Annotated in this window: 41 protein-coding genes and 1 pseudogene (1 of these 42 only partly in view); 18 read left to right on the top strand and 24 right to left on the bottom strand. The window is 61.2% G+C overall.

What is annotated here, in order from left to right; translation table 11 throughout:
* The 4 genes from fabF to C3Y91_RS13895 all read right to left on the bottom strand — a co-directional run.
* Positions 1-132, bottom strand: partial view of a beta-ketoacyl-ACP synthase II gene (gene fabF, locus C3Y91_RS13880; protein ID WP_130686409.1) — the beginning only. Its footprint begins 1134 nt before the window's first position; 132 of the gene's 1266 nt are visible here — the first part of the coding sequence; it begins with the start codon at positions 130-132; its stop codon lies beyond the left edge, outside the window.
* 64 nt (positions 133-196) lie between these two features.
* The gene (locus tag C3Y91_RS13885) at positions 197-703 is read right to left on the bottom strand and encodes a winged helix-turn-helix transcriptional regulator (RefSeq protein WP_024321993.1); all 507 of its coding nucleotides are present in this window, start codon (positions 701-703) and stop codon (positions 197-199) included.
* 41 nt (positions 704-744) lie between these two features.
* Positions 745-1047: a hypothetical protein gene (locus C3Y91_RS13890; RefSeq protein WP_018069558.1), complete on the bottom strand. Its 303-nt coding sequence runs from the start codon at positions 1045-1047 to the stop codon at positions 745-747.
* 232 nt (positions 1048-1279) lie between these two features.
* A complete protein-coding gene (locus C3Y91_RS13895; RefSeq protein WP_168575455.1) occupies positions 1280-3403 on the bottom strand; it encodes a calcium-binding protein in 2124 nt (707 codons plus the stop codon).
* A gap of 261 nt (positions 3404-3664) precedes the next feature.
* On the opposite strand from C3Y91_RS13895, the gene C3Y91_RS13900 reads away from it, so the two are divergent.
* Positions 3665-6037: an alpha-amylase family glycosyl hydrolase gene (locus tag C3Y91_RS13900; RefSeq protein ID WP_168575456.1), complete on the top strand. Its 2373-nt coding sequence runs from the start codon at positions 3665-3667 to the stop codon at positions 6035-6037.
* A gap of 14 nt (positions 6038-6051) precedes the next feature.
* On the opposite strand, the gene C3Y91_RS13905 is transcribed toward C3Y91_RS13900, so the two are convergent.
* Both C3Y91_RS13905 and C3Y91_RS13910 read right to left on the bottom strand, forming a co-directional pair.
* Positions 6052-6240 (bottom strand): hypothetical protein, encoded by a 189-nt coding sequence (locus C3Y91_RS13905; protein WP_003539671.1) that lies wholly within the window; start codon positions 6238-6240, stop codon positions 6052-6054.
* Positions 6241-6382: 142 nt separating this feature from the next.
* Positions 6383-6685 carry a hypothetical protein gene (locus C3Y91_RS13910; protein ID WP_026170703.1) on the bottom strand — a complete coding sequence of 101 codons (303 nt, stop codon included), beginning with the start codon at positions 6683-6685 and terminating at the stop codon, positions 6383-6385.
* Between the two features lie 157 nt (positions 6686-6842).
* Between C3Y91_RS13910 and C3Y91_RS13915 the strand changes: the two genes are divergently transcribed.
* From C3Y91_RS13915 to C3Y91_RS13940, 6 genes are all read left to right on the top strand, one after another.
* On the top strand, positions 6843-7238 hold the full coding sequence (locus C3Y91_RS13915) for a hypothetical protein (RefSeq protein WP_164592386.1): 396 nt from the start codon (positions 6843-6845) through the stop codon (positions 7236-7238).
* Between the two features lie 219 nt (positions 7239-7457).
* On the top strand, positions 7458-8288 hold the full coding sequence (locus C3Y91_RS13920; RefSeq protein WP_168575458.1) for a metallophosphoesterase family protein: 831 nt from the start codon (positions 7458-7460) through the stop codon (positions 8286-8288).
* Entirely contained in the window at positions 8285-9469 is a 1185-nt protein-coding gene (locus C3Y91_RS13925) for an ABC transporter ATP-binding protein (protein WP_168575459.1), read from the top strand. The genes C3Y91_RS13920 and C3Y91_RS13925 overlap by 4 nt, the downstream gene beginning before the upstream one ends.
* A complete protein-coding gene (locus C3Y91_RS13930; RefSeq protein ID WP_168575460.1) occupies positions 9462-10385 on the top strand; it encodes a carbohydrate ABC transporter permease in 924 nt (307 codons plus the stop codon). The genes C3Y91_RS13925 and C3Y91_RS13930 overlap by 8 nt, the downstream gene beginning before the upstream one ends.
* The gene (locus C3Y91_RS13935) at positions 10382-11218 is read left to right on the top strand and encodes a carbohydrate ABC transporter permease (RefSeq protein WP_018069550.1); all 837 of its coding nucleotides are present in this window, start codon (positions 10382-10384) and stop codon (positions 11216-11218) included. Before C3Y91_RS13930 ends, C3Y91_RS13935 begins: the two co-directional genes overlap by 4 nt.
* 26 nt (positions 11219-11244) lie before the next feature.
* Complete coding sequence (locus C3Y91_RS13940) at positions 11245-12510, top strand: ABC transporter substrate-binding protein (protein ID WP_018069549.1); 1266 nt, start codon at positions 11245-11247, stop codon at positions 12508-12510.
* 70 nt (positions 12511-12580) lie between these two features.
* On the opposite strand, the gene C3Y91_RS13945 is transcribed toward C3Y91_RS13940, so the two are convergent.
* Positions 12581-13561: a substrate-binding domain-containing protein gene (locus C3Y91_RS13945; RefSeq protein ID WP_018069548.1), complete on the bottom strand. Its 981-nt coding sequence runs from the start codon at positions 13559-13561 to the stop codon at positions 12581-12583.
* Between the two features lie 300 nt (positions 13562-13861).
* On the opposite strand from C3Y91_RS13945, the gene C3Y91_RS13950 reads away from it, so the two are divergent.
* A complete protein-coding gene (locus C3Y91_RS13950) occupies positions 13862-16708 on the top strand; it encodes a M16 family metallopeptidase (protein WP_164568102.1) in 2847 nt (948 codons plus the stop codon).
* A gap of 14 nt (positions 16709-16722) precedes the next feature.
* On the opposite strand, the gene C3Y91_RS13955 is transcribed toward C3Y91_RS13950, so the two are convergent.
* The 3 genes from C3Y91_RS13955 to C3Y91_RS13965 form a co-directional block, all read right to left on the bottom strand.
* Positions 16723-17403: a GNAT family N-acetyltransferase gene (locus C3Y91_RS13955; RefSeq protein ID WP_018069546.1), complete on the bottom strand. Its 681-nt coding sequence runs from the start codon at positions 17401-17403 to the stop codon at positions 16723-16725.
* A complete protein-coding gene (locus C3Y91_RS13960) occupies positions 17400-17891 on the bottom strand; it encodes a MarR family winged helix-turn-helix transcriptional regulator (protein WP_168575462.1) in 492 nt (163 codons plus the stop codon). Before C3Y91_RS13960 ends, C3Y91_RS13955 begins: the two co-directional genes overlap by 4 nt.
* Before the next feature lie 115 nt (positions 17892-18006).
* Complete coding sequence (locus C3Y91_RS13965) at positions 18007-19173, bottom strand: MFS transporter (protein ID WP_018069544.1); 1167 nt, start codon at positions 19171-19173, stop codon at positions 18007-18009.
* A gap of 215 nt (positions 19174-19388) precedes the next feature.
* Here C3Y91_RS13965 and C3Y91_RS13970 point away from each other — a divergent pair, with 215 nt between their 5' ends.
* The 3 genes from C3Y91_RS13970 (at position 19389) to C3Y91_RS13980 (ending at position 22486) form a co-directional block, all read left to right on the top strand.
* On the top strand, positions 19389-20300 hold the full coding sequence (locus C3Y91_RS13970; RefSeq protein WP_168575463.1) for an agmatinase: 912 nt from the start codon (positions 19389-19391) through the stop codon (positions 20298-20300).
* A 168-nt stretch (positions 20301-20468) separates the two neighbouring features.
* The gene (locus tag C3Y91_RS13975) at positions 20469-21977 is read left to right on the top strand and encodes a winged helix-turn-helix domain-containing tetratricopeptide repeat protein (RefSeq protein ID WP_020397382.1); all 1509 of its coding nucleotides are present in this window, start codon (positions 20469-20471) and stop codon (positions 21975-21977) included.
* A 140-nt stretch (positions 21978-22117) separates the two neighbouring features.
* On the top strand, positions 22118-22486 hold the full coding sequence (locus C3Y91_RS13980; RefSeq protein WP_018069540.1) for a hypothetical protein: 369 nt from the start codon (positions 22118-22120) through the stop codon (positions 22484-22486).
* A gap of 31 nt (positions 22487-22517) precedes the next feature.
* On the opposite strand, the gene C3Y91_RS13985 is transcribed toward C3Y91_RS13980, so the two are convergent.
* The 8 genes from C3Y91_RS13985 to C3Y91_RS14020 all read right to left on the bottom strand — a co-directional run bounded on the left by C3Y91_RS13985 (position 22518) and on the right by C3Y91_RS14020 (position 28141).
* The gene (locus C3Y91_RS13985) at positions 22518-22979 is read right to left on the bottom strand and encodes a DUF411 domain-containing protein (protein ID WP_018069539.1); all 462 of its coding nucleotides are present in this window, start codon (positions 22977-22979) and stop codon (positions 22518-22520) included.
* 56 nt (positions 22980-23035) lie between these two features.
* Positions 23036-23323: a copper-binding protein gene (locus tag C3Y91_RS13990; protein ID WP_018069538.1), complete on the bottom strand. Its 288-nt coding sequence runs from the start codon at positions 23321-23323 to the stop codon at positions 23036-23038.
* 23 nt (positions 23324-23346) lie between these two features.
* Entirely contained in the window at positions 23347-23826 is a 480-nt protein-coding gene (locus tag C3Y91_RS13995) for a cupredoxin domain-containing protein (protein WP_018069537.1), read from the bottom strand.
* Positions 23827-23860: 34 nt separating this feature from the next.
* A complete protein-coding gene (locus C3Y91_RS14000; RefSeq protein ID WP_018069536.1) occupies positions 23861-25207 on the bottom strand; it encodes a multicopper oxidase family protein in 1347 nt (448 codons plus the stop codon).
* A 13-nt stretch (positions 25208-25220) separates the two neighbouring features.
* Positions 25221-26687: a TolC family protein gene (locus tag C3Y91_RS14005; RefSeq protein ID WP_026170701.1), complete on the bottom strand. Its 1467-nt coding sequence runs from the start codon at positions 26685-26687 to the stop codon at positions 25221-25223.
* The gene (locus C3Y91_RS37910; RefSeq protein ID WP_018069534.1) at positions 26684-26911 is read right to left on the bottom strand and encodes a hypothetical protein; all 228 of its coding nucleotides are present in this window, start codon (positions 26909-26911) and stop codon (positions 26684-26686) included. The genes C3Y91_RS14005 and C3Y91_RS37910 overlap by 4 nt, the downstream gene beginning before the upstream one ends.
* A 94-nt stretch (positions 26912-27005) precedes the next feature.
* Positions 27006-27413, bottom strand: coding sequence for a hypothetical protein (locus C3Y91_RS14015; protein WP_174827027.1), 408 nt, complete (start codon positions 27411-27413; stop codon positions 27006-27008).
* Positions 27414-27637: 224 nt separating this feature from the next.
* Positions 27638-28141, bottom strand: a complete 504-nt coding sequence (locus tag C3Y91_RS14020; protein ID WP_018069532.1) for a cytochrome b — start codon at positions 28139-28141, stop codon at positions 27638-27640.
* 215 nt (positions 28142-28356) lie between these two features.
* Between C3Y91_RS14020 and C3Y91_RS14025 the strand changes: the two genes are divergently transcribed.
* Positions 28357-28911: a cytochrome c gene (locus C3Y91_RS14025; RefSeq protein ID WP_168575464.1), complete on the top strand. Its 555-nt coding sequence runs from the start codon at positions 28357-28359 to the stop codon at positions 28909-28911.
* Between the two features lie 72 nt (positions 28912-28983).
* Here C3Y91_RS14025 and C3Y91_RS14030 read toward each other — a convergent pair whose 3' ends face one another.
* The 4 genes from C3Y91_RS14030 to C3Y91_RS14045 all read right to left on the bottom strand — a co-directional run bounded on the left by C3Y91_RS14030 (position 28984) and on the right by C3Y91_RS14045 (position 36133).
* Positions 28984-29664: a peroxiredoxin-like family protein gene (locus C3Y91_RS14030; RefSeq protein ID WP_018069530.1), complete on the bottom strand. Its 681-nt coding sequence runs from the start codon at positions 29662-29664 to the stop codon at positions 28984-28986.
* Positions 29665-29738: 74 nt separating this feature from the next.
* Positions 29739-32981 (bottom strand): adenylate/guanylate cyclase domain-containing protein, encoded by a 3243-nt coding sequence (locus C3Y91_RS14035; RefSeq protein ID WP_168575467.1) that lies wholly within the window; start codon positions 32979-32981, stop codon positions 29739-29741.
* Between the two features lie 250 nt (positions 32982-33231).
* Entirely contained in the window at positions 33232-34938 is a 1707-nt protein-coding gene (gene ilvB / locus C3Y91_RS14040; RefSeq protein WP_024322016.1) for a biosynthetic-type acetolactate synthase large subunit, read from the bottom strand.
* 292 nt (positions 34939-35230) lie between these two features.
* Entirely contained in the window at positions 35231-36133 is a 903-nt protein-coding gene (locus C3Y91_RS14045; RefSeq protein WP_024322017.1) for a LysR family transcriptional regulator, read from the bottom strand.
* 107 nt (positions 36134-36240) lie between these two features.
* Between C3Y91_RS14045 and C3Y91_RS14050 the strand changes: the two genes are divergently transcribed.
* The 3 genes from C3Y91_RS14050 to C3Y91_RS14060 all read left to right on the top strand — a co-directional run bounded on the left by C3Y91_RS14050 (position 36241) and on the right by C3Y91_RS14060 (position 42212).
* Entirely contained in the window at positions 36241-37050 is an 810-nt protein-coding gene (locus tag C3Y91_RS14050; protein WP_024322018.1) for a putative hydro-lyase, read from the top strand.
* Between the two features lie 149 nt (positions 37051-37199).
* Positions 37200-38474: an MFS transporter gene (locus tag C3Y91_RS14055; RefSeq protein ID WP_168575465.1), complete on the top strand. Its 1275-nt coding sequence runs from the start codon at positions 37200-37202 to the stop codon at positions 38472-38474.
* A gap of 90 nt (positions 38475-38564) precedes the next feature.
* Positions 38565-42212 (top strand): hydantoinase B/oxoprolinase family protein, encoded by a 3648-nt coding sequence (locus C3Y91_RS14060; RefSeq protein WP_168575466.1) that lies wholly within the window; start codon positions 38565-38567, stop codon positions 42210-42212.
* Positions 42213-42235: 23 nt separating this feature from the next.
* On the opposite strand, the gene C3Y91_RS14065 is transcribed toward C3Y91_RS14060, so the two are convergent.
* On the bottom strand, positions 42236-43324 hold the full coding sequence (locus C3Y91_RS14065; RefSeq protein ID WP_024322020.1) for a LacI family DNA-binding transcriptional regulator: 1089 nt from the start codon (positions 43322-43324) through the stop codon (positions 42236-42238).
* A gap of 346 nt (positions 43325-43670) precedes the next feature.
* Here C3Y91_RS14065 and C3Y91_RS14070 point away from each other — a divergent pair, with 346 nt between their 5' ends.
* The 3 genes from C3Y91_RS14070 to C3Y91_RS14080 all read left to right on the top strand — a co-directional run bounded on the left by C3Y91_RS14070 (position 43671) and on the right by C3Y91_RS14080 (position 47323).
* Positions 43671-44633, top strand: coding sequence for a sugar-binding protein (locus tag C3Y91_RS14070; protein WP_018069522.1), 963 nt, complete (start codon positions 43671-43673; stop codon positions 44631-44633).
* 79 nt (positions 44634-44712) lie between these two features.
* Positions 44713-46254: a sugar ABC transporter ATP-binding protein gene (locus C3Y91_RS14075; RefSeq protein WP_024322021.1), complete on the top strand. Its 1542-nt coding sequence runs from the start codon at positions 44713-44715 to the stop codon at positions 46252-46254.
* Positions 46255-46297: 43 nt separating this feature from the next.
* Positions 46298-47323: an ABC transporter permease gene (locus C3Y91_RS14080; protein WP_018069520.1), complete on the top strand. Its 1026-nt coding sequence runs from the start codon at positions 46298-46300 to the stop codon at positions 47321-47323.
* An 86-nt stretch (positions 47324-47409) separates the two neighbouring features.
* Here C3Y91_RS14080 and C3Y91_RS14085 read toward each other — a convergent pair.
* A pseudogene (locus C3Y91_RS14085) lies at positions 47410-47855 on the bottom strand (helix-turn-helix domain-containing protein); the annotation flags it as partial.
* Between the last annotated feature and the right edge of the window lie 186 nt (positions 47856-48041).

A 48041-nucleotide genomic window follows, 5' to 3' on the forward strand; every position in this document is an offset into this window, starting at 1 on the left:
GAGTTCGCCGACGATATCCTCCGCCAGCACCCTCAGCCCGGAACCGCCGTCGAGAAGACGCTTCCAGGCGGGCTCGACGCCGGTGCCGAGTGGCGAGACAAGTCCCATGCCGGTGACAACGATGCGATCCATTGTATTTTCCTCCGACAGCGCCGCGCGTTTTTCAGACGCGCAAAGGACGCTGTAACTTTTTGAATTAGGCGTCGATGCCGAGATACCAGGCGCGCATGCGGGCGATCCGCTCGTGCACTTCATCATCGGCGGCGGGGCCTGCAAGCAGGCTGGTGTTTTCTGGTGTCACTGGTTCGCCGGTCCGCGCATCGACCAGCATCGTCTGGCGCTCTCTGCCGGAAGCGGCATCGCCCAAGAGAAAGGCGAGGTCCTCTTCGGGGATGTGCCGGCTTCCCCAGGAAAACAGCGTCATCAGAACAGGAAAGAAATCACGGCCCTTGTCCGTCAGCAGATATTCGTAGCGGGCAGGGCGCTGATGGTAGAGCCGCCGTTCGAACAACCCCTTTTCCGTCAGATGTTTGAGCCGCCGCGTCAGGATGTTCGGCGCCACGCCGAGGCTCTTCTGGAATTCGTCGAAGCGCGAAAGCCCCTGGAAGGCGTCGCGCAGGATCAGCATGCTCCACCAGTCGCCGACGCTGTCGAGCGCGCGCGCCGCCGGGCATTTGAAGTCGCTGAAGCTCGTCCGTTGCATGGCTAATGTCACTATAGCAGTAACTATCATCATGCAAGTTACTATCTGGCGTCGCCCTCGAAAATGCGGGCGAGCAGAATGCCGGTGACGAGCATGCCGGCCGCCACGAAGATCGTATCGCCCGGCGTGCCGATATAGAGCGGCCCGACATTGGCAAAGAGCAGGAAGGCGACGAGGAAATTCGCCCAGCCCCAGACGGCATTGGCTGTCGGCGAGCCAAGCTTTGCCCCTTGCGCGAATGGGATGCGGAACGGCCTGCCACTGACGCCGTTGACGAAATGTGGGACGCCGTTGGTCAGAAATGCCGCGGCGATGAAATGGGCGATATAGGCGATCCAGGGCAAAGGCTTCTCCGTTGCGGCACGAGTGGCGTCAACGGAGAATGTGGCCGGGAATTTCATGCCGGCAAGAGGAGACTAAAGCATGTCGCGCAAAAGTGTGCAGCGGTTTTGCGGCAACGACATGCGTAAAAACAAAGAGTTAAAGCGCAAGGAGCGAATCTGAAAGATCGCGACGCGCTTTAGAAACGCACGTGGTGCGGCCGCCCGCCGTCGAATAGCGACGGGCCTGGCCGGGTCAGATCAGCACGAAATCCTTGAAGTGAAGCGCCGGAGAATTGTCGAGATCGGCGACATGGATTGCCGCACCCGCGGCACTTCCATCCGCATCAAAGGATAGAATGCCGCTGGCCTGGTCGTAGATCAGTCTATCGTCAGCTTCGAGCGCTTTCGTTCCGACAACGAAATTCTCATCTGAAAATCCGGATAGGCTGAGTGCGGCGAAAATCGAATGGTCGAGCAGCAGCTTGTCGCCGGCCGCCGAGGAGAAATCCCGGATCTTGTCGATGCTCACATTGTCGGGCTTAACGTCGAAAACGAAGGAATCGGCCCCTCCGCCGCCGGTCAGAATGTCTGCGCCGGCTTTGCCGATCAGCTTGTCGTTGCCGAGCCCGCCGCTCATCTGGTCGGCGCCTTTGCCGCCATTGAGACTGTTGCTGCCGTCGTTGCCAGTCAGCACGTTGGACGTGTTGTTGCCCGTCGCGCTGAGATTGGCCGTTCCGGTCAAGGCAAGGTTCTCGATCGTTCCGGCCGTGCGCTTCAGATCGGCCAGGCTGAAGGAAGTCGAAGCCTTGACGGTGTCCTTGCCGGATCCGCCTGTTTCATCGGCAAAATCGCCGGCATTGTCGACCACATAGGTATCGTTGCCGGCGCGCCCCGACATGTGGTCGGCGCCGGTGCTTCCATCGAGGATATTGTTGCCGGAATTGCCGACGAGAACATTCGCCAGGCCATTTCCGGTGCCGTTCAGATTGGCGGTGCCGGTCAACGTCAGATTCTCGACGTTTCCGATCGTATGCGCCGTATCCTTGAGGCTGAAGCTGATCGACGACATGACGGTATCGGTTCCGCCGCCCCGGCTTTCATCAACGATTTGAGCGGGGTTGCTCACGGTGAATATGTCGTTGCCCGTGCCGCCATAGATATGGCCGGTGGCCGGCGGCGTGCTGGCGCTGCCGCCTTCGATGTCAATGATAACGGGATGGTCGATGACATCAACCGTCAGGGACGAGACATCACTGAGACTTTTGATCGCCGTCGTTCCGGTCAGCGGGTCGAAGACCTTCACGGAGCCGAACGAGGCGCCGAGATTGACTTTAACGGCCGTATTCGCAGCCTGAATGGCGGTATCAGTGGACTGGTTCCAGATATCGGGCTCATTCCAGATGGTGATCTGGTAGCTTCCGTCCGATTTTTCCGTCAGCAGGCTCCGGGTCGAGGACGGCAGGCCGTCGATCGAATAATTGAGGGTCCCCGTGCTGAAGCTCGCCTTCGCAGCGCCGTCGTCCGCAAGGATTTCGGTCAGATTGTGGATCGCAGCCGCAGCCGGCTTGGCGGAATAGTCGAGATGAAAAAGGCCGAAATGCTTTTCCTGATTGGTGCCCTGCGGATCGGAATAGGCGTCCAGCAGCTCGTAGATGAACGTCTGTTTCGACCCGAGTGCCGCGCCGTCCATCAGCGTATTAAGCAGAAGCTTTGCCTGCGTCGCTTCGCTGACGCCTTCCCAGCCGCCATTGGTGTCGGCGGTGAGCGAGGTGTGGTACCCGGTCTCGGTGATCGCCAGCGGCTTGCCCGGATCGGCAGCGCGCTGAACGCCGGATTCTCGGGAAAGCCATGAATATGGCTGGTCGCCATCCTTCGCATAGGTGTGGATCGTCGTGTAGTCGGAGGCGGAAGCGACCGTATATCCGGTAAAGCCGAGAACGGGGATATTCTTCAGCAAGGGGTCGGCGTTGACGGCGGCAGACAGGTCCTTCTGATAGGCGACCGCTGCGGCCTGGCCGCTCAGGCCATGGTAGCTGACCGGCCAGTTGTTGACTTCGTTCGGACCTTCGATACCGACGACCGATCCGGGATGGGCCTGCACGAAGGCATGCAGCCGCTGGGCGACGGTGGCGGGGTCGACCTCCCGCTGGGCGCTGAAGACGAATTGCACGCCGGCCTCGGCGGCATCGCCGAGATGCGTTTGGCCGTTGGGGTCGGAAGCGGAGTTGGGGGCATGATCGCGGACGGTATCAAGGCCAAGATAGTCGAGAGCCTTAACAACTTCTCCGACATTGGAATATTTTCCGTCGGTGTAGTCGATATGCGTATCAATTCCAAAGGAACGAATAATATCGTTTATTCTAACGGCTTGAGCCATAAGCTTTTCTCCCGGTTTACGAGGGAAGTGGCAATGGGAATAAATCCCCATTTGTGGCTGCCAATTCGATTTAATACACGAGGAGGATCGTGCGGCGATGACTCGTTATCCATGATATATTGTTGCGAATGTGGCTCAATTCGAATTGTATTTATTATGTAATCTTCGCTTGCATTTTTTCGTTCGGCCGGCTGATCATGCGCGAGTGGGACGGCCCATAGGCAGAGTCTGGCGAAATCCGACATGGTTTTGGAGGATCCGATGACCGTCAATGTTCAATTCCGGTTTCGCTGCGGCTTGCCCTCGATGGCGTTCGACAATGTCCGTCTCCGCGGCAGTTGGGACGAACAAGGCCGCCCCTCGAATGATTGGACGTCTCACCCGATGCAGCGCTCTCGTGACGAGGATGGCTATGATGTCTTTGTCATCAGGGTTCCCTTTCCCGATGACGAGATCGGCGCGCATTTTCGCTGGGGGATCGAACTCGATCGACCCGGCGCTTCCGGCCTATGGGCAATCGCCGCCGAAGTGGACGACGAGAATTCGACGCGTCGCGAACGCTCCTTCGATCTCCAGCAGGGGATAGCGCCGCAGACCTATTATCTGACATGGATCGGCCGTCTGGGGGCGAACCGGGTTGAAAGGCGCAACAGTGCAGACGGCATTCGCTTTTCGGTCTGGGCGCCGAATGCCAGGGACGTCTCGCTCGTGCTCGCCGATCCCGCCATTGGCTATATCGCCGATGACGGCACCGGAACGGTCGCAACCATCAGGATGCGCAGGACCGTTGATGGCTTCTGGAGCGTTGAAACCGGCGACGACCACGGCCTTTCCGACTTCGACAGCATGGTCGGCACGCCCTATATGTACCGCGTCACCAGGGATGATGGATCGCTCGCCTACCGCACCGATATCTGGTCCCTCATGCAGATCGGCGCCGGAGACTTCGATCCCGATGGAGCGATCTATCACGGATCGCCGGCGGCATTGGACGGACCGCAAAGCTGTTCGGTCGTCTGCGACCCGAAGCGGGTGGTGCTCCCGTCCGGGCAGGAGCTTGCCGCCGAGGCGTTCTGGGCCGACGAATTCGCCGGCGGTCGAAAGCTTCCGGATCGGCTCGAGGATCTGGTGATCTACGAATTGCACGTCGGCGCCCTCGGTTTCGGCAAGGCCGCGCCGGGGACGCTTGATGACGCCATCGCCTTCGTCGAGCATCTCTCGGCGCTCGGCGTCAACGCCGTGGAATTGCTGCCGATTGCGGAATTCGAGACCCGGGCCAACTGGGGTTACGGCACGTCGCATTTCTTTGCCGCCGACCAGGGGGCCGGCGGCACCGACCGGCTGAAGATGTTCGTCAAGGCCTGCCACCAGCGCGGCATCGCCGTCATCCTCGATGTCTGTTACAACCATTTCGATCCGGATGGCGAGCGGGCGCAATGGGCCTATGACTCCATCGATCACACCCGCAATATCTTTTATTGGTACGAGGGACACCCTGGCGATTACGCCGATCCGACAGGCGGCTACATCGACAACATCTCCACGGGATGGGCGCCCCGCTTCGATGAGGAAGCCGTGCGGCAGCTTTTCATCTCCAGCGCGGCCTTTCTCGTCTCCGTCTGCCATATCGATGGTTTCCGGCTCGATCAGACAAGTTCGATCCACCAATATCCGGTCCTGCATGCCGATGGCCGGCGCGCCGATCGGGCCGCTGCCTTCGGGGCCAAGTTTCTGAAGCAGTGGACTCGCACGATGCGGCTGATCAAGCCGCAGCTTTTCCTGACGGCCGAGGATTATTCGGACTGGTCGGCGATGACGGAGCCGAGCCTGACCGGCGACGGGCTCGGCTTCGATGCCACCTGGTATGGCGATTTTCATCACAACCTCGTCGAATATCACGGCGGCGCCCAGGCGCAGCTGTTGAAGAATGCTGGTTTCGGGGACAAGCTGGCGCTGACCATGTCGTCTCTTGCCGGCGCATTGCAGACGAGCGCGCGATCCAAGGTGGTCTACAACCAGTCGCATGACGATTGCGGCAATCGTGAAGGATCGGCGCGAACCGCGGTTATCGCCGTCAATTTCGCGCCTGTTGTCGGCGAGACCAGGGCGTGGGCAGAGGCGAGGTCCCGATTCGCGGCGGCGATGACGCTGCTATCACCGGGCACGCCGATGTTTTTCATGGGCGAGGAAATCGGCGCACAGAAGCCCTATCGCTACAATGATTTCCTCGAGAACCGGGAGAACATTCTCGGCGAAGCGGAAGGCAGCGGCGCGGGGATGCTCAGCTGTTATCGCGATCTGATCGGGCTCAGCGTCCATCAGGATGCCATTCGATCCCGCAACATCGCCATTCCCCTGGTTCATGACGAAAATCGAGTGATCGCGTTTCATCGATGGAATGACGGCGAGGATTTCCTCGTTGTGGGGTCGCTGAACGACGCTCCCTTCGAACACGGCTATCGGCTGCACAGCGAACGTCTGGGAGATGATCTCTGGGAGGAGATCTTCAATACCGATGCTCACGCATATGGCGGCTGGAACGTCGGCAACGGCGGCGGAAGAATCAGAGCAACGGCGGGAGTGCTCGATGCCGTGCTGCCGGCATCAGGCGTTCTGGTCTTTCGCAGGCTCTGACGCATACGGAACGGTCAGGCAAAGCCGAGCGGCAGATTTTCCACTTTTCTGTCATTGCCGTAGTCGCGCTCGTGCGGCGAGCGACGACGGCCGTCGCGGCGAGCGGAAAGATCGATGCGGTTTTCGGCGAAGATCCCATCGGGCCAGGTGCCGGTGTCATGGCAATCGGCGTCGATCTTGGGGGCAAGGATTTTCAGGATCATCAGGGTTCCTCCACGGCGCACCATCAACACTCGGAAAGGCCGTCTGGTTCCGTTTATAAACCCTGAATTATTAATAAATTAACCATAAGGCTTAAGGACAAGGTGTCGCCGCATTGATCCCGTCATGCTCGCAAGGGTGACATTAGTGGACGACTGATGACGAGGACATCGACGCCAGCATCCCCTCGGTCGCCCGGATCAGCCGCGCTGCGCGCGCCATCACCTCGGCTCCGGCCTCCGTCTCGGCAATCGCGGTTGCCATGCTGTCCAGTCCGTCCGCCACCTGGATCAGCTTCGGCAGCATATCTGCACGTCCGACCGCCTCGGTCGATCTGGCGAGCTTACGCAGTGCCTCCGAATAGCTCGATATCAAAGCGAATTTTTGGTCTGCGGGAATATTGGAGAAGGAGAATTTCTCGGAAGGCGATAGCGGCAATTTCGGCATGGATGCGACCTGTTGACCTGCCTGTGAACTCGCATAGGCGTTTTTTGTTCCGAGCTGGGTCATTGTCCCAGGGGCGTGTCGCCTTGCGTTGAAATGGCGTTGCAGTGGAACTCCGGACCTGTATGGCCGTTGAGGTGCATGAACATAGGAGGTTTCCATGCAGTTGATCGACACTCGGGTGACACAAGCCGGCGACATCTTCACTGTCGAATTCCTGGGCGAGGGAGGAGAATCGATTTCCGTCAAAATCGACAACTCCCATGGCGAACTCGACGCTAAGACGGCGGTCCACCACGCCAAGGTCATGATGGTTCAGCTGACCGCCTTTGCCGGCGGGGAAGCAGACGGCAGCATCAACCGTTACGATGCCTTGAGCAACGGCAATTTCGACGAAGGCAGCAAGGGCTTGATCGGCCAGCCGAGCGCGCGTTCGGCCGGCGACAGGCAAACGCTGGAAGAGGAACTCGATGAAGGCCTCGAGGACAGCTTTCCTGCAAGCGATCCTGTCTCGGCAACGGTATCGTCCATTCCCGCAAACGCGCCACGGCACTGATTGCAACACAATGTCGCAAGAGCCCGCGTGTTCTTAATTCCAAACACAGCCCAAGGCTCCTCCGGTTTCCGCGAGCAGCCTTGGTCTGCATGACAGATTGATGTCAAAACTGAGAAACAGCTGAAAACCTCAGCTGTGTGATTGACATGGGAGCCTTCTAGAGAGGGCACGAGAAGGGAGCGCCCGTGACGCGCTGCCGAGGTCTCGGAGACGCGCCCCATGAAAATCATTCAGATCACCGACACCCATTTCAGTCCCGCCAAGCCGCATTTCAACGGCAACTGGGCGCCGCTTCTGAGCTGGATCGAAGAGACCGGCGCCGACCTGATCGTCCATACCGGCGATCTCACCGTCGACGGCGCCGACAAGGACTTGGATATCACCTTCTCGATGGACCTGATGCGTCAGGTGTCAATCCCAATGCTGATCGTCCCCGGCAATCACGATGTCGGCCACCTCAAGGGATCGCATCAGCCCGTCAATGCCGAGCGGCTGTCCCGCTGGCGCAGCGTTGCCGGCGACGACCGCTGGCTGGAGGATGCGGCCAGCTGGCGCCTCATTGGATTGAACTCGCTGCTTCTCGGTCATGAGGATGACGAGGAAGAAGCCCAGTTTGAATGGCTAGCTCAGGCGCTTTCCGACAGGGCAGGGCGACGCGTTGCGCTTTTTGCGCACAAGCCGCTATTCGTCGACGCGCCAGATGAAGGCGATACTGGATATTGGAGTGTTCGCCCGGCCCAGCGCCGGCGGCTCTATGATCTGATCGCAGCCCACGACGTGGCACTTTTCGCGAGTGGCCATCTCCATTGGGCCTGGCAGGGCCGCTTCGATAACACCCAGCTGATATGGGGACCTTCGGCTGCCTTCATCATCGACAAGATGGAGCGCGAGATGCCGGGCGAGCGCCTGATCGGCGCGGTCGTCCACGAGTTCGATACTGGTGTCGAAAGCACGATCGTCGCCGTTCCCGGCATGACCGCGCATGTGCTCGACGATGTCGTGCACGAAGTCTACCCCCAGGCGGTGAAGCAGCGGGAACCGGTCGAATGAGCGCGCTCTCGCTTCGCGGCATCACCAAAGCGTTCGGCGGCAACCAGATCCTTGATGGCGTCAGCCTGGATGTCGCCGCCGGTGAATTCATCGCGCTGGTCGGCCCTTCCGGCTGCGGCAAGAGCACGCTGTTGCGCGTGCTTGCCGGCCTCGACCATGCCGACCAGGGCGAAATCCTGATCGGCGGACTGGATATGTCCGGCGTTGCGGCTGCCGACCGCAACATCGCCATGGTCTTTCAGTCCTACGCGCTTTATCCGCATCTGACGGCCTCTGAGAATATCGCCGTGCCCTTGGCGATGCGCCGGCTGTCGAGGATGCAGCGGCTGCCCTTCATTGGTTCGTTGATGCCGGGCCAGCGCGCCACCCGCAGGGCGATCGCCCGCGATGTCAGGGATATGGCGACGTCGCTGAAGATCGATCACCTGCTCGACCGCAAGCCCGGCCAGATGTCGGGCGGCCAGCGTCAGCGCGTGGCGCTGGCCCGCGCCATGGTGCGCCAGCCGAGCATTTTCCTGATGGACGAACCACTCTCCAATCTCGATGCCAACCTGCGCGTCCACGCCCGCGGCGAGATCGTCGACCTGCATCGCCGCGCCGGCGTGCCGACGCTCTATGTCACCCACGACCAGGCGGAAGCGCTTTCCATGGCCGACCGTGTCGCCGTGATGATGGGCGGAAAGTTGCTGCAGATCGCCAGCCCCGAGGTCATCTACGACGATCCCGCCCATATCGAAGTGGCCCGCTTCATCGGCCAGCCGCGCATCAATCTGCTGCCGGCCTTTGCCGAAGGCGGCGTCATTCTCTGCGGCGGCCTGCGCCTGATGCTTGAAAACGCACCCGACAGGAAGACGCCGGTCACGCTCGCCATTCGCCCGGAATTCGTCTTTCTGTCCAGGAACCGGCATGACGGCCTTGCTGCCCGGATCGAACGCGTCGAATTCCTGGGCTCCGAGGTCATCCTCCATTGCCGGCTCGAGGCGATCGGCCAGACTATCGTCGCCAAGGTTCAACCCTCCGAAGCCTCCGGCCTTGCGGCCGGCGATCCGGTCGGGCTGCGGCTTTCGCCCGGCCGCACGCTGATCTTTGCCGAGGACGGCAGCCGGCTGGCCGGCAGCGTTGCAACAGGCGATGCCGGGCTGATTGCGGGCGACTCTCAACGGGAGAGGGCGCATGGCTAGCATCGTCTCCATGGCCATGCCGCAGGATGCCGCCGTTGCGCATCGGCGCAGCGAAGCCCGCATCGCCTGGGTGCTGGTGATGCCGGCGATGGTCCTGCTGTTCCTCTTCGTGCTTTTGCCGGTTGCATCAGTCATCGTGCTCGGCTTTACCGATTTCGAACTCGGCTACGGCAAGTTTCGTTTCGTCGGCTTCGAGAATTACGCGCACCTGATCACCGACCGGACGTTTCGCAAATCGCTGTGGAATACGACAGTCTATACCGCGATCGTCGCACCCGTCTCAATCCTTCTCGGCCTCGGCATTGCCATGCTGATCGAGAGCGAGACTAAGGCGCGCAGCTTCTTCCGTACCGCCTATTTCCTGCCGGTCGCGTCGCTGATCGTCGCCATGGCGACCGTCTGGCAATATATGTTCCACCCCACAATCGGGCCGGTCAACGCACTGCTCGCCCTCATTGGGCTTCCCGGTCCGAACTGGCTGGGCAGCTCCGGCACCGTGCTTTACAGCCTCTCGATCATCGGCGTCTGGCAATCGGCCGGTTTCAACATGGTGCTGTTCCTGGCCGGGCTGACGGCGATCCCGCGCGAGCTTTACGCTGCCGCCGAAGTAGACGGCGCCAGATCCTCCCTCGACCGCTTCCTGCTCGTCACCTGGCCGATGCTCGGACCGACGACGCTCTTCGTCATCACCATCAGCATCACCAATTCAGTCAAGGTCTTCGAGACTGTGAAGACGCTGACCGACGGCGGCCCGAACAAGGCGTCGGAAGTGCTGCTCTTCACGATCTACCAGGAAGGCTTCGTCTATCTGCGCGTCGGTTATGCCTCGGCGATGACGGTGGTCTTCCTGCTGATCCTGGTGGTGCTGATGTTCCTGCAGTACCGCGTCCTCGATCGCCGGGTGCACTACACATGAAGATCAACGCTTTTTCCCTCGGCAGGATCATTCGCCTGACCCTGCTTTCCCTCGGCGCGATCATCTTCCTGTCGCCCTACCTCTTCATGATCTCGACGGCGGGCAAGGCGCAAAGCGACATCTTCACCTCGTCGCTGTCGCTGATCCCGGCACACCTCACCTATGCCGAGAATTTCGCTAAGGCCTTGAGCCGGGTACCGATGGCGCGGCTGTTGTGGAACGGCGTCGTCGTCTGCGGGCTGATTTTCTTCTTCCAGGTGCTGGTGGCGATCCCTTGCGCCTACGCCATGGCAAAGCTGCGCTTCGGCGCCGCCCGCGCCATGATGGTGCTGGTGATGCTCGGGCTTTTGGTGCCGATCCATGCGACCGCGCTGCCGCTCTATGTCGCCTTCGACCGCGCCGCGCTGCTCAACAGCTATGCCGCCCTTGTCGCGCCCTTCACCATTTCGGTCTTCGCGATCTTCATGTTCCTGCAGTTCTTCCGCGCCATGCCGGATGATCTGATCCATGCCGCGCGTCTCGACGGCATGTCGGAACTCGGCATCGTCGCCCGCGTCATCGTGCCGAATGCCTGGCCGGCGGTTACCGCCTTCGCCATCTTCTCGGTCGTCGCCCATTGGAACGATCTCTACTGGCCGCTGATCGTCATCAGCAAGCAGGACTATGCCACACCACCGCTTGGTCTGATGTATTTCCGCGCCGCCGAGGCCGGCGACGATTACGGCGCGCTGATGGCGGCGACCCTCATCATTACCCTTCCCCTCGTCATCGCCTTCCTGCTCGCGCAGAAGCGTTTCGTCGAGGGCATCACCATGACCGGTCTCAAAGGCTGACCGGTTTCAACCCAGGAGAACGAGCGATGAAACATATCACCCAGCTTCTCGCCGCAGCGGCCGTATCGATGGCAATCGCGCTTCCCGCGCATGCCGAGACGACGCTGACGGTTCATTACCCGATGCCAGGCTTCTTCAAGGACGTGATGGACACGATCTCGAAGAAGTTCATGGAAGAAAATCCCGATATCAAGATCCAGTTCGCCAGCCCGTCGGCGACCTATGAAGAAGGCATCCAGACGATCCTTCGCCAGGTCGGCACCAGCGAAATGCCCGATATCACCTTCATCGGCCTCAATCGCCTGCGCATGCTCGACGAACGCGACGTCGCCGTCGACCTCGGTCCGCTCGTCCAGAAGGACGGCAACATGGCCGAGCAGGGCTTTTCCGACACGATCCTCAAGCTCGCCCAGGTCAAGGGCAAGCAAGTGGGCCTCGCTTTCGCGACCTCCAACCCGATCATGTATTACAACGCCGATCTCGTGAAGGCGGCCGGCGGCGACCCTGAAAACCCGCCGAAGACCTGGGATGAGGTCATCGCGCTCGGCGGCAAGATCAAGGCGCTCGGCAATGGCGTCGATGGCATCGATTTCCGCTGGCAGGGTGACGACTGGATGTTTTCGGCACTGCTCTTCGGCGCCGGCGGCAAGATGCTGAGCGACGACGAAAGCAAGGTCGCCTTCAACGGCCCGGAAGGCCAGAAGGCCGTCGAGGTCCTGCATCGCCTGGTTACCGAAGGCGGCATGCCTGTTTTCACCAAGGCCGCCGGCGAACAGGCTTTCGCAGCCGGCAAGGTCGGTTTCGAGTTCCAGACAACAGGCGCGCTGCGCAACACGATCAAGAATGTCGGCAACAAGTTCGATCTGCGCACCGCCAAGATCCCGCTGATCGATCCGGCGAACGGACATCTGCCGACCGGCGGCAACGCCGTCGTCATCCTGACGCATGATGCCGCCAAGCAGGATGCCGCCTGGAAGTTCGCCAAATTCGCCGCCGGTCCCTATGGCGCTTCCGTCGTCGTGCCCGGCACCGGTTATGTCCCGAACAACGAGCTGGCCGCGAAATCGGCCGATTATCTCGGCGACTTCTACAAGCAGAACCCGCTGTTCCAGGCAGGCCTCAGCCAGATGCCGGTGATGATCCCGTGGTACGCCTTCCCCGGCTCGAACGGCGTCAAGGTCACGCAGACGATCGTCGACAACCTCTCGCGCATCGTCGACCAGTCGGCCGAACCGAAGGAAGCACTCGATGACGCAGCCGCTGACGTCGAGGACATGCTGCCGCGCAGCTAATTACTTGCTCATCGAGGATAGGGCAGGGCCGCCACGCCGAGCGTGTGGCGGCCTTCTTGTTTTGCAAGCATCAGATGGCGCGCACCGTGCCGCCGCGTCGAAGCGTATAGGCGACGTCGAGATGGCGGGCGGGCGCGGCATTCTCCGCCATGTCGAGCAGCAGCGAGGCAGCCGTCGCGCCCATGCTGGCATTCGGCATTTCGATGGTCGTCAGCGGTGGATCGATCAGCCGGCCGATGGCGATGCCGTCGAAGCCGGCGACCGAAACATCCCCAGGCACCGACAGCCCCTCGCGCTTCAGTGCACCGATGACGCCGAGCGCCAGCAGATCGTTGGAGGCGATGATCGCCGTTGGCGCCAGCGAAGTCATCGTGACGCCAAGATCGAGCTGGTCATAGCCGCTGACAAAGGGGATCTGCACGGCATCGAGGGGTGTCAGCCCGTTCTCGGCCATGGCATCGAGATAACCACGGTAGCGAAGGTGGGCGCGGTCGGAGGCGGCGAAATTGCCGGAGAGAAACAGAATGCGGCGATGGCCCATGCCGATCAGGAAGGTCGTGATCTCCCGGCCGGCGCCGCGATTGTCGGCGGTAACGGCCGCCGGAAACTGCGCTGTCGGCAAGTTATTGAGCAGCACGGTCGGCGGGAGCTTCGCAAGCAGCGCCTCGCTGGTCGAGGGATCGCAGACCGTGAGGATCAGCCCGGTCGGCCGGTCGTTCAAAAGTGCGGCGACGGCATCGGCCTCGCGCGCCGGATCGTAATTCGACTGGGCGATCAAGACGCCATGGCCGGCCACCAGCATGCGGTTCTGTATACTCGACAGCGACGAGGCAAAGACCGGATTGGTGATGCTCGGGATCAGCACGCCGACCACGGGCCTGCGCCTGAGCCGCCCGGCAGACAGGCCGGCCGGGCGATAGCCGAGTTCTGCGGCCGCACGGCGCACCTTGCGCACCATCAGATCGCTGGCCGGTCCGTTGCGGTTGAGAACGCGGCTTGCGGTCGCCAGCGAGCATCCTGCCCTGAACGCGACCTGCTCCAATGTCGCCATCGAAAACGCCTCCTGGTGACAGCATCGAGGCGCAATCCCTTAGGCGGGTTCGATGACATTGGTCTGACACCCAGAGCATGATGCCGAAAAGTGTGAGCGGTTTTCGGACGACATCATGCTCTACTCTTTAATTGAGAACAGGATTCAGATTTTAGGCCGACCGGGCCTAAAATCATCCTGTTCTAGGCAGAGTTATCTACTTCTTGTTCATTACAAACATGGACGTTGCTGGGAAATGCAACCTGTGGAATAGTCGGATTGACGCCATCTGCCCTCTTCATTCTCATCACCTGGACAAGCATGTCTCACAAGAAAATGGAATGCTCCACGGCGTGGTTGTTTCTTGCGGCGGTCTCGCTTGTCGCAAACTTCACGTCGCCAGCTTATGCGGACGGCCCGTCCGTGTCTTGGCCACAAACGCAAAGCGACATCCAAGCCGAGTCCGATATACATTTTGGCACGCTCGCCAACGGTATGCGGTTTGCGATCATGCGCAATGTCACGCCGCCCGGACAGGCAGCGATCCGCTTTCGCATTGGCTCCGGTTCGCTCGATGAAAACGACAACCAGCAGGGTCTGGCGCATGTTCTCGAGCACATGGCCTTCAAGGGTTCGACACATGTCGCCGAAGGGGAGATGATCCGTATCTTGCAGCGCAAGGGCTTGGCCTTTGGACCGGACACCAACGCTCATACCTCTTATGACGAGACCGTCTATGCACTCGATCTGCCCGAGGTCGATGCAGACACAATTTCGACGGGCCTGATGCTGATGCGAGAGACGGCGAGCGAGCTGACCCTCGATGCCAGCGCCTTTGATCGCGAACGCGGCGTCATCCTGTCGGAGGAGCGGCTGCGCGACATGCCGCAATATCGCGCGTCACTCGGAATCATGAATTCGCTGCTCGCCGGCCAGCGCGCGACCATGCGCGCGCCGATCGGTAAAGCCGACATCATCAGCAATGCGCCCGTGGACCTCGTCCGTGATTATTACCGGGCCAATTACCGACCCGATCGGGCAACGCTGATAGTGGTGGGCGATATCGACCCCGCCGCCATGGAAGTCGAAATCCGGCAGCGCTTCGGCGACTGGAAGGCCGTGGGTCCGGCGCCGACAAAAGCGGATCTCGGCGCGCTTGTGACGAAGGGCGAAAGCGCCGAGGTCATCGTCGTTCCCGGCGGCATGACCAGCATACAGATCGCCTGGACGCGTCCCTATGACGCCGCGCCTGACACCTTCGCCAAGCGCCGCGCTGGGCTTATTGAGGATCTCGGTTTTCTGGTGCTCAAACGTCGGGTGAGCGCCATCGCCAGCAAGGCGGATGCCCCTTTCATCAGTGCGGACGTCGGCTCCCAGGATCTCCTCGATTCCGCCCATGTCGTCCTGATCGCGGCGAATTCGGAGCCGGACAAATGGCAGGCGGCGCTCATGGCCATTGACCAGGAACAGCGCCGGATCCAGGAGTTCGGCGTTGCGCAGGCGGAGATCGATCGCGAAATCCGCGAATATCGCTCGGCCCTGCAGGCTGCTGCGGCCGGAGCCGCGACGCGGATGACCACCGACATTGCTTCCATGCTGGCTCGCAGCGTCGATGACGACCAAGTCTTCACCTCGCCCGCCGAAGACCTCTCGATGTTCGAGACGATGACGAACGGCGTCAAGGCGGACGAGGTCAATCGGGCCTTGCAGCGTGCTTTCTCCGGCAACGGTCCGCAGGTCGTGCTACAGGCGGACCAATCACCTGAGGGCGGAGCCGACACGGTTCGGCAAGTCTATGACGCTTCAAATGCCATTGCCGTCTCGGCACCATCCGGTGCAACTGACGTCGCCTGGCCCTACACCCATTTCGGCGAACCGGGCGCTGTGGTCGAACGCCGTGCGGTTAAAGATCTCGGCTTGACCATGGTGCGCTTTTCCAACGGCATACGGCTTACCGTCAAACCAACCAGGCTGCGTGCCAACGAAGTACTGGTGCGCGAAGATATCGGCCGCGGTCGGCTGGACCTGCCGCACGACCGTTCCGCCGCGATCTGGGCCTCTCCGGCCGTCGTGCTGTCTGGCGTAAAGGCCATGGATTACCAGGATATACAGAAAGCGCTGACGGCCAACATTGTCGGCGTCGACTTCTCGGTCGGCGACAGTTCCTTCAGGTTCGACGGTCGTACACGGACTGAAGATCTAGCGACGCAGCTGCAGCTGATGAGCGCATACACCTCCGATCCCGCCTATCGCCCCGAGGCGTTCAAGCGTGTGCAGCAGGCCTATTTGAGCGGCCTCGATCAGTATGACGCGTCGCCCGGCGGCGTTTTCAGCCGCGATTTCGTAGGTCTCGTGCATTCCGGCGACCCGCGCTGGACCTTCCCCGACCGCGCGCAGTTGTCCGCCGCCAAGCCAGACGAATTCGAGGCGCTGTTCCGGCCCATGGTTTCCAATGGCCCGATCGACATCACCATCGTCGGCGACGTAACCGTGGACGACGCAATCCGGCTGACGGCTGAAACCTTTGGCGCTTTGCCGCCGCGGCCGGAGACGGCGTTGAGCAACGATCGGGACGACGTGCATTTTCCGGCAACGACCGAGGAACCCGTTTTGCAGACCCATAGCGGTAGGGCAGATAATGCCGCCGCCGCCGTGGGGGCTTCCATCGGCGATTTGCTCTCCGATCTGCCGCGGTCCTTCACCGCCAATATTGCCACCCAGATTTTCCAAAACAGGTTGATCGACCAGTTTCGCATTGCAGAAGGAGCAAGCTATGCCCTGCAGGGCGATGTTGAACTTTCAAGGGAAGTTCCCGGCTACGGCTACGCATATTTCTACGTCGAGACCGACCCGGCAAAGGTTGCGCGCTTCTATGCACTTGTCGACGAGACCGCCAATGATCTGCGGTCGCATGACGTTTCCGAAGACGAGCTCGCGCGCGCCCGGGAACCCATCATCGAGACATTGAAGCATCAGCAGCAGAGCAACGAATATTGGATCGCATATCTGCACCACGCCCAAGAGGACTCGCGTCGTTTGGACCGGATACGCGATAGTCTCAGCGGCTACGGCAAGGTCACCGCCGGGGATATCCGCGCATTTGCCACGGCCTATTTCAGCCCCGAAAAATTCTGGAAATTCGAAGTGCTGCCGGTGGCGGTACGATAGGTGGTGAGCACCGCTCAGGACCGGCGTTTGACCACGCGCATGTTCATCTCCGACCGAAGCGCGAAGCCGTGTGTCTTGTAAAGCGAAATGGCGGATGTGTTCGCCGCATAGGCATGCAGATAGGCCGTGTCGCCGCTGGATGCGATCTCGCCGGCAACGAAACGGAAGAGCAGGGTGCCGAGGCCGCGTCCCTGGAAATCGGGATGGGTGCAAAGGCCGCTGAGCTCGATGAAGCCTGTTTGCCGCATCCGCTGCCCGGCCATCGCCACCAGGCGGCCTTCACTCTTGATACCCCAGAAGCTGCCGAGGCTCTGGGCTCGCAACGTGAACGGCCCGGGTTTGGTCAGTGTCGCCAATGCCAGCATGTCGGCGGCATCGGCCTCGGTGAGCGGCTGGATGCGGGAATCCGAAAGCCTCTCATGGGGCCGCTCGGCTACCATCTGGACCAGCGATGCTTCCGTGACAATGGCAAGACCCGGTGGAATGGCGATCGGACCTGATTCGACGAGGATCATGCTCTCCGCCTGTGAAGGCAGGTTCTCCAGGGCGTCGAGGCTCTCCGGCGTGTCGTCGGCGGACGCCGCGAAGGGGACGATGGAGACTGGGTATCGCCGCGCGGACTTGCCGCCTTCGGCAAGATCGGCATGCGCGGTCTCCAATGCGCTCCAGATCGGCCGGTCGAGGATATGTTTCATGGTGTTTCCTCCTTGGCAGGGCTGCGGCGCGCAAGCGGCGCCGCCGCAAGCCCATCTTCGATGGCGGCCAGCTGTTCGAGGATCGGTCCGTCGAGATCGCCGCAGAGATCGGCAACGGCGGCGGCGATGCGCGGCCAGATCACCTTCTTTGAATGATCGATGAGGTCCTGTCCCTTGTCGGTCAGCGAGACCAGTCTGCGACGCTGATCATCCGGTGCCAGCTGCATGTCGACGTAACCGAGTTCGAGAAGCTGGCCGGTGGTCCGCGTTGCGCCGGGCTGGGTGATGCCCACCGCCTGCGCGAGCTCGCCGATCGTCAGCGGTCCGGCCCGGTCGATCGCCGCAAGGAATGGATATTGGCCCGCCTGGATGCTGAGACCGGCCTCGTCGATGACCTGCTGCGTATCGGCCTGCAGCCTCTCTCCGATGCGCCGCAGCCGGCTGCCCATGCACAGAAATCCCAGCGTCCGGACCACATCCTCGACCATGCCGACTCCTCATTTGTATTGGATGTTATATAACGTGTTATAGATTAAATGGCAATTCTTCAAAGGTGGTCGGCAGATGAGGTCAGGGGAAGGGCGGCACGAGCAAATGTCTCGATCAGCCCCGCCATTTCCTAACCGTCAGAAACACCGCCAGCATGCAGCTGAGCAGGCCAAGGGACAATGGCAAACCCTGATGTCCGATCAGTTGCATCGCCAGTCCTGTCGCGGGCGAGCCGACGATGCCGCCGATGCCCCATACCAAGGCGAAGGCCGCGTTACCGGCGATTAGGGCTTGACCGGTGAAACGCTCGCCGAGCTGAATCAGCGACAGGGTGTAGATCCCGAACGAGACCCCGCCCCAGACGAAAACCAGCGGCCAGATAAGCCACGTGGTGAAGACCGGCGGCAGCAGCAGGCAACAGGCCAGGCAAGCCAAGACGCAGAATAACATCGTCCGCGTCGAGCCGAGCCGTTCGGCGATGCGCCCGAGCAAAATCTGCAGCACGGCATTGCCGGCGATGAAGCAGGTGATGAGCGAGGCGATGTGCTCTTCGGCGCTGCCGAGCGCTGCGCCATAGACCGCGAATAGGGAAAGCAGGATCTGCTCGAAGGCGGCAGCCGTGAAAACCGCCAACAACAGCAGCGGCGCCAGTGGGAAGAAACTGCCGACCGATGTTGCCTCGCCTTCATCAGGCATGCCGGGCAGACGAGGGGCGACGGCAAGCACGATCAGGCCGCAGAAAAGGAAGGCCGTCATACCAATCATGAAGGGCGGCCAACCCTCGGCGCCGGTAAGGCCAAGCGACAGTGGGCCGATGGCGAACCCACCCGAAACGATCGATGAATAGAGGCCCATGATACGGCCCCGGCGTGACGCCGGCGTGAGCGAGATCAGCCAGGTCTCGCTGATCACGTAAAGCGGATTGGCGAAGAAGCCGAGCAGGAAGCGCAGCAGCATCCAGGCCCATACGTCCTGCATCCAGGCAATTGCAAACAGGGTGAGGGCGGCCAGGATCGAACACAGGATCGCAAGCCGCCCTCCGCCGACACGCCGCGAAAGCACCGGAATGAACGACGCTGATATAATGAAACCCAGCGGCGTCATCGCCGCCGACAAGCCGATCAGGCCCGATGTCGTTCCCTGCCGCTCTAGGATGAAACTCAGCAGCGGATAGGTCAGCCCCTGTGCCACGGCGAACACCGTGACGGTCGCGATGATACCCGCCATTGCTGCCCAGGGGATCCGATCCACGCGCGGTGATGTGATGCTTTCGGCAGTCATGCAGATGTCCTCGTCAGACCGTATGGTTGAAGGTCCGGGTAAGCCTCAACGTCAAGGAGGATGAATTCTGCAGGAGGCGGGGAGCGTCGTACTTAAGTTTTTCCAAAAAGTTCTCAAAAACGTCCAAAGGGACTAAACAGGTCAGCATCAAATTTTGCCCCGACCGCAAGCCATCACCACCAAAACTCCGCCGGACATCATCAGGATCATCTGAAATGACCGCTTCACCTTCCTTTCTCGGCCTTCCCGCTCACCTTGCCGATGGGCGTTCGCCCCGTGTGGTGATCTTCGCGGCCGCTCACGGCAGCACCTATCCCGGCAAGGACAGCAGCGGCTACGCCCTGACCGCTCATGCGATCCGCGCTGCGAGCCAGGACGATGCCCCGCTTATCGAGCACTGGGATTTCGATCTCGGAGGGCCGCTGTTCGGTGGCGGGCCGGTCTCCTGCATCGACGCCGGCGACATTCCAACCACCCTGCATGACAATGCCGGCAACCGTGCCCGGATCGAGGCGAAGACGCGCGATGTCCTGTCAATGTCCGCTGTACCGATCCTGGTCGGCGGCGACTGTTCCGTGACCTTTCCCTTCCTCGCTGGCTTTGCGGATCAAGGGCCGGTCTGGGTCCTGCAGATCGACGCCCATATCGACTGGCGCGACGAGGTGCATGGCGAGCGCTACGGCTATTCAAGTCCGATGCGTCGGGCGAGCGAGATGCCGCATGTCGCCGGCATGGTGCAAGTCGGTCTTCGTGGTGTCGGCAGCGCGCGCGCCACCGACATCGAGGCGGCTCGGCACTATGGTAGCCGCTTCGTGACCGCTCGCAAGGTTCACGCCGAGGGCGTCAAAGCTGCCCTCCAGCATATTCCGGAAAGAGCCCAGGTCGTCGTCACCCTCGATTGCGACAGCATCGATCCCAGCATCATGCCGGGCGTGGCGGCGCGTACTCCTGGCGGCCTCACCTACACTGAGGTGATCGACCTGATCGCTGGCCTCGGCAGGCGGGCGAGGATCGTGGGATTCGACCTTGTCGAGCTCTATCCTCCCGCCGACATAGACCGGCTGTCGGCCCTGACCGCCGCGCGCCTTCTGGTCAATGCGGTCGGCGCCATCGTCCGGCAAGATTGAAACCCTGCTTCCTCTGGCAGCAAGCAGTGCATGATGCGATGCGTTTTCGCTTCTAGGCGACCTTGCCCAGACGAGGCTCCGTCCCGGCCAGTAGCCACCCCTCGATGCCACGCGGCCTAAGCGGACGAACAGTTCCATCCAAGCTTTAAAGACTCTAGGATGCGCCTCATGCAGGGATCGCGTTTTGCCTTTGGACCATTCGTGCTTGATCCGGCTGCGGGAACGCTTCTTCGGAACGACGATCCCGTTGCCGTTGGCCACCGCGGGGTAAAGCTGCTTGCCGCACTCGTCGGGCGGCCCGGCGAAATCCTTGGCAAGGCCGAGTTGATGGATGCGGCGTGGCCGGGCAGGGCGGTCGAGGAAGGCAACCTCACCGTCCAGATCGCGCAGCTGCGCAAGCTGCTCGGTCCGGCCGGCGACGGCGGCGAATGGATCTCCACGGTGCCGCGCGTCGGCTACCGCTTCACAGGGGCCATCAACCAGCTTGGCGGCGTGAGGCGAAAAGCTTTGCCGCTGCCTGACAAACCATCGATAGCAGTGCTGCCCTTCGTGAATATCAGCAACGATCCCGAGCAGGAATCCTTCGCGGACGGGCTGACCGAAGACCTGATCACCGACCTTTCCAGGATGCCGGGCCTGTTCGTGATCGCCCGCAACTCGGCCTTCGCCTACAAGGGGAAGGCGAGGGATGTACGCGAGATCGCCGAGGAACTCGGCGTGCGCTACCTGCTGCAGGGCAGCGCAAGACGCGTCGAGGCGCGCGTGCGCATCAACGCTCAGCTGGTCGATGCGGCAAGTGGCGATCATCTATGGGCGGAACGCTTCGATCGCAGCCTGGACGATATCTTTGTTGTTCAGGATGAGGTGACGGCCAAGATCATCGAGGCGCTGCTCGGCCGGCTGCGCGCACCGCCGCCGCGAAACCGGCCCAAAAATCTCGAGGCTTACGATCTCTGCGTGCGGGCGCGCAAGCTGATGGATGACACGCCGCAGGCGGCGCGGGAAGCGCATCTGATGCTGACGCGCGCGATTTCGCTCGATCCCGACTATGCCGAGGCCTATCGCTGGCTTGCCATGAACCACTGGATGGGAGAGGTGCATTCAGCCGGACCAACGCAACCCACCCGAAGCCTTGCTTTGGAGCTGGCGCGCAAGGCCGTCGCGATCGACCCCAACGACGCCGGCTGTCGCTGGGTCCTGGCTTACCTGCTGGCCTATGAGCGCAGCTTTGCCGAGGCGGATGCGGGATTCGCCAAGGCGATCGAGCTTGACCCGAACGAGGCCGACACCTTTGCGGCATTATCAGACATCACGGTCCTGGCCGGGCGGGTCGGGGAGGGCCTCGAGCATATCGCCAAGGCGTTCCGGCTGAACCCGTTTCCGGCAAGTTGGTACTATCTGACGCTCGGGCAGGCGCAATATGCCGCCGGCCAATACGAAGCCGCTGTCGAGACGCTGCGCAGCGACGAGACCTATCGCACGAGCTCACGCCGTTTCCTGGCGGCAAGCCTTGCCCAGCTCGGCCGGCTCGACGAGGCGCGCGCCGAGGTCGAACTGTTCCTTGTTGCCAACCCGCGTTTTTCAACCCGCCACTGGGCTGCGACCGAGCCATTCCGCGATGCTCGGACGCTTGCGCATTTCGTCGATGGCTACCGCAAGGCCGGTCTTCCCGAGTAGCACCGGCACGCCTCAAAGACGGCGGGCCGGTCGTCTCCCGCGTCATCGATACCGGAAGACCTGCTCGCGGAGGCTCTGCATCGTCGCAGAGCCTCCGCGGATATGATAAGATCAGGATGCATTGACCACGGGAGGGGAAAATGCGCCGAGTCCTTCTGTCTCTGATCCTTTGCGTGCAGTCCGTATCCATGTCGGCGGCGTCTGGGCATGTCGTCTTCCACACCGCTTCGTTCGGCAGCAGCCGCTCGGTCAGTCTCGGTCTGGCCGGGGGCGGTCCCGCCCGCGATCCCGCCTTTGATTTCGACGTCGTCATCACACTCTCGGAATTCGACGGTGGCGGGACAGTGATCTATCGGGACGGAGGAAGACACGAGGCGAGCGTGCGCTGCGTTTCGCCCGCCATGGTGCGGATCAATTCCGCCGACTATACGGTTGACGTGTCGGCGCGGTCGGGAACCGACTGGAAGCATGATCTCTGGGCAGCGCTCTGCACTGCTCCAGTTTCCTGAGCGGCATCTCGGCCTTGATTGATCGAGGGCATCAGGCCTTCCGGGGACGAACCTCCATGAACACGTATGGCGCGCCGGTTCCCGAGGGGACCGCATACACCGCATAGGACGCCTGCGGATCGTCGCCCATTCCCAAGGAGCCAGGTGGCATGCCCGGCACGGCCAGCCCTCGGACTGGCGGCCGCTCCTGCAACAGGCGTCGGACGGCCTCGAGCGGCACGTGTCCCTCGAGGTAGTATTTCTCGATGACGGCGGTGTGGCATCCCTGCACGTCAGCCGGCACGCCCAACCGCGCCTTGAGCGCTGCAAGGTCGTCGGTGTCGCGGGCGTCGACCGAAAATCCCGCTGCCGCCATTGCCTTCGACCATTCATGACAGCAGCCGCAGCTGGGATCCTTGTAGACCGTCATCTTCGCCGGCGCGGCGGCGTGTGCCCCTCTGCCAAAGAACGCCAGGGCGGATGCCGCCATTGTAATGAAGCTTCTCCTGTACATCGTCTCCACTCCTTGATGTCCTGCCGCCCGGATCGGGGCCGGGCGGCAGGAGCCCACTATTTTACTTCAGTGACGGTCAGCTTGCCATTCACGCGTTCGGCGACGAACTCGATGTTCGAGCCTTCCTTCAGTCTTTCGAGCAGAGCCGAGTCTTCGATCCGGAAGACCATTGTCATCGCAGGCATGTCGAGGTTCTTCAGATCCTCATGCTTGATGGTGACCTTCTTCGCCTTGGCGTCTACCTTGTTGACGACACCCTTGGTGAATTCCTGGGCGAAAGCACCGAAGGCCGCGCTGGCAGAGAGCAGGGCGGCTAGGCTGATTTTGATTATGGCAGTTTTCACGTTCGTGGCTCCTTTTTTGCGGATTATTTCCCAGCGACGGTGACGTCGCCGTGCATGCCGGCTTCGTAGTGGCCGGGGATCAGGCAGGCGAACTTGAACTCGCCGTCGGTGGTGAACTTCCAGACGATCTCGCCGGATTGACCGGCCGGAAGGCGGATGGAATTGGCATCGGCATGTTCCATCTCGGGGAACTTCTCCATGACCTTCTTGTGCTCCAGAATCTTGTCCTCCTGATCGAGCACAAATTCGTGGTCGACGGTTCCGGCATTCTTGATCGCGATCTTGACTGTCTGCCCCTTGCGGACATTGAAGACGGCAGGGGTGAATATCATCCTCCCGTCTTCGGTTTCCTTCATCGTGACGCGGACCGTCTGCGTCGCCTTGGCCCTGTCGCCGGGTTCTCCAACAGCCATTTTTTCACCGTGGCCGCCGGCGTGATTGCCGGAAGCCAGGGCAGGGGTTGCGAGGGCGAACAGCGCCAGTGCCATTACAAAGTTCTTCATGCGTAGATCCTTTTTGACGTGGGAGTTTTAGGCCTCAGCCGTTTGTCGGCTTCGGCGTGATTTGCGTCTTCGCGTCTTTGGTCCTGGTCGCGTCCGGTAGTTCGCCGGTCCACTCCCAGGCCTGTGTTCCCGGTGGGTTTTCGTACCAGCCGGGATCGGAGTAGTCGTCCGCCGAGATGCCCTCGCGGACCTTCACGACCGAGAACATGCCGCCCATTTCGATCGGACCATGCGGCCCCCAGCCGGTCATCATGGGAACCGTGTTCTCGGGGATGGGCATTTCCATTTCGCCCATGTCGGCCATTCCTTTGGTGCCCATGGGCATGTATTCCGGCTGCAGCTTCCTGATCTTCTCGGCGACCTTCGACTTGTCCGCACCGATGAAGGTCGGGATGTCGTGACCCATGGCGTTCATCGTATGGTGCGACTTGTGGCAGTGGATCGCCCAGTCGCCGAGGTACTTGGCATCGAACTCGTAGGCACGCATCGCGCCGACCGGGATGTCGATGCTGACCTCCGGCCACCGCGCTTCCGGCCGCACCCAGCCGCCGTCGGTACATGTCACTTCGAAATCGTAGCCGTGCATGTGGATCGGATGGTTCGTCATGGTGAGGTTGCCGGCCCGCACCCGCACCCTGTCGTTCCTGGAAACGACCAGCGGGCTGATGTCCGGAAACACGCGGCTGTTCCAGCACCACATGTTGAAGTCGGTCATCTCCATGATCCGCGGCACATAGGAGCCGGGATCGATGTCGTAGGCGTTGAGCAGGAAGACAAAGTCGCGGTCGACGCGCATGAACGTCGGATCCTTGGGATGGACGACGAAGAAGCCCATCATGCCCATGGCCATCTGCACCATCTCGTCGGAATGCGGGTGGTACATGAAAGTGCCGGATTTCACGAGGTCGAACTCGTAGACGTAGGTCTTGCCGACCGGAATGTGCGGCTGCGTCAGCCCGCCGACGCCGTCCATGCCCGATGGCACGAGCATCCCGTGCCAGTGGATCGTGGTGTGCTCCGGCAGCTTGTTCGTCACGAAGATGCGGACGCGGTCGCCTTCGACCGCCTCGATGGTCGGCCCCGGAGACTGTCCGTTGTAGCCCCAGAGATAGGCGGTCATGCCGTCTGCCATCTCGCGCTCGACTGGTTCGGCGACGAGGTGAAACTCCTTGACGCCGTTGTTCATCCTGTGGGGCAGGGTCCAGCCATTGAGGGTGACCACCGGCTGATAGTCCGGACCGGAGGCCGGGTGGAGTGGCGGCTGCATGTCCGCCGATTCCATTGTCGGTGCGTCGGGCAGGCCCATCGCCGACGTCTTCGTCCAGGCGGCTGCGGTGAGCAGAGTGGCGCTGGCTCCAAAAAGTTGTCGTCTGTTGAACATGGTGTGTCCTTTCTCAATGACCGCCGCCAGCGCTGCTTTCGGAAGCAGCGGCGACCTCGGTCTCTGCCGACGCCTTCGTCGCGCCGCCGCCGTAGATCGCAGGCGCGAGGTTGGCTTCGGCCAGCCAGAAGTCGCGCTTTGCGTTGACGGAGAGCAGGATGGAGTTGATCTTGTCACGGGTGTCGGTGAGCAGCTCGAAGGTGTTCGAGATCATGCCGTTGTAGGTCAGCAGGGATTCTTCCTCGACCTTGGTGCGCAGCGGTACGACGTCGTTGCGGTAGTGCCGCGCGATATCGTAGTTCGAGCGGTAGGCTTCGTATGCCGATCTCGCCTCCGACCGGACATTGACGGCCTTCTCCGCCAGCAGATTCGCCGCCCGCATGTATGCCACTTCAGCCTTGCGCATCCGGGCCTTACCCGTATCGAAGATCGGGATTGCGAACTCCAGTTCGACCTGAGCGGTCGTCCTGGTCCTCTTCTCGTCGTCCTCGATTTCCCGTTCCGTTTCGAAGCCCGTCAGGATTTCGAGGTCGGTGACATGGCGCGTTGCTTCGGTCAGGCCATACGATCTGGCAGTGGCTTCGAGTTCGAGCTTTGCGACCTGGAGGTCTATCCGATTTCGGAGTGCTTCGGCCTCGATGGTGTCTCGCCTGACGACGGACTTGGGTAGCGGGGGCAGGCCGTTGGGAACCTGGTAGTCCAGGTCAGTGCCCCAGAGGCCCATCAGCCGCGTCAACTCCTCCTTGGCGAGACGGGCCGCCAGCCGGGCCTTCGCTGTCTCTCCGGCGAGTTCAGCAACGAACACATGTTCGCGGGCCTGGGTGCCCTTGGTCATCGCACCGGTCTCGCCCAGCTTCTCCGCGAGCTCGGAAGCGGCGTCCGCCGCCTCCTGCGCGCGCTGCAGATGCCCGACGTTCTCCCAGGCCGCGACCGCGCCGATCCAGGCCCGCCGGGTGTCGGCGGCGACCTGAAGCGTCTGCACGGCCGCGGTCAGTTGCGACTGCCGAAAGCGAGTGTCGGCGATCGCGATATCCCTGTTCCTCGTGGCGAGCGCCAGGATGTTCGTCGTGATCATTCCCTCGATCGTCTTGAACGCCCCCAGCTCCGGCGTCCCCATGCCGGTCGTGCCGATGGAGACGGTCGGGTTGAGGAACATCGTCGACTGCCAGGCGTCAGCGGCGCTGTCGCCAAGATCGGCGTAGGCGGCCTGCAGACCCTTGTTGTTGAGCAGCGCGATCTGGACGGATGTTTCGACGTCGAGGGTCTTCCTTCGCGCGAGCAGACTTCTCACCTGCGCGGCCGCCGACCGGGCTTGGTTCTGGTTCTGGATCCAGACGGTCTCTTTCGCCGTGACAGTGGCGGTCTTGTTGAAAACGGCGGTGAAGCCCGCTTCCTTGCTGGAATAGTCGGCGTCCGTGGCGCAGCCGCTCAACACCAGCGGGAATATCAGCGCCACCATTGTTCTTCTAGGCTCGATCATGAGGCGTCTCCATTCGCTGGAGACTGCAGATCGTTCAGTCTACGCCATGGCTTGGGGTCGACGGGCTGCCTGGTGACGTAGCCCGAGATCGGCGACCGGTATGCGGCCGGGCGCGCGGACGGCTGTTCGACCGCTGCGGGGGACGCCACCACGTCGGGAGGAAGCGTGGATGCGCAGCTGCCGACAAGAAGCGGCAGCCCCACCACGAAGAGCGAGGGTTTCATTATGAAATTTCCGAATAAGAGATAGCCTACGGTGCGCCCGCCCGAATGCGGGGCAGGCGACCGACTGGACCCGATCGAGCGGGCGCGTCTCTATTCAGATATTGGGGGGACGGTGGAGAGGCGGAAGTTCCCCAAGGGTCGTCCGGTCGTCAATAAATTCCCGGATGGAATTCACGATGGGTCCGCCGACGTCGGGACCTTCACAAGTGATGCCAAGCCCGCCGCAGAAATCCTTGCAGCATTCCTGCTTGACCAGCTTCGATACGCCATCGGCATCATTGGAGGTGTCGCCATGCGAATGGTCGTGACGGGCCGTCTGCGCCGTGTCGTGGCCCTCGTGGGACGGTGTCAGGTCCGAGGCGACGACGTCCAGCTTGGGAAACGAGGAGCCGTGCATCGCGGCGTTGGCATTCGACAGCGAGTACCCCGCCAGTGATACGATGATCACCAGCCGCATCATCAGGAGCAGCTTGCTCAATATGATTCGGTACATCTTGCCCATGCCCAACGAGCTACATGCAAAGCAGCTCGATTTCAATTGCCGACCTCTTTGTCCTCGATGTTCGGGTCCTTTATGTGGCGAACATCACGCAAGGCAGCCGGAATTGGTTCGATCGGAAGGTGAGGAGAGGGGCGAGGGCGGTGACGATATTGCCGATGCAGTCGGGGCCGGCGCTGGTTTCCAGTCAGCGAGGAGGCGCTCCAACATCCGTCCCTTTGGCCACTTTACAGATTGTCGGCTGACCGCTTCCGGCGCGGCAGCAGCATCCGGTCGACCGTCTCGTCACGGACGACGAGCGTGTGCCAGATCGCCGCGGCGAGATGCAGCGCGACCATCGCCAGGATGATCCTCGACCCGACAACGTGGTACGGCGCAATCCCGAACCAGAAGTAGCTCGCGACGAATCCCATGCAGGCCTGTCCGATGATTGCGGCGTAGAAGGCGTGATGAAGCGTCGCGGCGGCTCGCCCGGTCCATGTGCCGGGCGCGCCGGTCTCGGGCGGGTGAAGGACACGAAGAACCAGGCGTACGCCCATCAACAGGCCGATCGCCATTCCCGCATAGTTGTGGAGCTGGTGTTGGAAGACGTCCGAAGGCGATGGCATCATCCCCATGTGGACGGCGTGGTGGATTCTCCCGATGCTGCCACCCGTCAGATACTGGACTGGCACCATGAGGGCGATCAGCCAGTGAAGCCCTATCTGGGCCAGCGAATAGCCACCTTTCATCAATCCTCTCCCAGCGAGAGCCGCAGACTAATCGGCGGCGGTTAACGCTTCCTGATCGGGCCGTTGCCAAGCCGCCACAGAAGGCTGCGCATAGCGCGCCGAGAGCTGCCGCAAGATGGCGGTGTGATCGGAGAGAGTGTTCGCCCTTTTGCTGCCCAGATGAGAACGGATATCGGTAAGCAAGCGGCATGATCTTGGATTCGGAACGCAGCTTTATGGGACGGACCATATTCGTGAACATATTCGGACTGCTCGCCGTCGTGGAAGCTGTGCTGATCACGGCAGTCCCCCTGCCGGCAGCCGAGGATGTCGTGGCTCTTCGGCAGGCGGACATGAAGGCCATGGCCGCGGCGGCAAAGACGATCTCCGGCATGTTCAAGGATCCGACGAGCTACAACGCTGCCGAGTTCAGGTGGGCTGCCGACACGATCCGCGAAAGGTCGGGCATCGTTCTCTCGGGACACTTCGCGTCCGAGACCGCCAGTCCTCAGTCGAAGGCCGGGCCGAACATCCTTAACGAGCGCGACCGGTTCGACCGTATCGCCAACGACCTGCGCGACTACGCCGTCGCACTGGATGCCGCCGCGCAGAAAAACCCCGGGCCGATGACTGCCAGCATGCGCATGAAGCCCGGAGAGGCCATGGGCGGCGGTCCTTTCGGTACTCACGTCCGCAACGAGCAGGAGCTGCTGGCAATGCCGGCGGAACACGCGTTCCACCTCATGCTCCAGACCTGCACGACCTGCCACGCCAAATTCAGGATGGAATAAGGGCGATCATGCGGGACCGGGAATTGCTCGCCTTGTTCAAGCGTCCGACCTTTCAAGCACGCCTCATGCGCTTCAAACAGCCATGTTCGACGCTGCCGACATCACTTCCCGAGGGGCAGGACCGCCGAACATATGGCGGCCATCCTCCTCGACTTCGGTGAAACACCAGCGCACGACGCCATCCCGATCGAGCAGGAATTCGCCGACGAGTTGGCCGTGGCCGGTGGCGTTCATCTGCTTGTCATCCTCGGTAAATTCATAGCCATCCGCCTTGTCGAGGAATTCCATCGCTGCCATCAGGTCCATGGGCGCTGGAAGCTCGCCCGGCATGTCGATGCGCATCGACGTCACCGCATCCATGCTGATCTTGTGCGGCCAGTCATTCTCGGCCTCGGTGAACTGAAGATTCGGCAGGCCGAAGGCCCTGTGCGATACCCGTTCCGGGTCCGAGGCCGCCAGCAGATTGGGAAGCGGATGGTAGCGGAAATAGAGACGGGCACGCTCGATCGGCGTGTTGACGACGGTCAGGCTGTCGATGCCTTTCTCCTGCAATGCGTCGGTGAGTTCCGCCATGGCGGCAATTTGCCGGCGACAGAACGGGCAATGCAATCCGCGGAACAACCCGACGAGCACCGGCTTCTGGCCGCGAAAATCGTCGATGGCGACCTTGCCCTGGCGGGTGATCGCATCCAGCACCACGTTCGGCGCGCGATCTCCCGGCTGCAATGGTCTTGCGGCGTGGTTCTCCTGCATGTTTCGTTCCTCCATTTATGTCTTTGAATCGATTTGCCAAATCGATCTCCGGCGATCACTGCAACGAGGACAGGTCAGTCGAGAAACGGCAAGACGACGAGCGTGCCTGGATCGAGGTTGTGGCGGATGCACACATCCTGTGCCAGCGTGAAATACCGTTCCGCCTCGTCCATGTCGTCATGCTCAAGGCTGAGTGTCGCCAAGCCATCATAGCACGGAAAGAGCAGTTGCGGTTCATCAATTTCCTTCGCAACCTCAAGGGCTTCTTCGTAATACTTACGAGCTAGCTTCGGCTGCCCGTGGCATTGATGAATCTGGCCCAGCACGATCAGCGGCACGGAGAGATGGTCGCGCTGATCGAGCGCACGGTCGATTTCGACAGCCTTTTCCGCAGCCGGAACACCCTCGGCGGCGCAGCGATCGGTGAAGGTGCAGCAGGCAACTGCGAGGTTGGCGAGAAGGCGCGCCTGGAAGCCGAGATCGCCGATACGGGTCGCAAGCTCTAGTCCGCGCCGGCAGATCTTGATGGCGTTGGCCGGATCGACAATCGTGTAGAGAACGCCGAGGTTGGAATAGGCGCGGCAGGCAGCACTTTGCAGATCGGCCTTTTCGGCGACCGAGAGGCTGCGCTCCACTTCCTGCACGGCCTCGCGGCGACGTCCTAGCCGCGCAAAGGCCGCACCCTTGGTGTTCAGCGCCTCCGCCATCGCTCGCGCTGTCTCCCGTCCGGCCTCGGTGGTCCCGTCGATCGGCAGCGTTTGCAGGCATTGCAGTGCCTGCGTCGCCCACTCGGCGGCAGCGGCCTGATCCCCCATGCGGAAGGCCAGATGGCCGCGCTCCTGCAGGACATGTGCACGTTCGACCGGCGCATCGATTGTTGCGATTATCGCTTCGGCTTCGGCCAAATGTGTCTCCGCTTGATCGCGGCGTCCTGCATCGAGATGCAAACGGCCGACCTTGCGCAATATCCGCGCTGCGGCGATAGGGTTGTTGTTGCGGTGGATCGCAAGCGCTCGCTGATAGTGGATCAAGGCAGCGTCGCGCAGGCCGGCGGGACCGCAGAGATCGGCAAGACGCTCCAGCAGCGCGAGTTGCTCTGGTGTTACCTCCGCCTCGTTTGCGAAGGCCGCAAGGGCCTGACGGTAGAGGCGCATTGCATCATCATTGGCGTAGACCTTGCGCGCCAGATCGCCCGCCGCCATCAGATAGGTGGCGCCCTTGGCCTTTTCTGTGGTCAGGCTGAAGTGATGGCCGAGCTGCGCCAGGTGTTCCGGCCGGTCGGGCGCTAAGCCATATTGACGTTCCAGAACCTGACCGATCCGTCGATGAAGCTCCATGCGCCGCTGCAGCAGGAGATTGTGGTAGATGACGTCGTGCATCAGCGTCTGGCTGAAGCGATAGCCCGGCGACCCTCCGGCATCCGGCCCGCGCAATTCCTCGATGATATTGGCATCGCAGAGATGATCCAATGCAGCATCGATGGCGGCCGGGTCTGTGGCGATGGTGCGGAGCAGGGCGGTATCGAACTTCGGGCCGACCACCGCCGCCTCTTGCGCCAACCGTCTGATGTCCTGTGGCAGACGATCGACGCGGGCAAGCAACAGGGCCTGCAGGTTCACCGGGATATCGATATCCGTGTCTTCCGCTGCGACATGCCAGCGCTGGCCGTCATTGTGCAACGTGCCCATGTCGATCAGCACCCGAAGGATTTCTTCGATGAAAAGCGGATTGCCGCCGGCGCGGTCGAGGATGCGCTTGCGCATCGTTACCGGCAACTTGCCATGATCCACGCCAAAAAACGCAGCAAGCAGCTTCTGCCCGTCGGCCGCAAAGAGTGGGGCAAGACGCTGCACGGTGACGCTGACACGATTGGAGTCCAGTGGGTCGGTCTGCGATGTCGGCCGGTAGATCGCCAGCAGCATCAACCGGCTGCGCTCCAGCCGGTCCATCATGAAGCGAAGCACCTCCAGCGAGGCGGCGTCCGCCCAGTGCAGATCCTCGATGACAAGCAGCAGGGGACCTTGCGCCAGCCGCCGCTCGAAGACGGTTCGGACGGCATAGAAGATCTGCCGCCGCAACTGCTCCGGCTCGATGTACCGCAACGCGCCATCGGGATCGCCGAGGCCGAGGACATGCAGAAAGAGCGGCAGAAGTCCCTCGACCTCTTCCTGCGTCAGGTCAAGCGCGCGGAACCCCGTTGCCAGCAATTGCCGCGCCCTGTCGAGATCGTCCCGCTCGCCGATGCCGTAGGCGCTACGCACGACCGCGCCGAGCGTGCCATAGGATTGTTCGCCGAGCGGAGAGCAGGTCGCTTTGCGGATGGCGAGGCCCTGGAAGCGGGCAGCACTGCCGGCAATCGCGACGAATTCGTTGACCAGCCGCGACTTGCCGATGCCCGCTTCGCCGATCAGGCGGACAAGTTGCGCCGCACCACCGCAGGCAAGGTCGAGGCATGTCAGCAACCGCGACATTTCCGTATCCCGTCCGATCATCGGTGCCTGAAGGCCGAGACTTTCGAGCCCGCGCGCCGTATGCGGCGCTTCCGACAGCCCTGTCAGCCGATGGACAAGGACGTTTCCGCTTTTGCCGCGCAACGCCTGCGCGCCGAGACTCTCGAAGGCAAAGGCGTGGCGGGTGAGGCGATAGGTCAGCGGCCCGACAAGGATATCGTTTTCGCCGGCCATGGATTGCAGGCGTTGGGCGGTGTTCACCGTGTCGCCGGTCACGGAATAGGATTTTGCACTGACCGCACCGAAGCCGCCGGTGACGACAGGGCCGCTATTGATGCCGATATGCAGACGCAGCGGGACGCCGGCGCGGGCGTGCCAGCGCTCGCCGACTTGCGTCGCCCGACCGATCATATCAAGTGCGGCACCAAGCGCCCGGACCGGATCGTCCTCATGAGCGACCGGCGCGCCGAACAGCGCCAGCAGCGCATCGCCGACAAACTTGTCGACGAAGCCGCCATAAGCCTCGACCGCCTGGGTCATCTCTTCGAACAATTCGTTCTGCAGCACCCGCATGACTTCAGGGTCGATCTGCTCGCTCAACGTCGTGAAGCCGCAGAGATCGGCAAAGAGCACGGTCACCGGCCGCCGGTCGGCGTCGCCCTCCGATTTAGACAGTACCGCCTCGATCTTCAGCTTCGATGCGGGTTGCGCTGCGCCTGGTATCAACGCACCACATCGGGGGCAGAAGGCAAAATCGGGCTGACAAGCATAGCCGCAGGCGGCGCAGGTAATAGGTTGCTTTGCGCCGCATCGCGGACAGAAAGCAAAACCGCTCTGAATATCGAACCCGCAGCCGCTACACTCCATCGGACGCATCTCACGAAACCCCGATGTACGGCTATTTCAGCCGCAACCAGCAGGCCTCAGACAGGGGACAAGCATGAACCTGCTGCCCCAGGCCCGCAAGCACTAAACAAGCGGCGGATCTGGTGACAGCTTCGGCAGCTTGAGAACGGGGATCTTGGCGTCATGAGCATTCACGAACGGATGGACTTACCGGTGCGGCTGCCGCAGGATTGCACGGCTTTTGCTGTTTGGGGTGTTCGATCATCCGCCGTCACTGCGGATGGGCGTCGGCGAGCCTTGCAACCCGGCAGTCAAAGAGCACCGGCCGGTCCACGTTGATCATCTCCTCGATCCTGGCATCCAGTTCGCTGGGGCTCTCGCAACGAAGGCCGACAGCGCCATAGGCTTCAGCAAGCTTGGTGAAATCGGGCAGCGAGGCCGAATAAGCGCGCGATCGACCATTGCCATCCGGTACCTGACCCCATTCTCGCGCCATGCCCGGATGCTCATCGCTCAAGATGAAGATCTTGATCGGCGCTTGATGCTGTATCGCCGTCGACAGCTCTTTCATCGTCGTTTGCACCGACGCGTCGCCGGCAATATCGATGACAAGGCGGCCGGGATGTGCGAGCTGCGCGCCCAGCGCAGCAGGAAGTCCGAAGCCCATCGTCCCCAATCCCCCTGAGGTAATCCAGCGATTGGGTTTGTCGAAACCGAAGAACTGCGCCACCCACATTTGCTGACCGATCTCCGTGGCGATGATTGGGTCGTGCGGCTTTGTCAGCGCATGCAGGCGCTCCAGGGCATGTTGCGGCATGATTGCATGGTCCAGCCGCTCGTAGGAAAACGAATGGTGGGCTCGCCAATGATCGATCTGCAACCACCACGCCCGCAACCGCTTCTGGTCGGGCATAGTGGAAAGCGACCGCCAGGCATGGATCATGTCCGCCAGCACATGCGCGGCGTCGCCCTGAATGCCGATGTCGACGAGAACGCCTTTGTTGAGCGACGAGGCATCGATATCGATCTGGATTTTCTTCGAGTGAGGCGAAAACTCCTGGGGACGCGAGGTCGCAAGGTCGTCAAACCGCGCGCCGATGGCGATCATCAGGTCGCAATCGCCAATTGCCATATTGGCTTCATGCGTTCCGTCCTGTCCGGCGACTCGCAGCCAGTTTGGCCCGGTGGCGGGATAGGCTCCAAGCCCCATGACGGTCGATGTTACGGGAAAGCCGGTGAGATCGACGAACTCACGCAACAATCTCGACGCCTCCGGTCCGGAGTTGATGATGCCGCCGCCCGTATAGGTGATGGGTCGTCGGGCTTCGGCCATCAATGCGACAGCCGACCGGATCGCGTTCTGATCGCCTTGCACTGCCCGCTGGTAGCTCGGCAGCAGAGCTACCTTGTCAGGTGCAACGTAGGTCCCGCTGGCGAAGAGCACGTCCTTCGGCATGTCGACGAGAACAGGACCGGGCCGACCGGCCGCCGCGATCCGGAAAGCCAGATGGATCGTTTTGGCGAGATCGTCGATGTGTTGGACGAGGAAATTGTGCTTTGTGCAGGGGCGGGTGATGCCGACCGTATCGCATTCCTGAAAAGCGTCCGTGCCGATCAGGCTTGTCGGAACCTGACCGGCGAGGCAGACGATCGGAATGGAGTCCATAAGGGCATTCTGCAGCGCCGTGATCGCATTTGTAACGCCCGGTCCCGATGTCACCAGCATGACGCCGACCTTTCCCGTCGAGCGGGCATAGCCTTCGGCTGCGTGGCCGGCGCCTTGCTCATGGCGCACCAGGAAATGTTTGATGTCCTCCTGTTGGAAGATTTCGTCATAGATCGGCAGCACCGCTGCGCCGGGATAACCGAAAATGTGTTCGACACCGTTTTCGCGCAGCGCTTGCAGAACGATCTCGCCGCCGTTCATGCGACGATCAGAAGGGTTGTTTAGAGAAGAGTTGGCTTTCTCGCCGGTCATATCTGGGTTCCGTCGTGAGTGAGGTGATGGGTGCGACGGGGCATAAAAAAAGGCCCCGTCAGGGACCTGTTTTCGGCGCATGGGTGGCTATTGCCGGACGATCAGATCGTCCTGCCCATGCGCGATATCACCACTACGAGAACCACTGCGATTTTCATGGGCAGTAGAGCTAGCTCCAAATCTACACGTCGTCAACGTCGTCTCTGCGCAGATTGTATCTGTGGTTGAGAATATTTGAGATCAGTGGTTCGATCAGTGACGACCCAAGGGCAGGGGCGATCCGTTCGCCAGCCTATCGACCAAAGGCAAGCTCTGCTCGTTCTATCGCTCGGGAAGCGATTTCGACCACTTCCTCCAATGTGCGCCGGTCAGGCGTTCCGAGCCAGCCGGCAACGAATTGAAGATCAGGCAGTTTGGGGGAGATATCGAGGGCCACCAGTCTTCCGGCCGCGAGTTCGAGCGCGACAATGGCGGGCGGAATAACAGCAATGCCCAAACTGTCCAATGCCATGCGGATCAGCGTGGCGAGCGACGAACTCGCGTAGATTCTGGGCGTCGGCAGGGCGGGATCTGAAAACAATTCGGTTACCTGCACATAGGGCTGGGTGTTGCGCGCGAAGGTGAGGATGGGCCAACGCGCGATTTCCTCCAGCGAACCGTCCTTGAGATCGGCCTTGACCTTCGGGCTGGCGACAAAACTCACCGGAAACCGGCACAGTTGGCGTTGAATGACGGCAGGAGCGCTCAATGGCCCGACCAGAAACGCCAGATCGATTTTCTGCTGGAGCAACCGCTCGCGCAGATTGGTCGAAATATCGACCTCGATCTCCAGCGCAAGCTTGGGGTAGGTGTTGCTCACCTGTTCGAGGAAGCTCGGAAGCCACGTGTGGACGATCGTCTCTGCCACACCCAGCTTGAATGTACCGCCGAGATGGGTTCGGTCGGCGACCGCGTGGAGCATTTCGGCCCGGAGCCGAAGCAGCCGGTCGGCATAGGTCAGCACCTGTCGTCCGGCGGGCGTGACCGACAATGTCCGGCTAGACCGATCGAATAGCTGGGTCCCGAGTTCCTCCTCCAACTGCGCCACCCGAACGGAAATGGCCGGTTGGGTCGTGTTCAGCTTTTCGGCAGCGGCTCGGAAGCTCTCAAGCTGCGCAATCCACAACACCGTTTCCAGCGCCTTGAAATCCACCATGCATCGTTCCTCTGATAAATAGAATTTATCGATATTCATGAAAAATGACAATTTGAAATTATCGCGTTTTTGCCGATGCTTGTATCCGAAGAAAACGAGGTGTCTCCATGAACATAGTATCGAACCGTCAGGAGCAGACTTTCTCCAATCCACTCGCCATGCGGGCCGCCTCCAGGAATGGCAGCTGGACGAAGGAAACAAGTGGCACCGCCCCCGGCTACGTCCAAGCCAATCTCGCCATCCTGCCGAGCGTGCTGGCGGATGATTTCCTGCGCTTTTGCGTGCGCAATCCCAAGGCATGTCCGCTTGTCGGCATATCCGAAAAAGGCTCGCCGCGCATTCCGGACCTGGGCGTCGATCTCGACATCCGGACGGATGTGCCGAGATACCGCGTCTGGGAAGATGGCGAACTGGCCGCCGAGCCAACTGACATTAGCGATCTCTGGAGCGACGACCTCGTGGTCTTCGCCATCGGCTGTTCGTTCTCGTTCGAAGAAGCGCTGATCGCAAATGGCATAGGGCTTCGCCACGTCGCCGAAGGGCACAATGTCGCCATGTACCGGACGAATATCGAATGTGTCCCGGCGGGACCGCTTTCCGGCCCGATGGTCGTCTCCATGCGGCCGCTCGCCCCAGCCGACGCCATCCGGGCGGTCCAGATCACCTCGAGAATGCCGGCAGTGCATGGCGCACCCGTTCACATCGGCTTACCCGCGTCCATCGGAATTATGAACCTCGAGCGACCAGACTACGGCGATCCGACCCGCATCATGCCCGACGAAATGCCGGTCTTCTGGGCATGTGGGGTGACGCCGCAAGCCGTCATTGAGGCCGCCCGCCCGAAATTCGCAATCACGCATGCGCCCGGCTGCATGCTGGTCACGGACAAGCCGAACGCGGCCCTCATCGCTTTCTAAGGCGTGATGCCGAAAAACATGAGCGGTTTTCGGATAACACCATGCTCCAACTATCTAATTTAGAACAGGATTGGACAATCACGCCCCGCCAATAAGAACTGGGAAAATCGCGGGGCCATGGCAAACTCAACAACGAAAAGGGGAATGACATGACAGACAACTACGCCGTCTCAACGCGTGCCGAGCCGCGAAGCTGGTATGGTGAACTGACGCAGCCGGGGAAACGCACATTCTGGGCGTGCTTTTCCGGATACGCGCTGGATGCGTTCGATGTCCAGATCTACAGCCTCGCAATACCGGCGATCATTGCCACGCTTGCAATTTCCAACACCGATGTCGGGATCATCGCCACGGTGACGCTTCTTGCCTCCGCGCTCGGCGGCTGGTTTGCCGGCATTCTCGCCGACCGCTTCGGGCGGGTGCGCACCTTGCAGATCACGGTGATCTGGTTCACCGTATTCACCTTCCTCAGCGGCTTTGCCCAAAATTTCGAACAGCTTCTCGTATGCCGTGCGCTGATGGGGCTTGGTTTTGGTGGCGAATGGTCGGCCGGCGCGGTGCTGATGGCCGAGGTGATCGCAGCCAAGCACCGTGGGAAAGCGGTCGGCATGGTGCAAAGTGCCTGGTCTGTCGGCTGGGGTGCGGCCGTTTTGCTGTCCACCATCCTGTTCAGCCTGATGCCGCAGGAAGAGGCCTGGCGCGGGCTCTTCTGGGCTGGGCTGGCACCGGCCATTCTCGCCATCATCGTGCGGCGGTTCATTCGGGAGCCGGAGGTCTACACCGCCTCGCAGAAGAAGCTGCAAGCCTCCGGCGAGGTCGTGCGCATCACCGAAATCTTCGCCCCCGCGATGCTCGGCCGGACCATGCTGCTGTCGTTGATGACCACCGGTGCGCAAGGCGGCTATTATGCAATCGCCACCTGGCTGCCGAGCTTCCTCAAGACGGAAAGGCACTTGAGCATCATCGGTAGCGGCGGCTACCTCGCCGTCATCATCATCGGCTCGTTCTTCGGCTATGTCACCGGCGCCTATTTGTCCGACATCATCGGCCGCCGCAAGAAGTTCATGCTGTTTGCGATCGGTGCGATGGTCACTGTCATGATCTATACCTACCTGCCGATCAACAACACGCTGATGCTGTTTCTCGGCTTCCCCCTGGGCTTCTTCGCTTCCGGCATCTTCGCGGGAATGGGCGCCTTTCTGACCGAGAATTTCCCGACCCGCACGCGTGCGGCAGGGCAGGGCTTCACCTATAATTTCGGCCGCGGCGTCGCCGCCCTCAACCCGACGCTGGTGGGCATCGCGACGGCTACCATGCCGCTCGGCAAGGCAATCGCCATATTCGCCGTCGTCGCCTACCTGCTGGTCATCATCGCCGCTTTCATCCTGCCCGAGACCAAGGGCAAGGAACTGGCAGCCGACTGACGCCTTGCCGGATTGCGGCAGGCGCTGCAATCCGCCTCTTTCCCAAATCGATGAAACAAGGACCGTGCTTTCCGCGCGGATGGTCAAGTCATGAGTGAATCACACTGGGATTTCTGGATCGATCGCGGCGGCACGTTCACCGATGTCATCGGACGCGACGCCGAAGGCCGCCTGCATGCCCGCAAAATGCTGTCCGAAAATCCCAGCGCCTACCGGGATGCGGCCGTCGCCGGCATAAGGGCGTTGATGGGCCTTGATGCGAGTGAACCGATACCGGCCGGCGCCATCGGCGAGGTGCGCATGGGAACCACGGTTGCGACCAATGCCCTCCTGGAGCGCAAGGGCGAGCCAACTGCCCTCATCACAACGCGCGGCTTCCGCGATGCGTTGGAGATCGGCTACCAGGCGCGGCCCGATATTTTCGCCAAGCACGTCGTCAAACCGGAACTGCTCTACGGTTTCGTCGCCGAGATCGACGAGCGCGTTCTGGCCGATGGCGAAGTCGAGAAGGAATTGAACGAAGAGGAAGCCCGCAAAGCCGTCGAAGAGATCGCCGCACGTGGCTTCAAATCCATTGCCATCGTGCTGATGCATGCTTACCGCTATCCAAGCCATGAGCAGGCGATCGCTGCCATCGCCCGCCAGATGGGCTTTCCGCAGGTTTCCGTCAGCCACGAAGTTTCGCCGCTGGTGAAATTCGTCGGTCGCGGCGACACGACGGTCGTCGATGCCTATCTTTCGCCGATCCTGCGCCGCTATGTGGCGCAGGTGACGGAAGAACTCGATCTCGAGCGGACCGGAGCTCGGTTGACCTTCATGACCTCGTCGGGCGGATTGACCGCCGCCAGCCTGTTCCAGGGCAAGGACGCCATTTTATCCGGACCTGCGGGCGGTGTGGTCGCCCTTGCGCAGACCGGCGCGGAAGCCGGTTTTGCAAAAGTGATCGGCTTCGACATGGGCGGCACCTCCACGGATGTTGCCCATTTCGACGGAGAATATGAACGGACATTCGAAACCCAGGTCGCCGGCGTGCGCATGCGCGCACCGATGATGCAGATCCACACGGTCGCAGCCGGCGGCGGATCGCTCCTGCGCTATGACGGCGCGCGTTTCCGCGTCGGCCCGGAATCTGCCGGCGCCCATCCAGGCCCCAAGGGTTACCGCAGGGATGGGCCACTTGCCGTCACCGATGCGAATATCATGGTCGGCAAGCTGATACCCGTCATGTTTCCGGCGATCTTCGGTGAAAGCCAGGATCAGCCTCTCGACTACGCTGTGGTCAAGACCGCCTTCGACGCACTCGCCGAGGAGATCGGCGATGGGCGCAGCGGCGAGGAGGTGGCCGACGGCTTCCTGAAGATTGCCGTCGCCAATATGGCGGAAGCCGTGAAGAAGATCTCGATCGCACGGGGATACGATGTCAGCACCTATGCCTTGAACGCCTTCGGCGGGGCGAGTGGCCAGCATGCGTGCCTGGTGGCGGATGCACTCCGGATGACGAAAGTCCTCGTCCATCCATTCTCAGGCCTGCTGTCCGCTTATGGCATGGGGCTTGCTGACATCCACGCCATGCGCCAGGCCTCGCTCGATCTGCCTCTTCATGCCGAGAGCATCCCGGCAATCGTCACGGCAGCGCAGCCATTGTCAGAAGCGGCGTTCCGCGAGGTCCGTGAACAGGGCATCGATGCCTCCGAGATCACTGTTCATCTGCGGCTGCATATCCGTTATGCCGGTGCCGACACCGCATTGGAAACCACCGCTGCCCGGATCACCGCGACAGAAGCCGGCATTGCGCCAAGCCATTTTGACGTCGATGCGCTGAAACAGAGCTTCGAAGTCGCGCACAAGTCCCGCTTCGGTTTTGTCGATCATGACAAACCGATGATCGTCGAGACGCTCGCCATCGAGGCGGTCGGGGGAGGCCGGAGCGTGGAACCGGAGGCAAACGCAGTCACCAGCAATGTCCGTCTCGATCCCGCCACCCGCACGCGCTTCTTTTCCGAGGGGCGGTGGCACGCGGCGCCGGTCTATCGCCGCGAGCAACTTTCCTCCGGAAATGTCGTCGAAGGTCCGGCCCTGCTGATCGAGCCTAACCAGACCATCGTGATCGAAGACGGCTGGACAGGCACGCTGACAGCCAAGGATCATATTGTCCTCGAACGCAAAATCGCCAGATCGCGGTCACTGGCGCTCGGCACGGCGGCTGATCCGGTCATGCTCGAAATATTCAACAACCTCTTCATGTCGATCGCCGAGCAGATGGGCTTCACGCTGCAAAACACGGCATCGTCCGTCAACATCAAGGAGCGGCTCGACTTCTCCTGCGCGATCTTCGATCGTCATGGCGCGCTCGTCGCCAATGCCCCGCATGTCCCGGTGCACCTGGGGTCGATGGATCGCTCGGTGGAGGCGATCATCACCGGCAATCCGGTCATCCATGCCGGCGATGTCTTCGCCATCAACGCACCCTATAACGGTGGCACACATTTGCCTGACGTCACGGTCTGCACCCCGATTTTCGACGCCGAGGGCAATGAAATCTTGTTTTGGGTGGCATCCCGCGGCCATCATGCCGACATTGGCGGCATCGCGCCGGGATCGATGACGCCGAACGCCCGCACCATCGATGAAGAGGGCGTCTATATCGACAACTTCAAGCTCCTGGACCGGGGCCGTTTTCGGGAGGCTGAACTTGCCGAACTGCTGACGGGAGCACTCCACCCGGTGCGCAATCTCGGCCAGAACATCGGGGATATCAAGGCGCAGATCGCCGCCAACCGTAAGGGCGCCGACGAACTCGGAAAGATGGTCGATCAGTTCGGCCTCGACGTCGTCGAAGCCTATATGGCGCATGTGCAGGACAATGCGGCAGAAAGTGTCCGCCGCTTGATCGCTCGCCTTGACGATGCCGAATTCACCTATCCGATGGACCAGGGATGCGAGATTAAGGTCCGCATCAGCATCGACCGCACGAAACGCGAAGCGACGGTCGACTTTACCGGCACATCGCAACAGCAGCCGGACAATTTCAATGCCCCGGAACCGATCACCCGCGCGGCGGTCCTCTATGTCTTCCGTGTCCTCGTGGAAGACCATATCCCGATGAATGCAGGCTGCCTGCGGCCGATCAGAATCATCGTCCCGGAAGGGTCAATGCTTGCACCTCGCCGCCCGGCGGCAGTCGTCGCCGGAAACGTCGAGGTGAGCCAGGCCGTCACCAATTGTCTCTTTGGGGCGCTCGGTAAGCTGTCGTCGTCACAAGGGACGATGAACAATCTGACCTTCGGAAATGAGACGCACCAATATTACGAAACGCTATGCTCGGGCGCTCCGGCAGGCGAGGGGTTTTCAGGCGTTGCCGGCGTTCAGTCCCATATGACGAATTCGCGCCTGACGGATCCGGAAATCCTCGAACTGCGCTTTCCCGTCGTGCTCGAGGATTTCCACATACGCGAAGGTTCAGGGGGCAAAGGACACTGGAACGGCGGCGACGGCACCAGCCGCACGATCCGTTTCCGGCGCTCGATGGATTGCGCGATCCTCTCCGGGCACCGCACCGTCAGGCCGTTCGGCCTCGCCGGCGGCGAAGCGGGCGAAACCGGCAGAAACCTCGTGCGCCGGCTCGACCAGAAAATCGAGCTGCTGCCAGGCTGTGCGCAGACGCGGCTTGATGAAGGCGAGGCGATCACCATCGTCACCCCGACCGGCGGCGGCTATGGGGCTCCACTCAGCGGATGAGTGGCCCGGCGCGAACCCAGTTTCTACGACGAGGTATGGGCGCCATCGAGGATCTGTCGAGCCTCGGCCCGCGGCGCCGCGACGGAATGCCGCTTAACGAGCGAGCATTCGAGCTTCGCAATGGGATAGCGCTTCCCGGGCACACTTTCCGGGTTGAGATGTTCGATCGCCCATTGTCCCATGGCAAGATGTGGAAGCACCGAAGTCGTCAGCGGGGGGACGAGATGTCGTGAAATTTCTTCGTCGTCATAACCCACCACCGACATGTCCTGGGGAATGCGAAGCCCTGCATCCTTGAGCGCCTCGTAGCACCCGATGGCGGTGCGGTCGTTCTGGCAGAAGATCGCGGTGGGCGGCTCTTTCAGAGCAAGCAGTTTCATCGTGGAGGCATAGCCGGCACCGGCCGACCAGTCGCCTTCAATGACCAATTCCGGATCGAAGGGTATATCGGCGGTCGCAAGCGCGCGGCGATATCCTGTCAGCCGGTCCTGCGCAGCCTGCATCCAGATTTCGCCAGTGATCGTCGCGATACGATGGTGTCCGTGCGTGATCAGATGCCGGGTGGAGCTCTGCCCTCCCGCGATCTCGCTCGGCACCACGGCGGGAAAGGCATGGTCCGCCGTATAACAGTTCAGCAGGACCGTCGGGATGTTGAGCTTGCTGACATAGGATGGAAGCTCCACCTGGCGGGTATAGATCGTCATATATATGAGCGCCGATATGCCTCCGTTCGTCAACGCCTCGATTGCCCTCGGCTCCATGACGGGGTCACTGAGCGTCTGGGTTACCAGAAGGACATTGCCGGCGTTCCAGGAGGCTTGCCGCGCGCCTTCGATCGCAACGATCGCTTCCGGGCTGGTGGCGAGTTGATCCACGGCGAAACCGATGACGTTGTCCAGTCCCGAATAGGAGGCCTTCGTCGTATAGGTCTTCTCCATGTAACCGAGCGCGCGCGCCGCCTCTAACACGCGATCGCGCGTCTGCTGTGAGATGCGGGTACCGGGCGTGTCGTTGAGGACGAAGGAGACGGCCGCTTGCGAGCAGCCAGCCGCCGCCGCGATGTCCATCATCGTCACGCGCACAGGCTTATTTTGGGTCTTGGGTTTTCGCATTCGTGGAAACTGTCTCTGCTTGGGATAACCGGTCAGGGTGATCGATCGTCGTTTTTGCTAATTAATATTAGCATCTATCTGAAAGCGCTGGCAATTGCATGAATTATTGCAACACTATCAGTTATTGGCCAATGCCAGTACAAAATTGCCATCATAACCACCGCGCGATGAAATGTTTTGATCTGCATTGATAATACTATTTACTAATTAAAATTCTTGTATACCGTCAGGGGGCGATCGGAACCTATGCACTCGTCGCTTTGCGACGGCCCTGGGAGGGGGCGCATCCGGCCGGCCGTAAATCGGAAACGGGCCCGTGCAACTGCGGCCCCTCGGGAGGTGTATTATGAAACAGCTGAAACGCAATGCAGCCTTGTTTTTCGCCGGGTTGATGCTGAGCGCGGCGCCGATTGCCGTATCGCATGCTGCCGACAAGCCGACACTTGCATTTGTCGTCAATGGCGCATCCGACTTCTGGAAAGCCGCAGAGGCGGGCGTGAAGAAGGCGCAGAGCGAGATGCCAGACTACCAGATGGAGCTGAAGTACCCTGAGCAGGCATCGGTTGCCGTTCAGCAACGGCTTATGGAAGACTTGGTCAGTGCCGGCGTCAAGGGGGTCATGGTCTCCGCGGTCGATCCCAAGACTCAGACGGACGGCTTGAACAAGATCGGCTCGCAGACTGCTCTCTTCACGACCGATAGTGATGCGCCGCAGACCAACCGCGTCGCCTATATCGGCTCATCGAATATCGACGCCGGCATGCAGGCCGCCGAAATCGCCAAGAAGGCGATGCCTGACGGCGGCAAATGCATCGGTTTCGTCGGTCTGCTGGGCGCCGACAATGCCAAAGAACGCATCCAGGGCATGAAGGACGGCCTGAAGGGCACGAAGATCGAGCTGACAGATGTACGCGGCGACGATATCGACCAGACGCGCGCAAAGAAGAACGTCGAGGACGCGCTGGTGGCCAGCCCCGACGTCACCTGCATGGTCGGCTTCTACTCCTACAATACGCCGCGCATCTATGAAGCGCTGCGCGACGCCGGCAAACTCGGCCAGATCACCGTCGTCGGCTTTGATGACGATCCGATCACGCTCGGCGGCGTCAAGGAAGGCACGATCGCAGCGACCGTCGTGCAGCAGCCGTTCGAGTGGGCCTATCAGGGCATGAAGCTGATGGCGTCCTATCTCAAGGGCGACAAATCAGGCGTTCCCAGCAACGGCTTGATCATCATCCCGACGGTGATCATCGGCAAGGATGACGTTGACAAGTATGCCGCCAGCCTGAAGGCTATGTCTGGAAAATAACCCTCCTTCGCGGCGGAGGCACTTGCCGCCGCCGCGAAAGATGTCTCATGCCGACAGCATTAGCAGCCATGGACAGGCGATGAACCACAGCTCCGACATCCCGTCACCGGACGCGCTTGCAACGCCATTCCTGTCGCTTTCCGGCGTTGGCAAGACCTATCCGGGCGTCGTTGCGCTTGAGGGCCTGTCGATCGACATCATGCCGGGAGAGGTCATTGGCCTCGTCGGCGAGAACGGGGCTGGAAAATCGACGCTGATGAAGATTCTTGGCGGCGTGATCGCACCCGACCGAGGCACGATCCTGCTCGACGGCGCAGAGCTTCGTTTCCTCACTGTGGAATCGAGCATCGCATCCGGCATCGCCTTCGTACACCAGGAACTCAATCTCTTTGAGAATCTCGACGTTGCTGCCAATATCTTTCTGGGCCGCGAACCGCTGAAGGCGGGACCTTTCAAGCTCGTCGATCGCGATCGACTGCGAGACATGGTGAAGCCGCTCTTGAAGCGGGTAGGGGCTCATTTTTCCGCCGACACACCCGTGGCATCGCTTTCCCTTGCCGAGCAGCAGATGGTGGAAATCGCCAAGGCGCTGTCCATCAACGCCAGGCTCGTCATCTTCGACGAACCCACGTCCAGCCTGCCGCTGGCCGAAACCGAGCGGCTCCTGAGCATTATCAAATCGCTGAAAGCCGATGGCATCAGCGTAATTTTCATCTCGCATCGCCTTCACGAGGTTGAGCGCGTGGCAGACCGGGTCATAGTTCTGCGCGACGGCACGCTTGTGGGCACGCTCGCCAAGAAAGACATCGGCCACGACCAGATGGTCAAGCTGATGATCGGACGCGTGCTTGCGGCCCGGACCGCAAAACCGCAGCGCTCGCCCGGCTCGGTTGCACTGAAGGCAAGCGGCGTGCGCACCGAGGCCTATCCGGGCCGTCCCGTTGATCTGGAAATCCGGTATGGAGAAATCATGGGGCTTGCAGGGCTCGTCGGGTCGGGCCGCACCGAGCTTGCAAGGGTGCTCTTCGGCATTGACCGGAGCTACGGCGGAGCCATTCTGCAGGACGGGCGGCAAATTGCGATCAGGTCTGCCCGGGACGCCGTCGCTCGTGGCATTTTCCTGGTACCGGAGGATCGCAAGCGCAACGGCATTCTTCTTGATTTCCCGATCGCCCAGAACGTAACCCTTGCCGATCTCCCCAAGCTCTCCAGCCGCTTCATGCTTTCTGCTGAGCGGGAGAGGGCGGCGGCCGAAAAGCAGCGCGTTCGCCTCGGTATCAAGGCGCCCTCCGTTTCGACGCGAACCGGCACTCTATCCGGCGGCAACCAGCAGAAGGTGGTGCTTGCCAAATGGTTGTCGATGAGCCCGAGGGTGATGATCTTCGACGAGCCGACGCGCGGCATCGATATCGGCGCGAAGAACGAGATCTATGGCCTGATGCGAGCGCTTGCCGATGCCGGAGTCGCGGTCCTGATGATCTCCAGCGACATGGAAGAGGTGATCGGCGTTTCCGACCGCATCGCCGTCATGCACGAGGGCCAGATCGCCGGCATATTGGAAGAGGACGAAATCAGCCAGGAAAGCGTCCTTTTGCTTGCCGTCGGCAAAAGGGTAAAATAGGGGCTGCGGCCAATAGAAATAAGTATCGGGGGATGGATCTCGAATGATCAAAAAAGATCTCGGACTGCTGCTTTTGATCGTCGTCGTGGGCATCGTCGTCGCCATCATCAACCCGCGCTTCCTGCTGCCGATCAACCTGGCCAACACTGCCAACCTGATCGGCCTGTTCGGCATCCTGTCGATCGGCCAGGCCTTTGTCATCATCACAGGCGGTATCGAGCTTTCCGTCGGTTCGCTCGTAGCGCTTCTCGGCGTGCTGTTCGTCGATTTCATCGCGGTCCAGGATATGTCATGGATGCTGGCGCTGCCGCTCATTCTCGTGCTCGGCGCGGTCATAGGTGCCGTCCACGGCTGGCTGATCACCCGGCTCAACCTGCAACCCTTCGTCGTCACCCTCTGCGGCCTCCTGATCTATCGTGGGGCAGCGCGCTTCTATACGGCCGACGGGACGGCGGGCTTTGCTTTCGGCCAGAATTTCCCAGACCTCGAATTCCTGACCGCCGGACGGTTTTACGGCGTTCCCAACACCTTCATCGCACTCGTCATCATTGCCGTGGTCATGTGGATTATGCTGCATCGCTCTGTCTTCGGGCGTTATCTTTACGCGATCGGGAAGAACGAGGAGGCCGCCCGCTATTCCGGTATCCGTACCGGCCGCATGGTCATGTCGGCCTATGTCATCTGCGGGCTGCTGACGGCGCTATCGGCAATTTATTTCGCCATGTACACGCGCTCGATCTCGCCGGCGAGCCATGGCCAGTTCTACGAACTCTACGCGATTGCCGCTGCCGTACTCGGCGGCTTTTCGCTTCGCGGCGGCGAGGGGTCGATCGTCGGCGTCGTGCTGGGAACGGTCCTGCTCCAGGAGTTGCAGAATCTCGTGAATCTACTGGGTATACCCTCGTCTTTGAATTTCGCGGTCATGGGTGGCGTGATCCTCATCGGCGTCCTGATCGACCAACAATGGCACGCGATCCGCGCAAAGCGCCGCCTCGTCTTTGCCGCCCGGCAGACCGAAACCCGTCTTTCGAACGAAGGCAGTTTGCCAGTGGTTGCCAATCAGGACTAGGTCAGTGCATGGGGCCATGCGTGTCATGACCTTGGCCCGTTGAGACAATCCGTTTTGCAAGATCAGATCGGGCGGGTGAGGGGCACCGAGCCATCGATCTGGATCAGTTCACCGAAACAATCGCGCCGGCCGTGCGGCTGGAAAACCGGCTTCTTGCGCTCGCGTCGCGAGACCCATATGCCGGCCTCGGTCATCCATTGCCGCAGCGTCTCCTTAGCGACCGAAATCTGATGCAGTTCGATCAGCTTCTCGCGAGCCAGCGTCGGACCGAATCCAGATAGCGTTCGCGGATGAGATCCAGCGCCGCATTGCGAAACTCCTCGCTGTGGCACCGATTGTGGTCTCGATCGCTTCTTCGAAACCAGGCCGGCCGCACCGGAATGGTCATAGGCCTGCGCAGCCTGTGCATCTGACTTCGGCTGAGCCCAAGCAGCTCGGCGGCCTGGGTGACACTCAGGCGCTGATCACGGATCTTCTGAATAACGTCGAGGCGATGCAATTCTTTCTGCGACGTGGTGATCATAAAGGACATGACGACTCCGACCGCTCTTGGTCTCGACCAGGCTGGAGGTCGTCGTCCTTGCTCCCAACGTTGGCATTGACCAGAACCTCGAGAGGCGAGACTGTCGCATTACTAAATAGAATGTGCCATCCTACAAACATTGTGGCGGGGAAGTTGGAATGTCCGTTTGTGTGCAAAGTAGAAGTGTCACTTTGG

Origin of the sequence: Rhizobium ruizarguesonis (genome assembly GCF_012349115.1) — a bacterium.
Classification (GTDB): domain Bacteria; phylum Pseudomonadota; class Alphaproteobacteria; order Rhizobiales; family Rhizobiaceae; genus Rhizobium; species Rhizobium ruizarguesonis.

Coding starts and splice junctions, on each gene's coding strand:
- C3Y91_RS13885 (WP_024321993.1), bottom strand. CDS start 703: ATGCAACGGACGAGCTTCAGCGACTTCAAATGCCCGGCGGCGCGCGCG.
- C3Y91_RS13895 (WP_168575455.1), bottom strand. CDS start 3,403: ATGGCTCAAGCCGTTAGAATAAACGATATTATTCGTTCCTTTGGAATT.
- C3Y91_RS13900 (WP_168575456.1), top strand. CDS start 3,665: ATGACCGTCAATGTTCAATTCCGGTTTCGCTGCGGCTTGCCCTCGATG.
- C3Y91_RS13905 (WP_003539671.1), bottom strand. CDS start 6,240: ATGATCCTGAAAATCCTTGCCCCCAAGATCGACGCCGATTGCCATGAC.
- C3Y91_RS13910 (WP_026170703.1), bottom strand. CDS start 6,685: ATGCCGAAATTGCCGCTATCGCCTTCCGAGAAATTCTCCTTCTCCAAT.
- C3Y91_RS13915 (WP_164592386.1), top strand. CDS start 6,843: ATGCAGTTGATCGACACTCGGGTGACACAAGCCGGCGACATCTTCACT.
- C3Y91_RS13920 (WP_168575458.1), top strand. CDS start 7,458: ATGAAAATCATTCAGATCACCGACACCCATTTCAGTCCCGCCAAGCCG.
- C3Y91_RS13925 (WP_168575459.1), top strand. CDS start 8,285: ATGAGCGCGCTCTCGCTTCGCGGCATCACCAAAGCGTTCGGCGGCAAC.
- C3Y91_RS13930 (WP_168575460.1), top strand. CDS start 9,462: ATGGCTAGCATCGTCTCCATGGCCATGCCGCAGGATGCCGCCGTTGCG.
- C3Y91_RS13935 (WP_018069550.1), top strand. CDS start 10,382: ATGAAGATCAACGCTTTTTCCCTCGGCAGGATCATTCGCCTGACCCTG.
- C3Y91_RS13940 (WP_018069549.1), top strand. CDS start 11,245: ATGAAACATATCACCCAGCTTCTCGCCGCAGCGGCCGTATCGATGGCA.
- C3Y91_RS13945 (WP_018069548.1), bottom strand. CDS start 13,561: ATGGCGACATTGGAGCAGGTCGCGTTCAGGGCAGGATGCTCGCTGGCG.
- C3Y91_RS13950 (WP_164568102.1), top strand. CDS start 13,862: ATGTCTCACAAGAAAATGGAATGCTCCACGGCGTGGTTGTTTCTTGCG.
- C3Y91_RS13955 (WP_018069546.1), bottom strand. CDS start 17,403: ATGAAACATATCCTCGACCGGCCGATCTGGAGCGCATTGGAGACCGCG.
- C3Y91_RS13960 (WP_168575462.1), bottom strand. CDS start 17,891: ATGGTCGAGGATGTGGTCCGGACGCTGGGATTTCTGTGCATGGGCAGC.
- C3Y91_RS13965 (WP_018069544.1), bottom strand. CDS start 19,173: ATGACTGCCGAAAGCATCACATCACCGCGCGTGGATCGGATCCCCTGG.
- C3Y91_RS13970 (WP_168575463.1), top strand. CDS start 19,389: ATGACCGCTTCACCTTCCTTTCTCGGCCTTCCCGCTCACCTTGCCGAT.
- C3Y91_RS13975 (WP_020397382.1), top strand. CDS start 20,469: ATGCAGGGATCGCGTTTTGCCTTTGGACCATTCGTGCTTGATCCGGCT.
- C3Y91_RS13980 (WP_018069540.1), top strand. CDS start 22,118: ATGCGCCGAGTCCTTCTGTCTCTGATCCTTTGCGTGCAGTCCGTATCC.
- C3Y91_RS13985 (WP_018069539.1), bottom strand. CDS start 22,979: ATGTACAGGAGAAGCTTCATTACAATGGCGGCATCCGCCCTGGCGTTC.
- C3Y91_RS13995 (WP_018069537.1), bottom strand. CDS start 23,826: ATGAAGAACTTTGTAATGGCACTGGCGCTGTTCGCCCTCGCAACCCCT.
- C3Y91_RS14000 (WP_018069536.1), bottom strand. CDS start 25,207: ATGTTCAACAGACGACAACTTTTTGGAGCCAGCGCCACTCTGCTCACC.
- C3Y91_RS14005 (WP_026170701.1), bottom strand. CDS start 26,687: ATGATCGAGCCTAGAAGAACAATGGTGGCGCTGATATTCCCGCTGGTG.
- C3Y91_RS37910 (WP_018069534.1), bottom strand. CDS start 26,911: ATGAAACCCTCGCTCTTCGTGGTGGGGCTGCCGCTTCTTGTCGGCAGC.
- C3Y91_RS14015 (WP_174827027.1), bottom strand. CDS start 27,413: ATGGGCAAGATGTACCGAATCATATTGAGCAAGCTGCTCCTGATGATG.
- C3Y91_RS14020 (WP_018069532.1), bottom strand. CDS start 28,141: ATGAAAGGTGGCTATTCGCTGGCCCAGATAGGGCTTCACTGGCTGATC.
- C3Y91_RS14025 (WP_168575464.1), top strand. CDS start 28,357: ATGGGACGGACCATATTCGTGAACATATTCGGACTGCTCGCCGTCGTG.
- C3Y91_RS14030 (WP_018069530.1), bottom strand. CDS start 29,664: ATGCAGGAGAACCACGCCGCAAGACCATTGCAGCCGGGAGATCGCGCG.
- C3Y91_RS14035 (WP_168575467.1), bottom strand. CDS start 32,981: ATGGAGTGTAGCGGCTGCGGGTTCGATATTCAGAGCGGTTTTGCTTTC.
- ilvB (WP_024322016.1), bottom strand. CDS start 34,938: ATGACCGGCGAGAAAGCCAACTCTTCTCTAAACAACCCTTCTGATCGT.
- C3Y91_RS14045 (WP_024322017.1), bottom strand. CDS start 36,133: ATGGTGGATTTCAAGGCGCTGGAAACGGTGTTGTGGATTGCGCAGCTT.
- C3Y91_RS14050 (WP_024322018.1), top strand. CDS start 36,241: ATGAACATAGTATCGAACCGTCAGGAGCAGACTTTCTCCAATCCACTC.
- C3Y91_RS14055 (WP_168575465.1), top strand. CDS start 37,200: ATGACAGACAACTACGCCGTCTCAACGCGTGCCGAGCCGCGAAGCTGG.
- C3Y91_RS14060 (WP_168575466.1), top strand. CDS start 38,565: ATGAGTGAATCACACTGGGATTTCTGGATCGATCGCGGCGGCACGTTC.
- C3Y91_RS14065 (WP_024322020.1), bottom strand. CDS start 43,324: ATGCGAAAACCCAAGACCCAAAATAAGCCTGTGCGCGTGACGATGATG.
- C3Y91_RS14070 (WP_018069522.1), top strand. CDS start 43,671: ATGAAACAGCTGAAACGCAATGCAGCCTTGTTTTTCGCCGGGTTGATG.
- C3Y91_RS14075 (WP_024322021.1), top strand. CDS start 44,713: ATGAACCACAGCTCCGACATCCCGTCACCGGACGCGCTTGCAACGCCA.
- C3Y91_RS14080 (WP_018069520.1), top strand. CDS start 46,298: ATGATCAAAAAAGATCTCGGACTGCTGCTTTTGATCGTCGTCGTGGGC.